The organism is Mycobacterium heidelbergense (genome assembly GCF_010730745.1).
GTDB classification, from domain to species: domain Bacteria; phylum Actinomycetota; class Actinomycetes; order Mycobacteriales; family Mycobacteriaceae; genus Mycobacterium; species Mycobacterium heidelbergense.
Map to the genome: position 1 here is coordinate 2,624,485 of NZ_AP022615.1, position 56,051 is coordinate 2,680,535.

The 56,051-nt window shown below is 67.6% G+C and carries 56 protein-coding genes and 2 pseudogenes (2 of these 58 only partly in view); 30 read left to right on the plus strand and 28 right to left on the minus strand.

The features are described 5' to 3' along the window. Positions 1 to 447: the 3' portion of an arylamine N-acetyltransferase family protein gene (locus G6N25_RS12305; RefSeq protein ID WP_083073789.1), read on the plus strand. It extends 396 nt beyond the left edge of the window; the window shows 447 of its 843 coding nt (coding positions 397–843); its start codon lies off the left edge, out of view; its stop codon occupies positions 445 to 447. Between the two features lie 17 nt (positions 448 to 464). On the opposite strand, the gene G6N25_RS12310 is transcribed toward G6N25_RS12305, so the two are convergent. Genes G6N25_RS12310 through fadD3 form a run of 5 tightly spaced genes read right to left on the minus strand, consistent with a single transcriptional unit; the run spans position 465 to position 6,191 of the window. Then, complete coding sequence (locus tag G6N25_RS12310; RefSeq protein ID WP_083073694.1) at positions 465 to 1,634, minus strand: pyridoxal phosphate-dependent aminotransferase; 1,170 nt, start codon at positions 1,632 to 1,634, stop codon at positions 465 to 467. Then, positions 1,631 to 2,587 (minus strand): acyl-CoA dehydrogenase IpdE2, encoded by a 957-nt coding sequence (ipdE2, locus tag G6N25_RS12315; RefSeq protein ID WP_142272594.1) that lies wholly within the window; start codon positions 2,585 to 2,587, stop codon positions 1,631 to 1,633. Before ipdE2 ends, G6N25_RS12310 begins: the two co-directional genes overlap by 4 nt. After that, positions 2,584 to 3,525 carry an acyl-CoA dehydrogenase family protein gene (locus G6N25_RS12320; protein WP_142272593.1) on the minus strand — a complete coding sequence of 314 codons (942 nt, stop codon included), beginning with the start codon at positions 3,523 to 3,525 and terminating at the stop codon, positions 2,584 to 2,586. Before G6N25_RS12320 ends, ipdE2 begins: the two co-directional genes overlap by 4 nt. Next, positions 3,522 to 4,655 (minus strand): acyl-CoA dehydrogenase family protein, encoded by a 1,134-nt coding sequence (locus G6N25_RS12325; RefSeq protein WP_083073692.1) that lies wholly within the window; start codon positions 4,653 to 4,655, stop codon positions 3,522 to 3,524. The genes G6N25_RS12320 and G6N25_RS12325 overlap by 4 nt, the downstream gene beginning before the upstream one ends. 12 nt (positions 4,656 to 4,667) lie before the next feature. Further along, entirely contained in the window at positions 4,668 to 6,191 is a 1,524-nt protein-coding gene (fadD3, locus tag G6N25_RS12330; protein WP_083073787.1) for a 3-((3aS,4S,7aS)-7a-methyl-1,5-dioxo-octahydro-1H-inden-4-yl)propanoate--CoA ligase FadD3, read from the minus strand. A gap of 169 nt (positions 6,192 to 6,360) precedes the next feature. Here fadD3 and ipdE1 point away from each other — a divergent pair, with 169 nt between their 5' ends. Genes ipdE1 through fadA6 form a run of 4 tightly spaced genes read left to right on the plus strand, consistent with a single transcriptional unit; the run spans position 6,361 to position 10,126 of the window. Beyond that, positions 6,361 to 7,515: an acyl-CoA dehydrogenase IpdE1 gene (gene ipdE1, locus G6N25_RS12335; RefSeq protein WP_083073691.1), complete on the plus strand. Its 1,155-nt coding sequence runs from the start codon at positions 6,361 to 6,363 to the stop codon at positions 7,513 to 7,515. Then, positions 7,512 to 8,300: a (5R,7aS)-5-hydroxy-7a-methyl-1-oxo-2,3,5,6,7,7a-hexahydro-1H-indene-carboxyl-CoA reductase gene (ipdF, locus tag G6N25_RS12340; protein ID WP_083073690.1), complete on the plus strand. Its 789-nt coding sequence runs from the start codon at positions 7,512 to 7,514 to the stop codon at positions 8,298 to 8,300. The genes ipdE1 and ipdF overlap by 4 nt, the downstream gene beginning before the upstream one ends. 42 nt (positions 8,301 to 8,342) lie before the next feature. Further along, positions 8,343 to 8,951 (plus strand): TetR family transcriptional regulator KstR2, encoded by a 609-nt coding sequence (gene kstR2, locus G6N25_RS12345; protein WP_142272592.1) that lies wholly within the window; start codon positions 8,343 to 8,345, stop codon positions 8,949 to 8,951. Positions 8,952 to 8,965: 14 nt separating this feature from the next. Beyond that, a complete protein-coding gene (fadA6, locus tag G6N25_RS12350) occupies positions 8,966 to 10,126 on the plus strand; it encodes a steroid 3-ketoacyl-CoA thiolase FadA6 (RefSeq protein ID WP_083073688.1) in 1,161 nt (386 codons plus the stop codon). A 44-nt stretch (positions 10,127 to 10,170) separates the two neighbouring features. Here the strand turns inward: fadA6 and G6N25_RS12355 are convergent, their stop codons facing one another. The 7 genes from G6N25_RS12355 to echA20 all read right to left on the minus strand — a co-directional run bounded on the left by G6N25_RS12355 (position 10,171) and on the right by echA20 (position 15,594). Continuing rightward, positions 10,171 to 10,911 carry a hypothetical protein gene (locus G6N25_RS12355; protein ID WP_083073687.1) on the minus strand — a complete coding sequence of 247 codons (741 nt, stop codon included), beginning with the start codon at positions 10,909 to 10,911 and terminating at the stop codon, positions 10,171 to 10,173. Next, a complete protein-coding gene (locus tag G6N25_RS12360) occupies positions 10,908 to 11,555 on the minus strand; it encodes a SatD family protein (protein WP_083073686.1) in 648 nt (215 codons plus the stop codon). The genes G6N25_RS12355 and G6N25_RS12360 overlap by 4 nt, the downstream gene beginning before the upstream one ends. 42 nt (positions 11,556 to 11,597) lie before the next feature. Next, positions 11,598 to 12,029: a nitroreductase family deazaflavin-dependent oxidoreductase gene (locus tag G6N25_RS12365; RefSeq protein WP_083073685.1), complete on the minus strand. Its 432-nt coding sequence runs from the start codon at positions 12,027 to 12,029 to the stop codon at positions 11,598 to 11,600. A 53-nt stretch (positions 12,030 to 12,082) separates the two neighbouring features. Further along, positions 12,083 to 13,156 carry a (3aS,4S,5R,7aS)-5-hydroxy-7a-methyl-1-oxo-octahydro-1H-indene-4-carboxyl-CoA dehydrogenase gene (gene ipdC, locus G6N25_RS12370; protein ID WP_083073684.1) on the minus strand — a complete coding sequence of 358 codons (1,074 nt, stop codon included), beginning with the start codon at positions 13,154 to 13,156 and terminating at the stop codon, positions 12,083 to 12,085. 61 nt (positions 13,157 to 13,217) lie between these two features. Next, positions 13,218 to 13,961 carry a cholesterol ring-cleaving hydrolase subunit IpdB gene (gene ipdB, locus G6N25_RS12375; RefSeq protein ID WP_083073683.1) on the minus strand — a complete coding sequence of 248 codons (744 nt, stop codon included), beginning with the start codon at positions 13,959 to 13,961 and terminating at the stop codon, positions 13,218 to 13,220. Beyond that, positions 13,958 to 14,839, minus strand: coding sequence for a cholesterol ring-cleaving hydrolase subunit IpdA (ipdA, locus tag G6N25_RS12380; RefSeq protein WP_083073682.1), 882 nt, complete (start codon positions 14,837 to 14,839; stop codon positions 13,958 to 13,960). The genes ipdB and ipdA overlap by 4 nt, the downstream gene beginning before the upstream one ends. After that, positions 14,836 to 15,594 carry a (7aS)-7a-methyl-1,5-dioxo-2,3,5,6,7,7a-hexahydro-1H-indene-carboxyl-CoA hydrolase gene (gene echA20, locus G6N25_RS12385; RefSeq protein WP_083073681.1) on the minus strand — a complete coding sequence of 253 codons (759 nt, stop codon included), beginning with the start codon at positions 15,592 to 15,594 and terminating at the stop codon, positions 14,836 to 14,838. The genes ipdA and echA20 overlap by 4 nt, the downstream gene beginning before the upstream one ends. Positions 15,595 to 15,662: 68 nt before the next feature. Between echA20 and G6N25_RS12390 the strand changes: the two genes are divergently transcribed. Further along, entirely contained in the window at positions 15,663 to 16,460 is a 798-nt protein-coding gene (locus G6N25_RS12390; protein ID WP_179961667.1) for an SDR family oxidoreductase, read from the plus strand. A gap of 15 nt (positions 16,461 to 16,475) precedes the next feature. Continuing rightward, complete coding sequence (locus G6N25_RS12395) at positions 16,476 to 17,390, plus strand: SDR family oxidoreductase (protein ID WP_083073680.1); 915 nt, start codon at positions 16,476 to 16,478, stop codon at positions 17,388 to 17,390. 84 nt (positions 17,391 to 17,474) lie between these two features. Here the strand turns inward: G6N25_RS12395 and G6N25_RS12400 are convergent, their stop codons facing one another. The 3 genes from G6N25_RS12400 to G6N25_RS12410 are packed head-to-tail and all read right to left on the minus strand — an operon-like array spanning position 17,475 to position 19,518. Continuing rightward, complete coding sequence (locus G6N25_RS12400; RefSeq protein ID WP_083073679.1) at positions 17,475 to 17,930, minus strand: nitroreductase family deazaflavin-dependent oxidoreductase; 456 nt, start codon at positions 17,928 to 17,930, stop codon at positions 17,475 to 17,477. Positions 17,931 to 17,951: 21 nt separating this feature from the next. Continuing rightward, a complete protein-coding gene (locus G6N25_RS12405) occupies positions 17,952 to 18,338 on the minus strand; it encodes a hypothetical protein (RefSeq protein ID WP_083073678.1) in 387 nt (128 codons plus the stop codon). A gap of 4 nt (positions 18,339 to 18,342) precedes the next feature. Then, on the minus strand, positions 18,343 to 19,518 hold the full coding sequence (locus G6N25_RS12410) for a steroid 3-ketoacyl-CoA thiolase (protein WP_083073677.1): 1,176 nt from the start codon (positions 19,516 to 19,518) through the stop codon (positions 18,343 to 18,345). 194 nt (positions 19,519 to 19,712) lie between these two features. On the opposite strand from G6N25_RS12410, the gene G6N25_RS12415 reads away from it, so the two are divergent. The 8 genes from G6N25_RS12415 (at position 19,713) to G6N25_RS12450 (ending at position 27,807) form a co-directional block, all read left to right on the plus strand. Beyond that, the gene (locus tag G6N25_RS12415) at positions 19,713 to 20,963 is read left to right on the plus strand and encodes a cytochrome P450 (RefSeq protein ID WP_083073676.1); all 1,251 of its coding nucleotides are present in this window, start codon (positions 19,713 to 19,715) and stop codon (positions 20,961 to 20,963) included. A gap of 17 nt (positions 20,964 to 20,980) precedes the next feature. Further along, a complete protein-coding gene (locus G6N25_RS12420) occupies positions 20,981 to 21,997 on the plus strand; it encodes an acyl-CoA dehydrogenase family protein (RefSeq protein ID WP_083073785.1) in 1,017 nt (338 codons plus the stop codon). Next, positions 21,982 to 23,145, plus strand: a complete 1,164-nt coding sequence (gene fadE29, locus G6N25_RS12425) for an acyl-CoA dehydrogenase FadE29 (protein ID WP_083073675.1) — start codon at positions 21,982 to 21,984, stop codon at positions 23,143 to 23,145. The genes G6N25_RS12420 and fadE29 overlap by 16 nt, the downstream gene beginning before the upstream one ends. Continuing rightward, entirely contained in the window at positions 23,142 to 24,098 is a 957-nt protein-coding gene (locus G6N25_RS12430) for a bifunctional MaoC family dehydratase N-terminal/OB-fold nucleic acid binding domain-containing protein (RefSeq protein ID WP_083073674.1), read from the plus strand. The genes fadE29 and G6N25_RS12430 overlap by 4 nt, the downstream gene beginning before the upstream one ends. Beyond that, entirely contained in the window at positions 24,095 to 24,496 is a 402-nt protein-coding gene (locus G6N25_RS12435) for a MaoC family dehydratase (protein ID WP_083073673.1), read from the plus strand. The genes G6N25_RS12430 and G6N25_RS12435 overlap by 4 nt, the downstream gene beginning before the upstream one ends. Next, positions 24,496 to 25,665, plus strand: coding sequence for a lipid-transfer protein (locus G6N25_RS12440; RefSeq protein ID WP_071513129.1), 1,170 nt, complete (start codon positions 24,496 to 24,498; stop codon positions 25,663 to 25,665). Before G6N25_RS12435 ends, G6N25_RS12440 begins: the two co-directional genes overlap by 1 nt. A 168-nt stretch (positions 25,666 to 25,833) precedes the next feature. Next, complete coding sequence (locus tag G6N25_RS12445; protein WP_083073672.1) at positions 25,834 to 26,679, plus strand: hypothetical protein; 846 nt, start codon at positions 25,834 to 25,836, stop codon at positions 26,677 to 26,679. Between the two features lie 42 nt (positions 26,680 to 26,721). Further along, positions 26,722 to 27,807 carry an IS630 family transposase gene (locus G6N25_RS12450; RefSeq protein WP_163672439.1) on the plus strand — a complete coding sequence of 362 codons (1,086 nt, stop codon included), beginning with the start codon at positions 26,722 to 26,724 and terminating at the stop codon, positions 27,805 to 27,807. Between the two features lie 100 nt (positions 27,808 to 27,907). On the opposite strand, the gene G6N25_RS12455 is transcribed toward G6N25_RS12450, so the two are convergent. Both G6N25_RS12455 and kstD read right to left on the minus strand, forming a co-directional pair. Then, positions 27,908 to 28,780: a MaoC/PaaZ C-terminal domain-containing protein gene (locus tag G6N25_RS12455; protein ID WP_163672441.1), complete on the minus strand. Its 873-nt coding sequence runs from the start codon at positions 28,778 to 28,780 to the stop codon at positions 27,908 to 27,910. Position 28,781: 1 nt separating this feature from the next. Beyond that, positions 28,782 to 30,464, minus strand: coding sequence for a 3-oxosteroid 1-dehydrogenase (kstD, locus tag G6N25_RS12460; RefSeq protein WP_083072367.1), 1,683 nt, complete (start codon positions 30,462 to 30,464; stop codon positions 28,782 to 28,784). An 84-nt stretch (positions 30,465 to 30,548) separates the two neighbouring features. On the opposite strand from kstD, the gene G6N25_RS12465 reads away from it, so the two are divergent. From G6N25_RS12465 to G6N25_RS12500, 8 genes and pseudogenes are all read left to right on the plus strand, one after another. Further along, positions 30,549 to 31,334 (plus strand): 2-keto-4-pentenoate hydratase, encoded by a 786-nt coding sequence (locus tag G6N25_RS12465; protein ID WP_083072366.1) that lies wholly within the window; start codon positions 30,549 to 30,551, stop codon positions 31,332 to 31,334. A 48-nt stretch (positions 31,335 to 31,382) separates the two neighbouring features. After that, entirely contained in the window at positions 31,383 to 32,297 is a 915-nt protein-coding gene (locus tag G6N25_RS12470) for an acetaldehyde dehydrogenase (acetylating) (RefSeq protein WP_083072365.1), read from the plus strand. Between the two features lie 49 nt (positions 32,298 to 32,346). Then, on the plus strand, positions 32,347 to 33,405 hold the full coding sequence (gene dmpG, locus G6N25_RS12475) for a 4-hydroxy-2-oxovalerate aldolase (RefSeq protein ID WP_083072390.1): 1,059 nt from the start codon (positions 32,347 to 32,349) through the stop codon (positions 33,403 to 33,405). Positions 33,406 to 33,544: 139 nt separating this feature from the next. Then, a pseudogene (locus tag G6N25_RS12480) lies at positions 33,545 to 34,339 on the plus strand (PPE family protein); the annotation flags it as partial. 449 nt (positions 34,340 to 34,788) lie between these two features. Next, complete coding sequence (locus tag G6N25_RS12485) at positions 34,789 to 35,103, plus strand: heme-binding protein (RefSeq protein ID WP_083072389.1); 315 nt, start codon at positions 34,789 to 34,791, stop codon at positions 35,101 to 35,103. A 116-nt stretch (positions 35,104 to 35,219) separates the two neighbouring features. After that, positions 35,220 to 36,359 (plus strand): hypothetical protein, encoded by a 1,140-nt coding sequence (locus tag G6N25_RS12490; protein WP_232065783.1) that lies wholly within the window; start codon positions 35,220 to 35,222, stop codon positions 36,357 to 36,359. A 2-nt stretch (positions 36,360 to 36,361) separates the two neighbouring features. After that, positions 36,362 to 37,144: an SDR family oxidoreductase gene (locus G6N25_RS12495; protein ID WP_083072362.1), complete on the plus strand. Its 783-nt coding sequence runs from the start codon at positions 36,362 to 36,364 to the stop codon at positions 37,142 to 37,144. Between the two features lie 48 nt (positions 37,145 to 37,192). Beyond that, positions 37,193 to 38,341 carry a sulfotransferase family protein gene (locus G6N25_RS12500; RefSeq protein ID WP_083072361.1) on the plus strand — a complete coding sequence of 383 codons (1,149 nt, stop codon included), beginning with the start codon at positions 37,193 to 37,195 and terminating at the stop codon, positions 38,339 to 38,341. Here the strand turns inward: G6N25_RS12500 and G6N25_RS12505 are convergent, their stop codons facing one another. Together G6N25_RS12505 and G6N25_RS12510 are read right to left on the minus strand one after the other, a co-directional pair. Further along, positions 38,342 to 38,794, minus strand: a complete 453-nt coding sequence (locus tag G6N25_RS12505; protein WP_083072360.1) for a hypothetical protein — start codon at positions 38,792 to 38,794, stop codon at positions 38,342 to 38,344. 4 nt (positions 38,795 to 38,798) lie between these two features. After that, entirely contained in the window at positions 38,799 to 39,974 is a 1,176-nt protein-coding gene (locus G6N25_RS12510) for a Rieske 2Fe-2S domain-containing protein (protein WP_083072359.1), read from the minus strand. Between the two features lie 120 nt (positions 39,975 to 40,094). Here G6N25_RS12510 and G6N25_RS12515 point away from each other — a divergent pair, with 120 nt between their 5' ends. After that, a complete protein-coding gene (locus G6N25_RS12515; protein ID WP_083072358.1) occupies positions 40,095 to 40,643 on the plus strand; it encodes a gamma carbonic anhydrase family protein in 549 nt (182 codons plus the stop codon). A gap of 16 nt (positions 40,644 to 40,659) precedes the next feature. Here G6N25_RS12515 and G6N25_RS12520 read toward each other — a convergent pair whose 3' ends face one another. The 4 genes from G6N25_RS12520 to G6N25_RS12535 are packed head-to-tail and all read right to left on the minus strand — an operon-like array spanning position 40,660 to position 44,353. Next, complete coding sequence (locus tag G6N25_RS12520) at positions 40,660 to 41,076, minus strand: nuclear transport factor 2 family protein (RefSeq protein WP_083072357.1); 417 nt, start codon at positions 41,074 to 41,076, stop codon at positions 40,660 to 40,662. Beyond that, positions 41,073 to 42,269 (minus strand): thiolase domain-containing protein, encoded by a 1,197-nt coding sequence (locus G6N25_RS12525; RefSeq protein WP_083072356.1) that lies wholly within the window; start codon positions 42,267 to 42,269, stop codon positions 41,073 to 41,075. Before G6N25_RS12525 ends, G6N25_RS12520 begins: the two co-directional genes overlap by 4 nt. Then, on the minus strand, positions 42,269 to 43,333 hold the full coding sequence (locus tag G6N25_RS12530) for a thiolase domain-containing protein (RefSeq protein ID WP_083072355.1): 1,065 nt from the start codon (positions 43,331 to 43,333) through the stop codon (positions 42,269 to 42,271). Before G6N25_RS12530 ends, G6N25_RS12525 begins: the two co-directional genes overlap by 1 nt. 15 nt (positions 43,334 to 43,348) lie before the next feature. Beyond that, on the minus strand, positions 43,349 to 44,353 hold the full coding sequence (locus G6N25_RS12535) for a Zn-ribbon domain-containing OB-fold protein (RefSeq protein WP_083072354.1): 1,005 nt from the start codon (positions 44,351 to 44,353) through the stop codon (positions 43,349 to 43,351). Between the two features lie 62 nt (positions 44,354 to 44,415). Between G6N25_RS12535 and G6N25_RS12540 the strand changes: the two genes are divergently transcribed. The 3 genes from G6N25_RS12540 to G6N25_RS12550 are packed head-to-tail and all read left to right on the plus strand — an operon-like array spanning position 44,416 to position 47,415. Further along, positions 44,416 to 45,456: an LLM class F420-dependent oxidoreductase gene (locus tag G6N25_RS12540; protein ID WP_083072353.1), complete on the plus strand. Its 1,041-nt coding sequence runs from the start codon at positions 44,416 to 44,418 to the stop codon at positions 45,454 to 45,456. Between the two features lie 43 nt (positions 45,457 to 45,499). Beyond that, positions 45,500 to 46,216 carry an acetoacetate decarboxylase family protein gene (locus tag G6N25_RS12545; RefSeq protein WP_083072352.1) on the plus strand — a complete coding sequence of 239 codons (717 nt, stop codon included), beginning with the start codon at positions 45,500 to 45,502 and terminating at the stop codon, positions 46,214 to 46,216. Then, a complete protein-coding gene (locus G6N25_RS12550; RefSeq protein WP_083072351.1) occupies positions 46,213 to 47,415 on the plus strand; it encodes a cytochrome P450 in 1,203 nt (400 codons plus the stop codon). Before G6N25_RS12545 ends, G6N25_RS12550 begins: the two co-directional genes overlap by 4 nt. Before the next feature lie 130 nt (positions 47,416 to 47,545). Here the strand turns inward: G6N25_RS12550 and G6N25_RS12555 are convergent, their stop codons facing one another. Together G6N25_RS12555 and G6N25_RS12560 are read right to left on the minus strand one after the other, a co-directional pair. Beyond that, complete coding sequence (locus G6N25_RS12555; RefSeq protein ID WP_083072350.1) at positions 47,546 to 48,385, minus strand: hypothetical protein; 840 nt, start codon at positions 48,383 to 48,385, stop codon at positions 47,546 to 47,548. A 102-nt stretch (positions 48,386 to 48,487) separates the two neighbouring features. Further along, positions 48,488 to 49,300: a crotonase/enoyl-CoA hydratase family protein gene (locus tag G6N25_RS12560; protein WP_083072349.1), complete on the minus strand. Its 813-nt coding sequence runs from the start codon at positions 49,298 to 49,300 to the stop codon at positions 48,488 to 48,490. Positions 49,301 to 49,364: 64 nt separating this feature from the next. On the opposite strand from G6N25_RS12560, the gene G6N25_RS12565 reads away from it, so the two are divergent. The 3 genes and pseudogenes from G6N25_RS12565 (at position 49,365) to G6N25_RS12575 (ending at position 52,749) form a co-directional block, all read left to right on the plus strand. Next, entirely contained in the window at positions 49,365 to 51,014 is a 1,650-nt protein-coding gene (locus tag G6N25_RS12565; RefSeq protein ID WP_083072348.1) for an acyl-CoA synthetase, read from the plus strand. Positions 51,015 to 51,097: 83 nt separating this feature from the next. Continuing rightward, a pseudogene (locus tag G6N25_RS12570) lies at positions 51,098 to 51,202 on the plus strand (amidohydrolase family protein); the annotation flags it as partial. Continuing rightward, a complete protein-coding gene (locus G6N25_RS12575; protein ID WP_083072347.1) occupies positions 51,199 to 52,749 on the plus strand; it encodes an acetolactate synthase large subunit in 1,551 nt (516 codons plus the stop codon). The pseudogene G6N25_RS12570 and the gene G6N25_RS12575, both read left to right, overlap by 4 nt. Here G6N25_RS12575 and G6N25_RS12580 read toward each other — a convergent pair. From G6N25_RS12580 to G6N25_RS12590, 3 genes are all read right to left on the minus strand, one after another. Then, complete coding sequence (locus G6N25_RS12580) at positions 52,735 to 53,448, minus strand: serine hydrolase (RefSeq protein ID WP_083072346.1); 714 nt, start codon at positions 53,446 to 53,448, stop codon at positions 52,735 to 52,737. The genes G6N25_RS12575 and G6N25_RS12580 overlap by 15 nt on opposite strands. Before the next feature lie 4 nt (positions 53,449 to 53,452). Then, positions 53,453 to 54,958 carry a long-chain-fatty-acid--CoA ligase FadD17 gene (fadD17, locus tag G6N25_RS12585; RefSeq protein WP_083072345.1) on the minus strand — a complete coding sequence of 502 codons (1,506 nt, stop codon included), beginning with the start codon at positions 54,956 to 54,958 and terminating at the stop codon, positions 53,453 to 53,455. A 145-nt stretch (positions 54,959 to 55,103) separates the two neighbouring features. Continuing rightward, positions 55,104 to 56,051: the 3' portion of an acyl-CoA dehydrogenase family protein gene (locus tag G6N25_RS12590; RefSeq protein WP_083072344.1), read on the minus strand. It continues 150 nt past the right edge of the window; 948 of the gene's 1,098 nt are visible here — the last part of the coding sequence; its start codon lies off the right edge, out of view; it ends in the stop codon at positions 55,104 to 55,106.

Genomic DNA, 56,051 nt, shown 5'->3' on the forward strand with positions numbered 1-56,051 from the left:
CAGACACCGACCTCGCCCCTCCGCATCGAAACCGGCAGCGTCCAACAGACAGCGCACGAGCCGTACCGGCTCGAGGACCGCCGCGACGGGCTGGTCCTGCAGGCCCTGATCCGGAACGAGTGGGTGCCTCTCTACGAGTTCACCATGCGGACCCCGCCGGAGATCGACCTGAAAGTGGGTAGCTGGTTCGTCTCGACCCATCCCTCGTCGCACTTCGTGACCGGCCTGATGGCCGCGCGGGTCACCGACGACGCCCGGGTGAACTTGGCCGGCCGCAAGCTGAGCATTCACCGCGCCGACGGCAGCGAGGTAGTCCACCTGCGCGATGCGGGCGCGGTCGTCGACGCCCTCGGTGACCGGTTCGGCATCAACGTGGCCGACACCGGCGAGCGGGGCGCGCTCGAAGCCCGCATCGACGCGATCCTCGCCGCCGAGGACGGCGGCTAGGTCCGCGTCGCCCGCTTCTATTCTCGGGCGGCAAGCCAGGGCCCCATTCGACGCAGGCCCTCCTCGATGTCGGTCGTGGGTCCGGCGAACGACAGCCGGACGAACGAATTGCCGCGCGTGGTGTCGAAGTCGATGCCCGGCGCGATCGCAACGCCGGTGTCGGCCAGTAACTTTGAGCAGAACGCCAGCGAGTCGTCGGTAAAGTCCGAGACGTCGGCGTAGACGTAGAACGCGCCGTCGGTGGGTGCCAGCCGCTCGATGCCGATCCGGCGCAGCCCGTCGAGCAGCAGCGAGCGATTGGTCGTGTAGTGCCGCAGGTTGCCGTCCGCTTCGGCGGTCGCCTCCGGGGTGAACGCCGCCACCGCGGCGAGCTGCGACAGCACCGGCGGGCAGATCGTGAAATTGCCGGTCAGGCAGTCGACCGCGCGGCGCAGCTCCGGGGGCACCAGCAGCCAGCCCAGTCGCCAGCCCGTCATCGCGTAGTACTTGGAAAAGCTGTTGACCACCACCGCGTTTCGTGACGTCTGCCAGGCGCAGCTGGTCGGCGGCGCCCCCTGATAGACCAGGCCGTGGTAGACCTCGTCGCTGATCAGCCGCGCCTCGGAGGCATCACACCAGGACGCGATCGCGGCCAGCTCGGCCGGTGGTATGACGGTCCCGGTGGGATTGGCCGGGCTGGCGACGATGACGCCTTGCACCGGAGGGTCGAGCTCGGCGAGCAGCTGCGCGGTGGGCTGGAAGCGGGTCTCCGGTCCGCATGCGATGTCCACCACCTCACATCCCAGCGCCGAGAGGATATTTCGGTAGCAGGGGTAGCCGGGGCTGGCCAGCGCCACCCGGTCACCCACGTCGAAGCACGCCAGGAAGGCGAGGAGGAACCCGCCCGAGGAGCCCGTGGTCACGACGACGGCGTCGGGCTCGACGTCGATTCCGTGTTGACGTTGGTAGTCGGCCGCGATGGCGGCGCGCAGCTCGGGGATGCCCAGCGCGACGGTGTAACCCAGCTGGTTGATGCGCAGCGCGGCGGCCGCCGCCGCGCGCACCGGCTCCGGCGCTCCCACGCTGGGCTGGCCCGCCGACAGGTTCACCAGGTCGCCATGGCTGCGCTGGCGCTCCGCGGCGGCCAGCCAGACATCCATCACATAGAAGGGTGGGATGCCGGCGCGCAGCGCGACGTGGTCGGTCACGGCGTTTCGAGCACCTCAGATTCCAGTTGGCGCAACAGTTCTCGCGATGATCTCAGCAGGTGTGCGCTGCCGTGCGCGCGTTTGAAGTACAGGTGCATGTCGTGTTCCCAGGTGATGGCGATGCCGCCGTGTAGCTGGATGCCTTCGGCGGCCACGGCGCACAGCGCCTCGCTGGCGGCCAGGCGCGCGGTGGCGGCGTTGGTGGGGCTGGGGTCGTCGCACGCGTCATTGACGACGGCCTTCGCAGCGGAGATCGCGACGTACAGGTCGGCCATCCGGTGCTTGAGTGCCTGGAAGCTGCCGATCGGACGGCCGAATTGCACTCGGCTCTTGGTGTATTCGACGGTCAGTTCCAGGCAGCGTTCGGCGGCGCCGATCTGCTCGGCCGCCAGCAGGATTGCCGCGAGGTCGGCCAGGCCCGGGTCGGGGCCGATCGGCTCGGTCTCCTCCGCCTTGACCCGCGCCAGGCGCCGGGTCGGATCCATGGTGGTGACGGGCTCCGCGGCGAATCGAGTCCACCGGATCAGCTGTCCGTCTTCGACCGCGACCACGACGTCGGCGATGTCGCCGTTGACCACATAATCGGCATCGAGCACCAGCGCGCCGATCGAGCTGCCCTCGGCAAGGCCGCCCAGGGTCTCGGCGTCCGGCTCCGGCGCGGCCAACAGCGCCAGCTCCGCCAGCGTGGTCCCCAGCAGCGGGGAGGGCACCAGGTTGCGGCCCAGTTCCCGCAAAACCGTTGCCGCGTCGGCCAATTCGCCGCCCGCGCCGCCGAGCTCCTCGGGTATCACCAGCGCGGCGGCACCGACCTGTTCACACAGCAGCCGCCACAGCGACTCGTCGTAGCCGCGGTCGGACTCCATCGCGGCACGCACCGCGGCCGGGTCCGCGTGCTTGGCCACCAAGGCGGCGACGGTTTCGCGCAGCAGCTCTCGCTCTTCGGTCATGCTCATAGCGCCTCCAGCACCCGCCGCCGATGTGCCTCGGGGGTACCCCAGGCCGAGCGTAATGCCTGCACGCGCAGCAGCCATAGGGACAGGTCGTGTTCCTGGGTGAACCCGATCGCGCCATGCGTTTGCAACGACGCGCGCGCCGCCAGCAGGGCCGCCTCGGACGCCGCGGCTTTGGCCGCGCTGACATCGCGGGACTCCAACGACAAGGCCGCGCCATACACCAGCGGGCGGGCCAGTTCGACGGCGATGTGCACGTCGGCCAGCTTGTGCTTGATCGCCTGATACGAGCCGATCACCCGGCCGAACTGGCTCCGCTGCTTGGCGTAGTCGACGGCGCCGTTCAGCAGCGCCTCCGTGGCCCCGACCAGCTGCGCCGCGGTGGCCAGCGCCCCGAACTCGAAGGCGCGCTTGACGTCCGCTTGCCAGGCGTTCCCCGTCGCGGTCAGGTCGTAGAGGCGGCGGCTGGGGTCGACGGACGCGTGCCTTTCGCCCACTTGGGCTTCGGTGACGTCTTTGTCGGTGGCCAGCAGCACCAGCCCCGCCGCATCGGCGTCGACGGCGCGCGGCATATGCGGCGGCAGCGCGACGGTGGCGATCAGCTCGCCCGAAGCCAGCCCGACGCTGCGCTCGTCGTCTACCAACAAGATCGGCGCGACGGCGATGGATTCGGCAACCGGGCCCGGAACGCACCAGCGGCCCAGCCGTTCGAGGGCGACCACCAGATCGACGGGATGGGCGTCGATGCCGTCGAATTTCTCCGGCACGGCCAGCGCGGTGACGCCCAGGTCGGCCAGCTGCTCCCATACCTTGCGGCCGGGCGCGAGGTCACCCGCCGACCAGGCGCGGACGGCGCCCGGCAGGTCCGCCGCGCCCAGCGCGGCGTCGATGCTGGCCGCGAAGTCGCGCTGCTGTTCGTCCAGTTCGAATTCCACGGTCACTTCTTCTCTCGCGGCAGGCCCAGCAGGCGTTCGGAGATGATGTTGCGCTGGATCTCGTTGGTACCGGCGTAGATCGGGCCGCCCAGCGCGAACAGCAGGCCCTCGGTCCACGGGCCGGCGAGCTCGCCGTCCGCGCCGAGAACGTCGAGCGCGGTCTGGTGTATCGCCACGTCAAGGTCGGACCAGAACACCTTGGTCACCGACGATTCGGCGCCGAGTTCGCCGCCGGCGGCCAGCCTGGTCACCGTGCCGAAGGTCTGCAGTCGGTAGGCCTGCGCCTTGATCCACGCGTCGGCGACCCGGTCGGCGAATGCCTCCGGCGAGCCGCCGTCCTTCCACAGCCGCACCAGTCGCTCGGCGGCCGCCAGGAAGCGGGCCGGGCTGCGCAGCGACATGCCGCGCTCGTTGCTCGACGTGCTCATGGCGGCCCGCCAGCCGTCGTTGGGTATGCCGATCACGTCCTCGTCGGGCACGAAGGCGTCGTCGAGGAAGATCTCGCCGAAGCCGGTGTCGCCGCCGAGCTGGACGATCGGTCGCACGGTGACGCCCTTGGCGTTCAGGTCGAACATGAGATAGGTCAGGCCGTTGTGCCGCTCGGCCGCGGGGTCGGACCGGAACAGCCCGAATCCCCTCTCGGCGAACGGCGCCCGCGAGCTCCAGATCTTCTGCCCGTTCAGCAGCCAGCCGCCGTCGGTCCTCGTCGCGGTGGACCGCAGCGACGCCAGGTCGCTGCCGGATTCGGGCTCCGACCACGCCTGCGCCCAGATCTGTTCGCCGCTGGCCATTTTGGGCAGTATCCGGTCCCGCTGCTCCTCGGTGCCGTGCGCGAACAGCGTCGGCGCCAGCATGGACGTGCCGTTGGCGCTGGCCCGCCCCGGCGCCCCGGCGCGGAAGTACTCCTCCTCGAACACCACCCAGTGCAGCAGCGGCGCGTCGCGGCCCCCGTACTTCTTCGGCCAGGTGATCACCGACAGTCCGGCGTCGAACAGCACGCGGTCCCAATGCCGGTGCTGGGCAAAGCCTTCCGCGTTGTCGTAGGACTTCGTCGGGATCGATTCGGCGTTGGCCGAGAGGAAGTCCCGCACCTCGGCCTGGAAGGCCAGCGTCTCTTCGTCTAGTGCTAGGTCCATGTGAAATCCAATTCAGGCCAACTCTCGCAGTTGTGGTTTGAGCACCTTGCCGCCGGGATTGCGCGGCAGCGCGTCGACGAACCGCACCGACCGCGGTGCCTTGAAGTTCGCCAAATGCTCACGGGTGTAAGCGATCACGGATTGCTCATCGAGATCGACGCCGGGCCGGGTGACCACGAACGCCCGGCCGACCTCGCCCAGCCGCTCGTCGGGCACCCCGATCACCGCGGCGTCGGCCACCCCCTCCATCCGGGCCAGCACCTGCTCGACCTCGGCGGGGTAGACGTTGAACCCGCCGCAGATGTACATGTCCTTGAGCCGGTCGGTGATGCGCAGGTTGCCGGCCTCGTCGACGGCGCCGATGTCTCCGGTGTGCAGCCAGCCGTCGGCGTCGATGGCCGCGGCGGTGGCCTCCGGGTCGTCGAGGTAGCCCAGCATCACGTTCGGCCCGCGCAGCAGGACTTCGCCGGATTCGCCGGGAGCCGCCCCGTCGATGCGCAACTCGAAGCCGGCGAACGGGCGCCCGCAGGTGGTGGCCACGGTCACCGCGTCGTCGTCGACGCGGCACATGGTGCCCATGCCGTTGGCCTCGGTCAGGCCGTAGGCGGTCAGCACGATGTCGATGTCGAGCTCGGACTGCATGCGTTCCACCAGCACGACCGGGACGGTGGCCGCACCGGTGACCGCGAACCGCAGCGAGCTCAGGTCGTAGTCGTGGCGCGCCGGATGGTCCAGCAGCATCTGGTAAATCGTTGGGGGCCCGGGCAATACGGTGATCCGGTGTTGTTCGATGGCCTGCAGTGCGCGCAGCGGGTCGAACGTCAGGTGCGGGATCAGCGTCGCGCCGGTCTGCAGGCAGGCCAGGATGCCGGCCTTGTAGCCGAAGTTGTGGAAGAACGGGTTGATGCACAGGTAGCGGTCGTCGCTGGTGATCTTGCCGTTGGCCGCCCACGACGCCGACGCCGACAGCGATTGCCGATGGGCACACAGCACGCCTTTGCTGCGGCCGGTGGTGCCGGAGGTGAACAGGATGTCGCTGATGTCGTCGGGTGTGACGGCGGCGGCGCGGGAGGCCGCCGCGTCGGCGGCCCCGGATTCTGAACCGCGCGCGATGAACTCGTCCCACGTCCCGTCGTGCGCCTCGATCGGTATCCGCACGATGTGCCGCAGCGCGGGCAGCGCGCCGCGATCCAGTTCGGCAACGCGATCGTGGCCGAGGAACTGGCCCATCGCGAACAACACCGGCGCACCGGTGCGGGCCAGGATGTCGCCGGCCTCCTCGGCGGTGTAGCGGGTGTTCAGCGGCACCATGGCCGCTCCGGCGTGGTGAATAGCCAGGCAGGCGACCACCCAATGCCAGGTGTTGGGCGACCAGATGGCCACCCGGTCTCCGGGCTGGACGCCGAGCGCGATCAGCGCGGCCGCGGCTCGGTGCACCTCGTCGCGCAGCGCCGCCGCGGTGAAGCTGCGGTCGTCGGTGATCAGCGCGTCGTGGTCGGGCAGCTGCCCCGCGAAACGATCCAGCGCCGCCGGCATCGTTCGCGAGCTGGGGGCACCGCCCGCTTGCGAGCGTGCGTGTTTGTACAGCGACACGCCGTGGTTGCTGGCATTCTGCGCACGCTCGTCGGTGATGGCCCGGCTCCTCCTCACGCGGCTTCGCCGCCAGGCTAACAAAGCAAGTGCTTGGTAGGTTAGCCTACAGGGCATGCAGGACGTCGAGGAGTTCCGGGCCGAGGTCCGCCAGTGGCTCGCCGACAATCTCGTCGGCGAATTCGCAGCGCTCAAGGGGCTCGGCGGACCAGGACGCGAGCACGAGGCCTTCGAAGAACGCCGGGCCTGGAACCAGCACCTCGCCGAGGCCGGGCTGACCTGCCTGGGGTGGCCGGTCGAGCACGGCGGCCGTGGGCTTTCCACCGCGCACCGGGTGGCGTTCTACGAGGAGTACGCCCGCGCCGACGCGCCGGACAAGGTCAACCACTTCGGCGAGGAACTGCTCGGGCCGACGCTGATCGCGTTCGGAACACCCGAGCAGCAGCAGCGCTTCCTGCCGCGCATCCTCGACGTCACCGAGCTGTGGTGCCAGGGATATTCGGAGCCCGGCGCCGGCAGCGACCTGGCCAACGTGTCCACTACCGCCGAGCTCGACGGCGAGGGTGAGCAGTGGCACATCAATGGCCAGAAGGTGTGGACGTCGCTCGCGCACCTGTCGCAGTGGTGCTTCGTGGTGGCCCGCACCGAGAAGGGCTCCAAGCGCCACGCCGGCCTGTCGTATCTGCTGGTGCCGCTGGACCAGCCGGGCGTGCAGATCCGGCCGATCGTCCAGATCACCGGCACCGCGGAGTTCAACGAGGTGTTCTTCGACGACGCCCGCACCGACGCCAACCTGGTGGTCGGCGAGCCGGGCGACGGCTGGCGCGTCGCGATGGGAACGCTGACCTTCGAGCGCGGCGTTTCGACGCTGGGGCAGCAAATCCGTTACGCGCGTGAGCTTTCCAACCTGGCCGAGCTCGCGCAACGCAACGGCGCCGCGGACGACCCGTTCATCCGGGAGCGGCTGACCCGGGCCTGGACCGGCCTGCGGGCCATGCGCAGTTATGCCCTGGCCACCATGGATGTCGAGCAGCCCGGCCAGGACAACGTGTCGAAGTTGTTGTGGGCCAACTGGCATCGCGATCTGGGCGAGTTGGCCATGGACGTGATCGGCAGGCCAGGGCTCGCACTGACCGACGGCGAATTCGACGAATGGCAGCGGCTGTTCCTCTTCACCCGCGCCGACACGATCTATGGCGGATCCAACGAGATCCAGCGCAACATCATCGCCGAGCGGGTGCTCGGCCTGCCCAGGGAGGTAAAAGGTTGACGCTTTCCGAAGCGCCGAAAGAGGTTGCCGGACACGGGCTTCTGGATGGCAAGGTGGTGATCGTCACCGCCGCCGCGGGCACCGGCATCGGCTCGGCGACCGCCCGGCGGGCGCTGGCCGAGGGCGCCGACGTGGTGGTGTCCGACCACCACGAACGACGACTGACCGAGACCGCCGACGAGCTGACGGCGCTGGGACTGGGCCGGGTCGAGAAGGTGGTGTGCGACGTGACGTCCACCGCCCAGGTCGACGCCCTGATCGACTCGACCACCGCGCGCCTGGGCCGTCTCGACGTCCTGGTCAACAACGCCGGGCTGGGCGGGCAGACGCCGGTGGTCGACATGACCGACGACGAGTGGGACCGCGTCCTGGACGTGACGCTCACGTCGGTGTTTCGGGCCACCCGCGCGGCGCTGCGGTATTTCCGCGAGGCCAAGCACGGCGGGGTGATCGTCAACAACGCCAGCGTCTTGGGCTGGCGGGCGCAGCACTCGCAGTCGCACTACGCGGCGGCCAAGGCCGGGGTGATGGCGTTAACCCGGTGCAGCGCAATAGAAGCCGTCGAGTACGGGGTCCGCATCAACGCGGTGTCCCCCAGCATCGCCCGGCATAAGTTTCTGGACAAGACGACCTCGGCCGAGCTGCTCGACCGGCTGTCCGCCGGCGAGGCGTTCGGCCGCGCCGCCGAGCCCTGGGAAATCGCGGCCACCATCGCCTTTCTGGCCAGCGATTACTCGAGCTACCTCACCGGCGAGGTCATCTCGGTTTCGAGCCAGCACCCGTGAGCGCGGCTCGCCAAGCAAGCGCTTGGTTGATATCCTGACCGGGTGGACCGAGTGACCGGTCAGGCCAATAGCCGGCGGAACGAGCTGCTAGGGCTCGCCGCGGCGATGTTCGCTGAGCGCGGATTGCGCGCGACCACCGTGCGCGACATCGCCGACGGTGCCGGCATCCTGTCCGGCAGCCTGTATCACCATTTCTCCTCCAAGGAGGAGATGGTCGACGAGCTGTTGCGCAGCTTCCTGGACTGGCTGTTCACCCGCTACCGCGAGATCATGGACACCGAGGCCAACCCGCTGGAGCGGCTCAAGGGGCTGTTCATGGCGTCGTTCGAGGCGATCGAGGATCGGCACGCCCAGGTCGTCATCTATCAGGACGAGGCTAAGCGGCTGTTGTCCCAGCCCCGGTTCTCCTATATCGAGGACATGAACCGGCAGCAACGCAAGATGTGGGTCGAGGTGCTCAACCAGGGCATCGACGGGGGGTACTTCCGGCCCGACCTCGACGTCGACCTCGTCTACCGTTTCATCCGCGACACCACCTGGGTGTCGGTGCGCTGGTACCAGCCGGGTGGACCACTCACCGCGGAGCAGGTGGGTCAGCAATATCTCGCCATCATGCTTGGCGGAATCACGGCGGAATTTTCAAAAGATTGAAGAAGGAGTCTGAAATGCCCGAGGCGTACGTCATCGACGCTGTACGTACCGCGGTCGGCAAGCGCAATGGCGCGCTGGCCGGGGTACATCCCGTCGATCTGGGGGCACTGGGGTGGCGCGGGCTGTTCGACCGGGTCGATGTCGACCCCGCCGCCGTCGACGACGTGATCGCCGGTTGTGTCGACGCCATCGGGGCGCAGGCGGGCAACATCGCCCGGCTCTCGTGGCTGGCCGCGGGCTATCCCGAAGAGGTTCCCGGCGTCACCGTGGATCGGCAATGCGGTTCCAGTCAGCAGGCGATTTCCTTTGGCGCACAGGCGATCCTGTCCGGAACGGCCGACCTCATCGTGGCCGGCGGCATGCAGAACATGAGCCAGATCCCGATCTCGTCGGCGATGACGGTCGGCGAGCAGTTCGGGTTCACCTCGCCGACCAACGAGTCCAAGCTGTGGCGGCACAGGTACGGCGACCAGGAGATTTCGCAGTTCCGCGGCTCGGAGCTGATCGCCGAGAAGTGGAACCTGTCGCGCGAAGAGATGGAGCAGTACGCGCTGACCAGCCACGAGCGCGCGTTCGCGGCCATACGCGGCGGCCACTTCGACAACGAAATCATCACCGTCGAAACCGAATCCGGGCCGTTCCGGGTCGACGAGGGCCCCCGCGAGTCGTCGCCGGAGAAGTTGGCCGGCTTGAAGACGCTGGTCGAGGGCGGCCGGCTGACGGCGGCGATGGCCAGTCAGATCTCCGACGGTGCCAGCGCGGTGCTGCTGGCTTCCGAGCGGGCCGTCAAGGACCATGGACTGACGCCGCGCGCCCGCATCCACCACATCAGCGCCCGCGCGGCCGACCCGGTGTTCATGCTGACCGGGCCCATCCCGGCCACCCGCTACGCGCTGGAAAAGACCGGGTTGTCCATCGACGACATCGCCACCGTCGAGATCAACGAGGCGTTCGCGCCGGTAGTTATGGCCTGGCTCAAGGAGATCAAGGCCGATCCGGAGAAGGTCAACCCCAATGGCGGCGCGATCGCCCTCGGTCATCCGCTGGGTGCCACCGGGGCCAAGTTGTTCACCACCATGCTCAACGAGCTCGAACGCGTCGGTGGCCGCTACGGGTTGCAGACGATGTGCGAGGGCGGCGGCACGGCCAACGTGACGATCATCGAGCGCCTCTAGCGCCGGGCTCGGCCGCGTCGCATATTCCGCACTCGGACAAAGCATTACCGGGCGGCCAGCACGAGCCCGATCCCACCGAGGGCCAGCAACCAGCTCGTGAAGCTACCGACCAGGAAGTATTCGGTCAGCTCGTCGATGCCGACGCCGCCGTTTTGGCCCTTCTGGGCGTTCAACTCCGGAAACCGGATGATGCCCTTGGCCGCGACGACGGCGCTGGCCGCGGCCACTTGCCCGTCCACGCCGAGGCTCAGGATCAGCAGGCGTTCCATCGGGCCGAGCAGTCGGCCGCCCTTCAGCCGGTCCGACGGCTGCGGCTCACCCGTCGGCCGTACCGCACCCACGGAGCCGAGCACCAAGCGCACCAACTGATTTGCGGTCGCGAACTGTGTGAGGACCACCCCGACAACCATCAGCAGCCGGGTGGGCGTGACATGACCGAGCGGCAGGTGCACCCAAGCCGACCACCGCGCGATGACGCCGTCGACCGCCGAGGACCATCCGGACAACACCGTCAACACCCCCAGCGCCGTGACGAACACCCCCAGCGCCGCGATTTGATGCCGGCCGCTGCGTTCGCTGCGCGCGCATAGCCACTCCCAGGCGACCACCGCGGCGGCCGCCACAACGAGCAACGCGACGTCGCCGGCGTGCCAGAGGGCTCCCAGCGCCAAGCACGCCACCACTACGATCGGGCCGACCGCCAGCGGCACCCATGCTGCACGAATCGATCGCCGGGACAGGTCAGCGATCCCAAATGCCAAGAGCAGTACGGCTACGGCGCTCACGACAGACTCCGAAGATATTGGCTGGCAAGGACAATCAGATCCAAGCCGTCGCGGCTCGCGCGCTGCGACACCGCCGACGGGCTGATGCCTTCGGCCGCGGCGAGGTCCCGTTTGGTCCGACCGGTCATCAAGCCCCTCGCAATCCGCAACGATCTTTCATCCAGCGATCCAAGCAGATGGTCCCGACAGATCAGGGCCGCGTTGACGGCGGCGACGTCGGTCCGCGCGTCGTCGCCTGACCGGAACGTTGTGCGCACCAGCGTGAAGCCGGGCTGGCGCTGAGCCTGCGCCGTCTGTTCGATGGCCTCTCGAGCGGTCCACCACCCCGGGCCATCCTGGATTCCCGCGTCGGCATCGAGGATGGTGACCGCGCCCCACCCGAGCCCGAAGCGGACGTCGACCTCGGGGACAAGCAGTAGGCGCACCGTCAAAGCGGCGTCGATGGCGGCCCCGAGAGTGGGATAGCTGCCCTGAAACTCGTCGCCCACGGTGAAGGCCGGCGGGTCGATCGCGCCGTCGGCGACCTGGCCCAGCGCGGTGGCGACGCGCCGATGCAGGGCGGGGCGGTCGCCGGCACGCCGGGACCCCACCACATCGCCGATCAGCGTGGCGCGCGGTGAAGGTTGGGCCTTCACCTTCGACATGTAAAGATTATAGCTTTATTCCTGTGATAGTTAGCAAGAAGCTTAATGCTGGCCCGTCGCCGGCCCGTCCTGCACCCTGAGGTACTGCTCTATGCCGACTCGCCGAAACATGCGCCGCCGCGCGGCCGATAGCAGCGGCAGGGCCGTCGCCGCGTCGATGACCTCGGGTTCGACCACGTCGTAGCTTTCGCCCTGCGACGAGATGGTCGCTCGCCCCGCGGCGAGGACATTCAGCAACCAGTCCACTTGCTTGCCATAGGGCAGGGGTATGACGAAGCCGTCCGCCACGCGTTCGGCCACCACGGGTGTGGTGTACTGCTTGCCCGACTTTCGCCCGGTGTGGTGGATGGCCGCTGCGTACCAGTGCTTGTGGCCGGCCAGCCGCAACATCAGCGGGTTGAGCAGGTGCCTATTGGAGGCGCGAACCGCATTCAGGAGAGGACCGGGCCACGATCCCGGTGTCAATACACTCATAAACCCAGGATGAACCCGGCTACGAGCCGTCGCGAGGGTCTTTGGTCGACGGCTTAGCGTTCCTCGACCAGCGCCGCCGCGGCCTTCAGGTGCTCGATCGCGTCGTGAACGATCGACTCGATCAGCTCCGCACACGAGGGCAGGTCGTCGAGGATGCCGGCCACCTGGCCGGAGGCCAGGACCCCGGCCTCGGTGTTGCCCTCTACCAGACCGGCTTTCAGCAGCATGGGGGTGTTGGCCGCCATCACCACCTGCGACCAGGTCAGCTCCTTGCCGTGGCGCATCGCCAGGCCGTCGGTGATCATCGACCGCCAGGTCATCTGCGACATCTTCTTGAACTTCGCAGCGTTGCGCACGGCGGCAGCGAAACCCCTTGCCGGCGAGCCGGTTTCCAGCTTCTCGACCAGGCCGGTGCGTAGCACCCGGTGCGGCATGCCGTCGACGCGCGTGGTGACCACAGTGCCGTCCAGCGCCGCCTCGAGGTAGCGCCGCTTGACCGCGTCGGGCACGGTGGAATCGGAGGTGAGCAAAAACCGCGTGCCCATCGCCACGCCGGCGGCGCCGTAGGACAGCGCCGCCGCGAGCCCGCGCCCGTCGAAGAATCCGCCCGCCGCGATCACCGGAATCCCGCTGCCTTGCACGGCGTCCAGCACCGACGGCAGCAGCAGCGTCGTCGCGACGGGCCCGGTGTGCCCGCCGCCCTCGCCGCCCTGCACGATCATCGCGTCGGCGCCCCAGGCCGCGACCTTGCGCGCGTGCTTGGCCGCCCCGATCGACGGGATGACCACCGCCCCGGCGTCTTTCAGCCGGGCGATCAGTTCCTGCTTGGGCGCCAGCGCGAACGACGCCACCTTCACGCCCTCGCGGATCATCAACTCGACGCGGTCGCCGGCGTCGGCGGCGTCGGCGCGGATGTTGACGCCGAACGGCTTGTCGGTCGCCGCCTTGACCTTGCCGATGGCCGTCGCCAGCTCGTCCAGCGTCATGGTCGCAGACGCCAGGATGCCGAGCCCGCCCGCGTTGGCCGTGGCCGACACCAGCCGGGCCCCGGCCACCCAGCCCATCCCGGTCTGCACCACCGGATGCTCGACGCCGACCAGCTCGGTCAGCGGCGTGCGCAGCTTCATAGCCACCGCCGACGATAAACGGAGCAGTGCGATCGAAAAGAGGCAGGAGGAGGCGGAATAATCACGAACGTATCTCTCTGTCGCGCAGCCCCTTCGGGTCGATGACCTCGCGGATCAGGCGCAGCTCGTCGTCGGTCGGCAGCCGCGTCTCCTCGGCCTCGTCGAGGCCGTGCACCTCGAAGGAGGTGTTTTCGCGGACGTCGTCGGGCGACACCCCGGGATGCAGGGACACCGCCCGCATGGTTCGATCGGGGCCGCCGAAGTCAAACACCCCGAGGTTGGATACGACGCGGTATGGGTTGGCGAACCGGAACGCTGGATTGTCCGGGTCGATCTTGTCCCAGCCGATGCCGCAGACCACGTCGACGGCTTCGGTGAACACCCGCTTCGAGTGGTTGCCGACCCAGTAGCTGGTGGCGTGGTTGACCGCGTTGCCCGGCGCACCCCGGAGGCCGAACATCTGCCGGGTCGGGCGCTGCAGCGGGCCGAACGCCGAGATGTTCTGATTGCCAAAGCGGTCAACCTGATTGGCGCCCATCACCACATGGCGGCGCCCCCAGGCCAGCGTCTCGAACACCCGGCCGAACGGCATCCATCCCTCGACGGCTCCGGGGGCGCCCAGCGCCGGGGTGTCGGCCAGCAGCTGGGCCTCGCCGTCGGTCAGCACGATGTCGGGGGAGAAGGTCAGCCGGGCCAGCCGTGCGCCGACCGACGCCATGTTCGCCATCGGGCTGATCATGATTTCGCCCGCGTCCCTGAACAACTCGGCGCAGGCGACCGCGCAGACTTCGGCCCGGGTGCTCATTTCGAGGCCTCCTCTCCGAACGCGCGCACGGCCGCCTGATAGTCGTCTTCGCCGCCCGACAGGTAAGTCTGGACGAACTGCTGCCAGCCCTCCTCCGTCGAGGCCGCCTCGGCGTAGTGCCGCTGGAACTTCTCGTCCCGGCCGTAATCGGGTGCGGCGGTGGTGAAGTGCGCGCCGCCGGGCGTCTCCACGACCGCGTCGACCATCATCCGGTTCACCAGCAGCGCCTGCGGCGGCACCGCCTTGACCAACTCCTCGGTCGACACGACGCGCTCCACCGACAGATAGCGCTTCTCGGCGGCCATCAGGAAGAGGTCGTCGAAGTAGGGGTCGATCCCGGTGTAGGCGGCATTGCCTTGGCTGTCACCGAGATTGAGGTGCACAAACGCCGCGTCGAGCCGCAGCGCGGGCATGGCGATCAGCGTCTCGCGCCCCCCCTCCGTTGGGTACGGCGAAGTGACGGTTTGCAATTCACCCTCCCAGAAGTCGGGGACCGAACTGCCCAGCCCGGCGCGGGTCGGCAGGAACGGCAGGCGTTGCGCCGCGGCTTGCAGGCCGCAGCGCAGCATGCCCTCGTCCATCTCGCGGGCTTCGATGGCCCCGCTGGTGCGGGCCTTGGCGAACCACGGGTCGTAGAAGGGTGGCGAATCCAGCGAGACGAATCCGTAGTAGACGCGCTTGACCTTGCCGGCCGAGCAGAGCAGCCCCAGGTCCGGTCCGCCGTAGGTCACCACGGTCAGGTCTGTGACGTCGGTGCGCAGCATGGCCCGCACGAACGCCATCGGTTTGCGCCGCGACCCCCAGCCGCCGATGCCGATCGTCATGCCGCTGCGCAGCCCGGCCACGGCGTCGTCGAGGGTGGTTCGCTTGTCGCTCACGATTTGTCGCCCTTCGTGGTGCCGGCGAACGCGTCGCGGTGCTCGTCGGACACGCCGGCGAGATTCAGCTCGAACGTAAAGCCTTGCTCCATGCGGTAACTGGAGTTGACCCGTTGCACGTCGATCAAGTTCAGCGCCTCCTTCGCGGCCCGGATGACGCGGGTGTCCTTGGCGGCGATGTCGCGGGCCACCTTCAAAGCGGCCTCATCGAGTTGGTCGCGGGGCACCACCTCGTGCACCGAGCCGAAGTGATGCAGGGTGGCGGCGTCCACGGTCGCCGCGGTGAAGAACAGCCGGCGCATCATGTGCTGCGGCACCAGCCGCGACAGGTGGGTGGCCGCGCCGAGCGCGCCGCGTTCCACCTCCGGCAGCCCGAAGGTGGCGTCGTCGGAGGCCACGATCACGTCGGAGTTGCCGACCAGTCCGATGCCGCCGCCGACGCAGAATCCGTTCACCGCCGCGATCACCGGCACCGCGCACTCGTAGACCGCGCGGAACGCGGCGAAGCAGCCGCGGTTGGCGTCGATCAGGGCGGTGAATCCCTCGGTGCGCTGCATCTCTTTGATGTCCACGCCGGCGTTGAAGCCGCGGCCCTCGGCCCGCAGGATCACCGCGTGGGTTTCGGGATTCTGGCCCGCGGCCGTAATCGCCTCGGCCAGTTCGAACCAGCCGCGCGACGGGATGGCGTTGACCGGCGGGTAGTCGACGGTGACCGAGACTATGCCGGGTTCGGTGGGGGTGGATGTGATGGGCAAATTGGCACTTCCTTTGGAAAAGGCGGGCGTGGCTACCTAAGCAAGCACTTGCTTGGTACGCTAGCACAGTGACCCGCGCCGAAGGAGGCCCCCTAACTAGAGAAGCCATCAACTTGGGACTGGCCGGGCGGGTGGTTCTGGTCACCGGCGGGGTTCGTGGGGTAGGTGCCGGTATCAGCTCGGTTTTTGCCGGGCAGGGCGCCACCGTCATCACCTGCGCGCGACGAGCCGTCGAGGGATCACCCTACGAGTTTCACCCCTGCGACGTCCGCGACGACGACGCCGTCAAGGCGTTGGTCGAGGCGATCGTCGACCGGCATGGCGGGCTCGATGTCGTCGTCAACAACGCCGGGGGTTCGCCGTATGTGCTGACCGCGGATTCCAGCGCGAAGTTCAACCGCAAGATCATCGAGCTCAACCTGATTGGGGCCCTGTCGGTTTCGCAGCACGCCAACGACAGGATGCAACACCAGGGGCGCGGCGGATCGATCGTCAACATCTGCAGTCTCAGCGGCCGGCGACCGTCCCCGGGCACCGGCGCCTACGGGGCGGCCAAGGCCGGCCTGGAGAGCCTCACGCAGACGCTGGCCGTGGAGTGGGGACCGAAGGTCCGGGTGAACGCGTGCGTGGTCGGCATGGTGGAGACCGAACAGTCGGAACTGTTCTACGGTGACGCCGAGTCGATCGCCGCGATTTCGAAGAACGTGCCTCTGGGCCGGCTGGCCAAGCCTGAGGATGTCGGTTGGGCCGCAGCGTTTTTGGCCTGCGACGCGGCGTCCTACATCAGCGGAGCCTCGTTGGAGGTGCACGGGGGCGGCGAGCCACCGCACTATCTGGCCACCACGAACGCCAGCGCGATCAAGTAGAGGAGACAAATAATCATGGGAGTGGTTGACGGCCGCGTCGTCATCGTCACCGGAGCGGGCGGCGGCATCGGTCGCGCGCACGCTTTGGCCTTCGCCGCCGAGGGCGCGCGCGTAGTGGTCAACGACATCGGCGTGGGCCTGGACGGGTCACCGGCCGGCGGCGGCAGCGCCGCGCAGGGCGTGGTGGACGAGATCATCGCCGCCGGTGGGGAAGCCGTCGCCAACGGATCCAACATCGCGGATTGGGACCAGGCGGCCAGTCTGATCCAGACCGCCGTCGAAACCTTCGGTGGCCTGGATGTTTTGGTGAACAACGCCGGCATCGTGCGCGACAGGATGTTGGCCAACACCAGCGAAGAGGAATTCGACGCCGTCATCGCGGTGCACCTCAAGGGCCACTTCGCCACGATGCGGCACGCCGGGTCGTATTGGCGCGGGCTGTCCAAAGGGGGAAAAGCCCCGAAAGACATTGACGCGCGGATCATCAACACCAGTTCCGGTGCGGGCCTGCAGGGCAGCGTCGGGCAGGCCAACTACAGCGCCGCGAAGGCGGGCATCGCGGCGCTGACGCTGGTCGGCGCCGCCGAAATGGGCCGCTACGGCGTGACCGTCAACGCGATCGCCCCGTCGGCCCGAACCCGCATGACCGAAACCGTCTTCGCCGAGATGATGGCCAAGCCCGACGAAGGCTTCGACGCGATGGCACCGGAGAACATCTCGCCGCTGGTGGTATGGCTGGGCAGCGCCGAATCTCGTGAGGTCACCGGCAAGGTGTTCGAGGTCGAGGGCGGCATCATCCGGGTCGCCGAGGGCTGGGCGCACGGCCCGCAGGTCGACAAGGGCGCGAGGTGGGATCCCGCCGAGCTGGGGCCCGTCGTGGCCGACCTGCTGGCCAAGGCGCGGCCGTCTGTCCCGGTCTACGGCGCTTAGCGAGCCGCCCGCGCCGAACGTGCACTCACGGCGATATTTTCGGCGTTTTTTCGCCGCCATTGCACGCTCGGCGAAGCGGTTCGGCTACGGGTCGCAGACGACGATCGGGATGGTCCGGTCGGTCCAGGACTGGTAGTCGTCGTAGGACGGGTACATGTCCACCAATTGCGGCCAGTACCGGGCGCGCTCCTCATCGGTCGCGTCCCGCGCGGTCAGATCGAGCACCTCTTTTTTGATCTGCACCTGCACCTTGGGATTGGCCTTGAGGTTGAGGTACCACTGCGGGTTCTTGGCGGCGCCTCCCTTGGAGGCCGCGACGATCACCCGGTCACCGTCGCGCAAGAAGTACAGCGGGCTGACGCGGGGCTCGCCGGTCTTGCGGCCGGTGGTGATCAGCAGGGCGACGGGAATCTTCTGGAATGTGCCGCCGAGGCCTTCGCCGCCGTTGCGGCGGTACATGAACGTGTTGAGGCGTGACATCCACTTGATCAGGAAGTCCGTGTACGGCGTGTTCAGAAACCGCGGGGGTGATTTCGGCATGTGACTGATCCTAGGGCCGCGCTACCGCCGAATGAAGGGGTGGAAGCGAACCGTGATGTGGTGGATTTCGGCCTTCCCGCTTGGGCTTTCACCCGGGATCAGAAAGGTCTCGCTCACCCGCGCGGCCAGCCGCCGGCCCCCGAACGCCGCCTTGGTCAGCACGTCGTACGCCGCGTGCACCTCGTCGCCGGCGATGCGGTAGTCCGGCGGCGTGGTGTCGGCGATGAGCCGGTACTGGGGACCGCGATTGAGGCTGCGCCGCAGGTGATTTCCGGAGAAGCCGGTTTTGATCCCCTGCTCGATGCGGATGCACCGGGCGGCGAAGGGAACGGCGTCGCCGTCATGGCTGACAAGCGCGTCGATATACGCTTGGGCCGCCGCGATGCGGCTGTCGTCGGAAACGAGCACTAGGTCAGATGCGCTCGATGATCGTGCCGGTGGACAGGGCGCCGCCGGCGCACATGGTGATCAGCGCGGTGCTCTGGTCGGTGCGCTCCAGCTCGTGCAGGGCGGTGGTGATCAGCCGGCTGCCGGTGGAGCCCACCGGGTGGCCCAGTGCGATCGCGCCGCCGTTGACGTTCACTTTGGCCATGTCGGGCTCGTGCACCCGCGCCCAGGACAGCACGACCGACGCGAAGGCCTCGTTGATCTCGGTGATGTCGATGTCGCCCATCTTCATGCCGGCCTTCTCCAGCACCTTCGCCGTCGACTGCACCGGGCCGTCCAGGTGGTAGTACGGCTCGGCGCCGACGAGCGCCTGGCTGACGATGCGCGCGCGTGGCTTGAGGCCCAGCGCCCTGGCCTTGTCCTCGTCCATCCACAGCACCGCGGCGGCACCGTCGGAGATCTGCGACGACGTACCCGCGGTGTGGATGCCACCCTCGATGACCGGCTTGAGCGACGCGAGGCCCTCCAGGGTGGTGTCGCGCAGGCCCTGGTCCTTGGTGACGACGTGGCGGTCGCTGGTCGGCTGCTTGTTCTCGTCGAGCACCGGCGCTTCGATGCCGCTGATCTCGCGGTCGAACCGGCCCTCGGCCCAGGCCTGCTTGGCCTTGCGTTGCGATTCGAGGCCGAAGGCGTCGATGTCCTCGCGGGTGATGCCGCGGCGCTTGGCGATGCGCTCGGCGGCGGTGAACTGGTCGGGCAGGTCGATGTCCCACGACGCGGGCCGCAGGATCCCGCGGTCCGGGCCGGCGTTGGCGCCCAGCCCGACGCGGCTCATGGCCTCGATGCCGCACGCGATGCCGACGTCGATGGCACCGGCGGCGATCAGGCCCGCGATCAGGCCATTGGCCTGCTGGCTGCTGCCGCACTGGCAGTCGACGGTCGCCGCGCCGACGTGCTCGGGCAACCCGGCGACGAGCCAGCTGACACGGGTGATGTTGTTGGATTGCTCGCCGAATTGCGTGACGCAACCGCCGATGACCTGTTCGACCATGCCGGCTTCAAAGCCGGAATTCCTGCCGGCCTTCTCTACGAGAGCCTTCTGCGTGGCCCCCAGCAACTCGGTGGCGTGGAGACCGGACAGCCAACCGTTCCGCTTACCGATGGGGCTACGAGTGGCTTCAACGATTACCGGGTTACCCATGGGGCCAGGCTAGAACACGTTTCATTACTATGACAAGCGAGGATGTGTCATCGCCTTTTTTCTACGGTGGAGGCATGTTTTACTGGCAGCAGAGCTCTACTAGGAGAGCTAGTGTCCTGGGATCACCAGTCACTGGGCCAGCCACCAAGCCAGTCGCAAGACCAGCATAGGGACGAGCAGTAAGGAGAAGTAGCGTGCCTAGCCCGAATCTTCCGTCCGGGTTCGATTTTCTCGACCCGGATGTATCAGTCAAAGGCCTGCCGGTTGCGGAACTGGCCGAAGTGCGTAAGTCCGAGCCGATCTTCTGGGTGGACGTCCCGGGCGGAACCGGTGGCTTCGGCGACAAGGGCTATTGGGCCATCACGAAGCACAAGGACGTCAAGGAGATCTCCGTCCGTAGCGACGTCTTCTCGTCTCAGCAGGACTGCGCGATCCCGGTCTGGCCGCAGGAGATGACGCGCGAACAGATCGACCTGCAGCGCAGTGTCATGCTCAACATGGACGCCCCGCACCACACCCGGCTGCGCAAGATCATCGCCCGTGGTTTCACCCCGCGCGCCATCGGACGGCTGCGCGAGGAACTGGCCGCCCGCGCGCAGAACATCGCCAAGACGGCCGCCGCGGCGGGCACCGGCGACTTCGTCGAGCAGGTCTCGTGCGAGCTGCCGCTGCAGGCCATCGCCGGTCTTCTGGGTGTTCCGCAGGACGACCGGGACAAGATCTTCCGCTGGTCCAACGAGATGACCGGCAACGAGGATCCCGAATACGCGCACATCGACCCGGCGGCGTCGTCGGTTGAGCTGATCATGTACGCGATGAAGATGGCCGAGGAGCGTGCCAAGAACCCCGGCGACGACATCGTCACGCAGCTGATCCAGGCCGACATCGAGGGCGAGAAGCTCTCCGACGACGAGTTCGGCTTCTTCGTGGTGATGCTCGCGGTTGCGGGCAACGAGACCACGCGTAACTCCATCACGCACGGCATGATCGCCTTCGCGGACAACCCGGACCAGTGGGAGCTGTTCAAGAGGGAACGCCCGGAGACCGCCCCCGACGAGATCGTCCGCTGGGCCACCCCGGTCACCGCGTTCCAGCGCACCGCGCTGGAGGACTACGAGCTGTCCGGCGTGCAGATCAAGAAGGGCCAGCGGGTGGTGATGTTCTACCGGTCGGCCAACTTCGACGAAGAGGTCTTCGACGACCCGTACGCGTTCAACATCTTGCGGAATCCCAACCCGCACGTCGGCTTTGGCGGCACGGGTGCCCACTACTGCATCGGCGCGAACCTGGCCCGGATGACGATCAGCCTGATCTTCAACGCGGTGGCCGACCACATGCCGGACCTCAAGCCGCTGTCGAAGCCGGAGCGGCTGCGGTCGGGCTGGCTCAACGGCATCAAGCATTGGCAGGTCGATTACACCGGCACGTGCCCGGTGGCGCGGTGACGGGTTTACACCCCAAGATGGATTTCACTCTCACCGCCACACAGCAGGCCGTCGCCGATGTGGTCACGTCGGTGCTGGACCGGGAGTTGAGCTGGGACGCGCTGGTCAGCGGTGGCGTGACGGCGCTGCCGGTGCCCGAACGCCTCGGCGGCGACGGCGTGGGCCTGCCCGAGGTCGCCACGGTGCTGACCGAGGTCGGTCGCCACGGTGCCATCACGCCGGCGCTGGCCACGCTGGGCCTGGGCGTGGTGACGTTGCTCGATCTGGCGTCCGAGGAGCAGCAGGACCGCTTCCTGGCCGGGGTCGCCAAGGGCGGGGTGTTGACCGCGGCGCTCAACGAGCCGGGCGCGGCGCTGCCCGACCGGCCCTCGACCACGCTGGCCAACGGGCGGTTGTCGGGCACCAAAATCGGTGTCGCCTATGCCGAACAAGCGGATTGGATGGTCGTGACCGCCGACGGCGCGGTCGTGGTGGTGTCACCCAAGGCGGACGGTGTGCGCCTGGTGCGCACGCCGACGTCGAACGGTTCCGACGAGTACACGGTCACGTTCAGTGGTGTGGCGGTTCCCGATTCCGACGTCTTGGCGGGCGCGGCGCACCGGGTCAACCAGCTCGCGCTGGCGGCGATCGGCGCTTATGCCGACGGGTTGGTGGCCGGCGCGCTGCGCCTCACCGCCGACTACGTGGCCAACCGCAAGCAGTTCGGCAAGCCGTTGTCGACGTTCCAGACCGTGGCCGCGCAGCTCTCCGAGGTCTACATCGCCTCGCGCACCATCGATTTGGCGGCGAAGTCGGTGGTATGGCGGCTGACCGAAGGACGGGACGCCGATGACGACCTGGATGTCCTCGGGTACTGGGTGGCGTCGCAGGCGCCGCCGGCGATGCAGACCTGCCATCATCTGCACGGCGGCATGGGCATGGACATCACGTATCCCATGCACCGGTACTACTCCACGATCAAGGACCTGACCCGGCTGCTGGGCGGCCCATCGCTGCGACTCGACCTGGTGGGAGCGCAATGTTCATCGACCTGACCCCGGAGCAGCGCCAGCTGCAAGCCGAGCTACGGCAATACTTTTCGAATCTGATCTCCTCCGACGAGATGAAGGCGATGGAGGAAGACCGCCACAACGCCGCCTACCGCGCCGTGATCCGGCGGATGGGCCGGGACGGCAAGCTCGGCGTCGGGTGGCCAAAGGAGTTCGGCGGCCTCGGTTTCGGCCCGATCGAGCAACAGATCTTCGTCAACGAGGCCCACCGGGCCGACGTGCCGTTGCCGGCCGTGACCCTGCAGACGGTGGGGCCCACGCTGCAGGTCTACGGCAGCGAGCTGCAGAAGAAGAAGTTCCTGCCGGCGATCCTGGCCGGCGAGTTGCACTTCGCGATCGGCTACACCGAGCCGGAGGCGGGGACCGACCTGGCGTCGTTGCGCACCACCGCCGTGCGTCAGGGCGACGAGTACATCGTCAACGGGCAGAAGATCTTCACCACCGGCGCACACGACGCCGACTACATCTGGCTGGCCTGCCGCACTGACCCGGAAGCCGTGAAGCACAAGGGGATTTCGATCCTGATCGTCGACACGAAGGACCCCGGTTATTCCTGGACGCCGATCATCCTGTCCGACGGCGCCCACCACACCAACGCCACCTACTACAACGACGTGCGGGTGCCCGCCGACATGCTGGTCGGCGAGGAGAACGGCGGATGGCGGCTGATCACCACCCAGCTCAACAACGAGCGGGTGATGCTCGGTCCGGCGGGTCGGTTCGCCGCCATCTACGACCGGGTGCACGCCTGGGCGTCCAAGCCGGGCGGCGATGGGGTCACCCCGATCGACCACGACGACGTCAAGCGCGCGCTCGGCGAGATCCATGCGATGTGGCGGATCAACGAGTTGCTCAACTGGCAGGTGGCCGCGGCGGGTGAGGACATCAACGTGGCCGACGCCGCGTCGACGAAAGTCTTTGGCACCGAGCGTGTGCAGTACGTCGGCCGGCTCGCCGAGGAAGTCGTCGGCAGGTACGGTAACCCCGCCGAGCCGGACACCGCCGAGCTGCTCAACTGGCTGGACTCCCAGACCAAGCGCAACCTGGTGATCACCTTCGGTGGGGGCGTGAACGAAGTCATGCGCGAAATGATCGCGGCCTCAGGCCTCAAGGTGCCGCGGGTGCCTCGATGACCGACATCCAGGAAGCCCTCGCCGAGATCAAGGCGGCCGGTGGACCCAAGCCGCGCGCCGGCCGTGACCCGGTGAACCGGCCGACGATCAACAACTGGGTGGAGGCGATCGGCGATCGCAATCCCATCTACGTGGACGAGGCCGCGGCCCGCGCCGCCGGACATCCGGGAATTGTCGCCCCGCCGGCGATGATTCAGGTGTGGACAATGTTCGGCCTGGGCGGGGAGCGCCCCAAGGACGATCCGATGGGGCCCATCATGCAGCTGTTCGACGACGCCGGCTATGTCGGCGTCGTCGCCACCAACTGCGAGCAGACGTACCACCGTTACCTGCGGCCCGGCGAGCAGGTCAGCATCACCTCCGAGATGGGCGACATCGTCGGGCCCAAGCAGACCGCGCTCGGGGAAGGCTTCTTCGTCAACCAGCACATCGTCTGGCGGGTCGGTGACGAGGATGTCGCCGAGATGAACTGGCGCATCCTCAAATTCAAGCCGCGCGAGTCTTCTGGCCCGGCCGTGCCCGCCGACCTGGACCCCGACGCCATGATGCGCCCGTCGTCGTCGCGGGACACCGCGTTCTTCTGGGAGGGCGTCAAGGCGCACGAATTGCGGATTCAGCGCCGTCCCGACGGCGGCCTGCAGCACCCGCCGGTGCCGGCGGTGTGGCAGGACAAAACCGAGCCGATCGACTACGTGGTGGCCGCAGGCAGGGGCACGGTGTTCAGCTTCGTGGTGCACCATGCGCCGAAGGTGCCCGGCCGCACGCTGCCCTTCGTCATCGCTTTGGTCGAGCTGGAGGAGGGTGTGCGCATGCTGGGCGAGCTGCGCGGGGCGGACCCGGCCGAGGTGAAGATCGGAATGCGCGTGCGCGCAACCTATATCGACTTCCCGGCCGGCGATAGCGGCCCCGAGTGGACCCTCTACGCGTGGGAGCCCTTGGAGGGTCGAGCATGAGCGCGCCCGTCGTTGACGTGGGCACGGTGCTGCCCGAGCTGAAGCTGTATGGAGATCCCACGTTCATCATCTCGACGGCCCTGGCCACCAGGGACTTTCAGGACGTGCACCATGACCGCGATTTGGCGCAGGCCAAGGGGTCGAACGACATCTTCGTCAACATCCTCACCGACACCGGTCTGGTGCAGCGCTACGTCACCGACTGGGCCGGCCCGTCGGCGCTGATCAAATCCATCGGCCTTCGGCTCGGGGTGCCGTGGTACGCCTACGACACGGTGACATTCTCCGGCGAGGTGACCGCCGTGGACGACGGACTGATCACCGTAAAGGTGGTGGGCCGCAACAGCCTTGGCGATCACGTCATCGCCACCGTGACGCTGACGATGGGGGATGCCTGATGTTGTCGGGTAAGGCTGCGATCGTCGGCATCGGTGCCACCGACTTCTCAAAGGACTCCGGCCGCAGCGAACTCCGGCTGGCGGCCGAGGCGGTGCTTGACGCCCTGGACGACGCCGGCCTGAGTCCGGCCGACGTCGACGGGCTGACGACGTTCACGATGGACACCAACACCGAGATCGCGGTCGCGCGTGCGGCCGGCATCGGCGAGCTGAAGTTCTTCTCCAAGATCCACTACGGCGGAGGCGCCGCGTGCGCGACCGTCCAGCAGGCGGCGATGGCCGTCGCGACGGGAGTCGCCGACGTCGTGGTCGCATACCGGGCATTCAACGAACGCTCCGGGATGCGGTTCGGCCAGGTGCAGACCCGGCTGGTGGGAGACGCTGGCGCACAGGCCGATTCGACGGCCGCCGACAACTCCTTCTCGTATCCGCACGGGCTTTCCACGCCGGCCGCGCAGGTCGCCATGATCGCCCAGCGCTACATGCACCTGTCGGGCGCGACCAGCCGGGACTTCGGTGCGATCTCGGTGGCCGACCGCAAGCACGCCGCCAAGAACCCGAAGGCGTACTTCTACGAAAAGCCGATAACCATTGAGGACCACCAGAATTCGCGGTGGATCGCCGAGCCGTTACGGCTGCTGGACTGCTGCCAGGAGACCGACGGCGCGGTCGCGATCGTGGTGACGTCCGCGGAGCGCGCGCGGGACCTCAAGCAGCGGCCGGCGATCATCGAGGCGGCGTCGCAGGGCTCCAGCCCCGACCAGTACACGATGGTCAGCTACTACCGGCCCGAGCTCGGCCTGCCCGAGATGGGTCTGGTGGGTCGGCAGCTCTGGGCGCAGTCCGGGCTGTCGCCGGCCGACATCCAGACCGCGGTCTTGTACGACCACTTCACGCCGTTCACCCTGATTCAGTTGGAGGAGTTGGGCTTCTGCGGCAAGGGCGAGGCCAAGGACTTCATCGCCGACGGCGCCATCGAGGTGGGCGGGCGGCTTCCCATCAACACGCACGGGGGTCAACTCGGCGAGGCCTACATCCACGGCATGAACGGCATCGCGGAGGGGGTTCGGCAACTGCGTGGCACCTCGGTGAACCCGGTGCCCAACGTGGAGCATGTGCTCGTCACCGCGGGTACCGGCGTGCCGACCTCCGGCCTGATCCTCGGCTGACCCGCGCCGGCCCGCGCCGGCCCGCGCCGAGCGGCGCTACCCGCGCCGGCCCGCGCCGAGCGTCACGCCAGCGTGGCCGTCAGCGTCGAACGTCACGCTAGCGTGACGCTGTGGATAGATGCCGCACGCTGACGTGACGCTTGGCGCGACTCGTGGAACGCTGCCGTCATGGCGGAGCCATTCATCGGTAGCGAGGCCGTCGCGAACGGAAACGTCGTCAAGAGCGCGCTGCGGACGCGCTATACCAAGTTGTTCCGGGACGTGTACGTCATCCTCGGACTCGAGAGAAGTCCGCTCGTGCGGGCGAGGGCGGGATGGCTCTGGTCGCGACGGCGAGGCATTGTCGCGGGACTCTCGGCCTCAGCGTTATATGGCTCCAAGTGGATCGACCCTTCCGCTCCGCTCGAGATCCTGCACACAAATCGAAATCCGCTGCCGGGCATACGAGTTCGCGGGAACAGCATTGACGATGATGAGGTCGTGTTGATTGAAGGTATACCGGTGACCACCCCGGCCCGGACGGCGCTCGATTTGGCGTGCTGGTACCCCAGGGACGAAGCGGTGGCGGCTATCGATGCTCTACTGGCGGCCGCGGACGTGAAGATAGCGGAGGTCGAGCTCCTCTTTGAGCGGTATCCCGGGCGGCGTGGAATCCGTGGCGCGCGCAAGGCGGTCGTGTTGGCGGACGGCGGATCGCAGTCGCCAAAGGAGACGTGGCTTCGATTGTTGCTGATTGACGCGGGCTTTCCGCGGCCGCAGACACAGATTCACGTCTATGACGAGTTTGGCGAGGTCTTCGCGTATCTCGACATGGGTTGGGAAGAGCTGAAAGTGGCCGCCGAATACGACGGCGAGCAGCATCGAACCGATGGGTGGCGATACAGGTGGGATATTCGGCGACGGGAAAAGCTCGACCGGCTCGGCTGGATCGTGATCCGGGTGGTCGCGGGGGATCGGCCCGCCGAGATCGTTAGCCGCGTTCGCGCCGCATGGGCTGGCCGAGCGTCACGCTAGTGTTGTGAGTCATTAATTATGATCTAGCTGTTAGACTGGGTTGTGCCTGCTCCCCGTGCTGCCGAGATCGTGTTGACCGCCGACGAGCGGACCGAGTTGGAGGGGTGGGCACGACGGCGCAGCAGTGCGGCGGGGTTGGCGATGCGGTCGCGAATTGTGTTGGCGGCCGCCGAGGGCGGGACGAATACCGAACTGGCCCAACGGTTGGGATTGTCGATCACGACGGTGCGCCGGTGGCGCAATCGGTTCGTCGTTGACCGTTGTGACGGCTTGCTCGACGAGCCGCGTCCTGGCCGGCCCCGGGTCATCGGCGACGAGCGGATCAAAGACTTGATCACCGCGACGTTGGAGACCACTCCACCTGATGCCACGCACTGGTCGACCCGGTCGATGGCCGAGCATCTGGGCTTGAGCCAGTCGATGGTCTCGCGGGTCTGGCGGGCATTCGGATTGGCTCCGCACAGACAAGATTCGTGGAAATTGTCCAAGGATCCACTGTTCGTCGAGAAGGTCCGCGACGTGGTCGGGCTCTACCTGGACCCACCCGAACGCGCGGTCGTGCTCTGCGTCGACGAGAAGACCCAGATCCAGGCCCTCAACCGCACCCAACCGGTGTTTCCGATGCTGCCTGGCACTCCGGCGCGGGCCAGCCACGACTACATCCGACATGGCACCTCAAGTCTGTACGCCGCCCTGGACCTGGCCACAGGCAAAGTCATCGGATCCCTGCACGCTCGCCACCGCAGCCGGGAGTTCCTGGCGTTCCTCAAAAAGATCGACGCCGAAGTCCCCGCTGACCTGGACTGCCACGTCGTGCTCGACAACGCCTCCACACACAAGACACCGGCGGTGAAGCGGTGGCTGACCAACCATCCCCGGTTCGTGCTGCACTTCACCCCGACCAGCTCGTCATGGCTCAACCTTGTCGAACGCTGGTTTTCCGAGCTGACCACCAAAAAGCTGCGTCGCGCCACCCACACCTCGGTAAGACAACTCAACACCGACATCCGCGCCTGGATCCAAACCTGGAACGACAACCCCCGCCCCTACGTCTGGACCAAGACCGCCGACCAAATCCTGACCAGCATCGGCAACTACTGCACCAGAATTAATGACTCAGGACACTAGCGTGACGCTCGCAGGCCGGCGCCACGCTAGCGTGACGCTCGGCGCAAAGGAGGCGGGCGAGGCGCAAAGAGGCCGGCGCAAAAGAGGCCGGCGATGCCCTCTAGACCGGGACGAGCTCGACGCCGCTGAGCACCACGGCGTTGTCGCGCGAAGGCGCGACAACGCTGGCCAAGAACCGGCCTTGGGAAGACGTCGAGTCCTTCCAGATGCCGACCTTGAGCGTCTCGCCGGGAAAGGCCACACCGGCGAAGCGTGCGCCATACGCGGCTACCGCACCGGCATCGCCATCCAGCAGCGCGTCGGTGATCGCCTTGCAGGTCATGCCGTAGGTGCACAGCCCGTGCAGAATGGGCATGGGAAAGCCTGCCGCGGCGGCAAAGTCGGGATCGGAGTGCAGCGGGTTGCGGTCACCGCAGAGCCGGTACAGCAGCGCCTGCTGCGGCAGAATCGGGACCTCGACCTCCAGATCGGGCGCGCGGTCCGGCGCCGTGTCCGACGTGGACGGCCCGCGGGACCCGCCGAAGCCGCCTTCGCCGCGGGCGAAGATCGACCGCTTCTGCGTCCACAGCAGGGTGCCGTCCGGGGCGCTGACCGTCGTCTCGCTCCAGATCACCGCGGCCTTGCCCTTGTCCCAGATGTCGGTGAACCGGGTGACGGCCTTGGCGGAGCCCGAAGGCGGCAGCGGCGCCGGCACTTCCACGCGCTCAGACGCGTGCAACACCTTAGCCAGCTCGATGTCGATCCCGGGAAACTGCACCGTCGGCGGTGTGGTCATGTGGAAGCTGGCGGCGACATTGCCGAACGTCGGCAGCACCTGCGGGGTGTCGTCGGCCAGGTAGCGCAGCTCGCGCGGATCCATCGGATCCGCGCCGGCGCCCAGCCCAAGGTGGTAGAGCTGGATATCGCTGCTCTCCCAAGAGAATTCGATCGGATCCAGCTCGGCGCCCAGCGCGACTTCCACATCGATCGGCATGTCAGCGTTCTCCCGCGATGTGCAGGGCGGCGAGGTAGCCGAATGTCATCGCCGGCCCGATCGTGCCGCCCGGACCCGGGTAGGTGTGCCCCATCACCGGTGCGCTGACATTGCCTGCGGCGTAAAGCCCTTCGATGATGCTGCCGTCGTCGCGTAGCGCGCGGCCGTGCACATCGGTGCGGATGCCACCCTTGGTCCCGAGGTCGCCGGGCACCATCCTGGCGGCGTAGTAGGGCGCGTGGCTGACCTCGCCAAGGTTGGGATTGGGCTTGTTGGTGGGGTCGCCGTAGTAGCGGTCATAGGCGCTTTCCCCGCGGTGGTAGTCCTCGTCGACGCCCGATCGCGCGAAGCCGTTGAATCGCCGCACGGTGGCCACGAATTCGCCGACCGGAAGCCCGGCCTTCTCGGCCAGTTGATCCAGGGTGTCCGCCCGGATGATCACGCCGGAATCCAGCCACTTGCTCGGAATGCGTTGTCCGGGATTCAATCCCGCGAAGATGTAGCGGTCCCGGTACCGCTGGTCGAACACCAGCCACGCGGGAATGTTCTCGCCCGGACCGGGCCCCTGGCCGTATTCCCCGCCGTACATGTGGTGGCAGGCTTCGACGTAGGGCATCGACTCGTTCATGAACCGCTTGCCGGACATGTTCACGATGATCGACCCCGGCGAGTTGCGCTCCGACAGCGCGAACCAGGGCGCGCCCACCAGCGGCACCGTCGGCCCCCACCAGGCGTCCTCCATCAGATCCAATGCGGCGCCGAGCTTTTCGCCAGCGACGATGCCGTCGCCGGTGTTGGCCTTGGCGCCGACGGTCCACTCGGTGGTGATGGGCGCACGCTGGTACTTCACCCGCATCTGTTCGTTGTGCTCGAACCCGCCGCAGGCCAGGATCACACCGCGCCGGGCCCGGATCAACCGCGGCTCAGCCGATTCCGACTCAGTGGCGTCGCGGACGTAGACTCCGCGCACCGCGCCGTCCTCGACGTAGAGGTCGGTGAGCGCGGTGTTGAGCACGACCGGCACGCCGGCCCGCTGCAACCCGATCCGCAACGGCCCGATCAGCGCCCGCCCCATGCCCACCAGGTTCTTGCCGCTCGCCTTGGCCCACATCGTGCGCGCGCCCACCCTCAGGCTGCGCAGCACGCCCCGCGGATGCCTCTTCAGTTGGTTAAGGCGCACGTAATCCTGTTGCATGACAACCACGTTGAGCGGCACCTTGCCGTAAGCCGGCTCCAGCCCGGCCTCGTCGGCACCGAGCTTGCGCGCGTTGAACGGCTTGGGCTCGATCGACCGGCCGCCGGCGCGGCCGCCCGGCGCCTCGGGGTAGTAGTCGGCGTAGCGCGGCACCCAGCACATCTTCAACGGCGTGTGCTTGAGCACGAACGACAGCATCTCGGGCCCGCGGCCGAGGTAGACGTCGATGCGCTCCGGCTCGACGACGTCGCCGATGATGCCGTGCAGGTAGGTGCGGGCCGCCTCCGGGGTGTCGCGCACGCCGTCGCGCTCGAGCACCTCGTTGTTCGGAATCCAGACGCCGCCGCCCGACCGCGCGGTGGAGCCGCCGAAATGCGGGGCCTTCTCGATGACTACTGTCGATAGACCCCGGTGCCCGGCGGTTAAGGCAGCCACCATGCCGGCTCCGCCGCTCCCGACCACGACGACGTCGTACTCCTGCGCTGTCATATAGAACACGTTATAGAATTGCCAGGGCTGGGCGCTACCGGCCCGGTCACACCGATAACTTCACGACAAGGGGACTTCCGGGAAATGCTCAGTGTTGCGATCCGCGACGAGCTGGCCGCCGACCTGGCGCAGGCGGAGCGGAGCCGGGAGCCGATCGCCCCGCTGACGTCCGCCTACCCCGATATTGACGTCGTCGACGCCTACGAGATCCAGCTGATCAACATCCGTCAGCGGGTGGCCGAAGGGGCCAGGGTGCTGGGGCACAAAGTGGGCCTGTCGTCGCTGGCGATGCAGCAGATGATGGGGGTCGACGAACCGGACTACGGGCATCTGCTCGACGAGATGCAGGTGTTCGAAGACACCCCGGTCAAGGCGGGCCGCTATCTGTATCCGCGGGTCGAGGTCGAAGTCGGTTTCATCCTGGCCGCGGACCTGCCGGGAGCCGACTGCACCGAGGACGATGTGCTGGCGGCCACCGCGGCCCTGGCCCCGTCCATCGAGCTGATCGACACCCGGATCACCGACTGGAAGATCCAGTTGTGCGACACCATCGCCGACAACGCCTCGTCGGCGGGCTTCGTCCTCGGTGACGCCCGGGTGTCGCCGGCGGACCTCGACGTCAAGGCGATCGACGCGGTGCTGACCCGCAACGGTGAGGTGGTCGCCGAGGGCCGCAGCGATGCGGTGCTGGGTAATCCGGTGACCGCGGTGGCGTGGTTGGCTCGCAAGGTGGAAAGCTTCGGGGTGCGGCTCCGCAAGGGTGACGTCGTGCTTCCCGGATCGTGCACGCGGGCGATCGATGCCCGCGCCGGTGACCAGTTCGTCGCCGACTTCACGGGGCTGGGTTCCGTCCGGTTGTCGTTCGAATAGGTGTCGGATTAGTTTTGAATTGATCCAAATATCCGAATAGGGAGCATCATGCCGTCCAAGGCGAGTGTGGCCATTGTCGGGTCGGGAAACATCAGCACCGACCTGCTGTACAAACTTCTGCGATCGGACTGGCTGGAGCCTCGCTGGATGGTGGGGATCGACCCGCAAAGCGAGGGCCTGGCGCGGGCCCGCAAGCTCGGTCTGGAGACCACCCACGAAGGGGTCGACTGGCTGCTGGCGCAGCCCGAGAAGCCCGACCTGGTGTTCGAGGCGACCAGCGCCTACGTGCACAGGGACGCGGCGCCCAAGTACGCGGCCGCGGGGATCCGGGCCATCGACCTGACGCCGGCCGCGGTAGGCCCGGCGGTCATTCCGCCGGCGAACCTGCGCGAGCACCTGGATGCGCCGAACGTCAACATGATCACCTGCGGGGGACAGGCGACCATCCCGATCGTGTATGCGGTCTCGCGGGTGGTGGAAGTGCCCTACGCCGAGATCGTGGCGTCGGTGGCGTCGGTGTCCGCCGGCCCGGGCACCAGGGCCAACATCGACGAGTTCACCAAGACCACCAGCAACGGCGTCGCGACCATCGGCGGGGCCGCGCGTGGCAAGGCGATCATCATCCTGAACCCGGCCGACCCGCCGATGATCATGCGCGACACCATCTTCTGCGCCATCCCCGAGGACGCCGACCGCGAGGCGATCGCCAAATCCATCCACGACGTGGTGGCCGAGGTGCAGACCTATGTGCCCGGATACCGGCTGCTCAACGAGCCGCAGTTCGACGAGCCGTCGATCAACTCCGGCGGCCAGGCCCTGGTCACCACGTTCATCGAGGTCGAGGGGGCCGGCGATTACCTGCCCCCGTATGCGGGAAACCTCGACATCATGACCGCGGCGGCCACCAAGGTCGGCGAGGAGATCGCCAAGGAAACACTGTCGGTCGCAGGAGGTACGCGATGAGCCGCGCCATCGACGATGCAGAGCGAAGCGATGAGGAGGAGTGGCGCCGATGAGTACCGACGTCTTCTTCAACCCGATCTGGGACGTCCGGATGACCGACACGTCCCTGCGCGACGGGTCCCACCACAAGCGTCACCAGTTCACCAACGACGAGGTCGGCGCCATCGTGGCGGCGTTGGACGCCGCGGGCGTCCCTGTGATCGAGGTGACGCACGGCGACGGGCTGGGCGGCTCGAGCTTCAACTACGGGTTCTCCAAGACCCCCGAGCAGGAGCTGATCAAGCTCGCGGCGGAGACCGCCAAGGAGGCCAAGATCGCCTTCCTGATGCTGCCCGGGGTGGGCACCAAGGAGGACATCAAGGAGGCCCAGAACAACGGCGGCTCGATCTGCCGGATTGCCACCCACTGCACCGAGGCCGACGTGTCCATCCAGCACTTCGGGCTGGCCCGCGAGCTCGGCCTGGAGACGGTCGGGTTTTTGATGATGGCCCACACCATCCCGCCGGAGAAGCTCGCGGCCCAGGCCCGCATCATGGCCGACGCCGGCTGCCAGTGCGTCTACGTGGTCGACTCCGCCGGGGCGCTGGTCCTCGAAGGGGTGCGCGACCGGGTGGCGGCGCTGGTCGCCGAACTCGGTGACGACGCTCAGGTTGGTTTTCACGGGCACGAAAACCTCGGCCTCGGGGTGGCCAACTCGGTGGAGGCCGTCCGCGCCGGCGCCAAGCAGATCGACGGCTCCTGCCGCCGCTTCGGGGCCGGTGCGGGTAACGCGCCCGTCGAGGCCCTGATCGGTGTGTTCGACAAGATCGGCGTGAAGACCGGGATCGATTTCTTCGACATCGCCGACGCCGCCGAGGACGTGGTGCGCCCGGCCATGCCGGCCGAATGCGTGCTCGACCGCAACGCCCTGATCATGGGCTACTCCGGGGTTTACTCCAGCTTCCTCAAGCACGCGGTGCGCCAGGGCGAGCGCTACGGCGTGCCGGCCCACGAGCTGCTGCACCGGGCCGGCCAGCGCAAGCTCATCGGTGGTCAGGAAGACCAGCTCATCGACATCGCCCTGGAAATCAAGCGCGAGCAAGCCAGCGGCGCCGCGGTAACGCACTAACGACGCCGGCGCTGCGCGGCCGGCCCCTCGCCCGGCTGCGTGGTCGATCCGAGCGCCGCTGCATTATTCTTAAAAGCGTTATGAATCCGGCGGAGGGCGGTGACCCTCCGTCGGGCTTAGCTCGGCCGCGAGGGGACCGATGAGCTTTTTGACGTTGCCGCCGGAGATCAATTCGCTGCTGATGTACGCGGGTGCCGGTTCGGCTCCGATGATCGAGGCCGCGACGGCGTGGAATGGGCTGGCCGCAGAGTTGGCGTCCGCGGCCGAGTCGTTTGCGTCGGTGACGTCGACCTTGGCGGGGCAGGCATGGCAGGGTGCGGCGGCGACGGCGATGGCCGCCGCGGCCGCCCCGTACGCCGGGTGGTTGAGCGCGGCGGCGTCTCAGGCGTCCGGGGCGGCGGCTCAAGCCGAGGCGGTCGTCAGTGCCTTCGAATCCGCGCTGGCGGCGACGGTGCACCCGCTGCAGGTAGAGGCCAATCGCAACGACCTGGTGCAGCTGGTGATGTCCAACCTGTTCGGGCAGAACTGGCCGGCGATCGCGGCGACCGAGTCCTACTACGAGCAGATGTGGGCCCAGGACGTGTCGGCGATGGTGGGTTATCACGGTGGGGCCTCGGCGGCCGCCGCGCAATTGACGGCGGGGCAGGCCAGCTTGCCGATCGTGCCCAGCCTGCCGGGCGTGGGCAATATCTCCGGTATCTCCGGCAACTCGAACGCGGCGGGCGGAAGCACCGGCGGCGTCGGTGCCGGCAGCGGCGGCGCCACCCCTCAGGGCAGCGCAAACCCGGGTGGCGTCAACGTGAGCGGCGGAAGCGCTAACGTCGCTTCTCCGGCGGGCGTGGGCGACGATTACGTCGGCGGCGCCAACGTCGGCGATTCCCACGCCGATTTCGGAACCACCGCTGGCGGCAGCCTTGGCGGCGCGACCCCGGGCCTCGCGGGAGCCGGCGGCATGGCCGCGGTGCCCATGGCCGCGGCGACAATGGGATCGTTGGGATCCTCCGGATCCTCACCGGCGGCGTCACCCACCGCGGCTTCACCAGCGAAAACCCCGGCCACTGCCACGCCGGCGGCGGAAACAACGGGAGCACAGGCCGAGGAAACGCAGGAGACGCCAACCCCAACGGCGGCCACACCGCTGTCCACGACACCGGCTTCGGCAGGACCGGCGGCGACAACGTCGCCAGCCGAACGCGCACCGGCGAGAACCCGGGGTTCGGGCGAGAGGCTGGCCCTGCCCACACCGCCGACGGGCCCCGCGGTTTCGGAAACCTCACCGGCGGATGCGTCGGAGTCCGAAGCGCAGATCAAGCAAATTTCGTAAGGGCGGACCGCCCCGGCCAGCGCGTGTTGGTTCGGGCCAACGCGGGTAACCTCGGCCCCATGACCGTGATTTCCAGCCCGCTGCGGCGTGGAGCGTACGGCCTGGTCACCGGCGGCCTGCTGGGCGTGACCGCCGCCGTGATGCTCGCGCTGCCGGCGGCCAACGCCGATCCCCCGCAACAGTGCAACACGACCGTCGGCCAAACGACGTCCCAAACCCTGCAGTCGTACCTGGACAAGCATCCCGACGTTAAGCAGGAGCTGACCGCCAAATCTCAGGCGGAAGGGGGCTCCAACAACGTGCTGGACTACCTCAACAGGCATCCCGACGTGCGGCAGCACCTGATCGACTTGGCCAACAAGTGCACGTCGTAGGCATCCACGCCTGACGCCGCCCGCCGGTGAGCGGGCGTCGTGTGCCAACGTCGCGAACGACGCGCGCGAATGTTCGCCATTGACTCAAAATGAGAACACGTTCTAGCGTCGAGTGCGTGCCCTCTCATCCCGTTTCTGACCCCCTTACCGACGCGATCGCCGAGGCCGAGAAGCTGGTGGCCGCCGCTCCACACATAGCGACCGAGGCCGACCTGCTCGAAGGACTGCAGTACCTCGCCGGTTGCATCTCGGGCTGCATCCATCTGGCCTTCGACCACGAGCGTGACCACCCGTTCCTGCAGTCGGGCACGGGGCCATTCACCAAGATGGGCCTGGACAACCCCGACACCCTCTACTTCGGCGCCCGCGTGCAGGCCGACCGCGATTACGTCGTCACCGGCAGGCGCGGCACCACCACGGACCTGAGCTTCCAGCTGCTCGGCGGTGAGTACACCGACGACAACGTGCCCGCCAGCCAGGCCGCCTTCGACGATCGCGAGCTCGAGATCGCCGCCGACGGCACCTTCGAGTGGCGGGTGCGACCGACCAGCCCCGGGCAATTGGTGATTCGCGAGGTATACGCCGACTGGGCGGCGCGGCGCGGCACGGTGACCATCTCCAGGCTGGACACCGCGGGCACCGCACCGCCGCCGCTGAGCCGCCAGACGATCGAAAAGCGTTACGCCACAGCCGGTAAGCAACTGGTGAACCGGGTAAGGACGTGGCTGCGGTTCCCCCAGTGGTTCTACCTCAACATCCCGGTCAACACCATGGTTGCGCCCAGACTGACCCCCGGCGGCCTGGCGACCCAGTACTCTTCGGTCGGGCATTTCGATCTGGGTGCCGACCAGGCCCTGGTGATTACGATCCCGGTCTCCGATGCCCCCTATCTCGGTTTTCAATTGGGCAGCATGTGGTATATCTCGCTGGACTACATCAATCACCAGACCTCGCTGAACAACACCCAGGCTCAAGCGGATCCGGACGGCAAGGTGCGCATCGTGGTGGCCGACCAGAATCCCGGAGTCACCAATTGGGTTGAAACGCTCGGCCATCGGCGTGGCTATTTGCAGTTTCGCTGGCAGCGGGTGTCTCGTGAGCTGACCGACGCCGACGGCCCCACCGTCGAGCTCGTCGACTTCGACGCGGTACCGGGCGCGCTGCCGTATTTCGAGCATAATAAGATCTCCGAGGACCAGTGGCGGGCGCGAATCGCGTTGCGCCAACAACAAATTGCGGCCAGGATGCTGGGGTGACGATGTCAGGGATGCTCAACCGAAAGGTAGTCGTCATCAGTGGCGTCGGGCCGGGGCTCGGCACCACGTTGGCGCACCGATGCGCGCGTGACGGCGCCGACCTGGTGCTGGCGGCACGCACGGTCGAACGGCTGGAGGCCGTCGCCAAGCAGATCAACGACACCGGCCATAAGGCCCTGGCGGTTCGCGCCGACATCACCGACGACGAGGAGGTGGGCTACCTCGTCGAAACCACCATGGCGGCCTACGGCAAGGTCGACGTGCTGATCAACAACGCGTTCCGGGTGCCGTCGATGAAGCCGTTGGCCGGCACGAGCTTTCAGCACATCCGCGACGCCATCGAGCTCAGCGCGCTGGGGGCGTTGCGCCTCATCCAGGCTTTCACGCCCGCGCTGGAGGAGTCGTCGGGGTCCATCGTCAACGTCAACTCCATGGTGCTGCGGCACTCGCAGGCCAAGTACGGCGCGTACAAGATGGCCAAGTCGGCCCTGCTCGCCATGTCACAGTCGCTGGCCACCGAACTCGGCGAGAAGGGGATCCGCGTCAACTCCGTTGCGCCCGGATACATCTGGGGCGATACGCTGCAGTCCTACTTCGAACACCAGGCCGGCAAGTACGGCACCACGGTGGACCAGATCTATGCGGCCACCGCGGCGAACTCCGACCTCAAGCGGCTGCCCACCGAGGACGAGGTGGCCTCGGCGATCCTCTTCCTGGCCGGCGACTTGTCCAGTGGCATCACCGGGCAGACCCTGGACGTCAACTGCGGGGAGTACCACACCTGATGCCGTCGTCGACGATGCAGAGCGAAGCGATGAGGAGGAGATGGCGAGATGGGAGGTGACCGCACCGACGTCGGCACCGTCGAAGAACTGCACGCCGCGGCGACCAAGCTGGTCGGGCTCGACGACTTCGGCGGTAACGACGACAACTACCTCGAGGCGCTGGAGACGCTGCTGAGCTCATACCGCCGGGAGGCGGGCCTCACGGTGTTGGGCAGCAAGATGAATCGGTTCTTCCTGCGCGGCGCGCTGGTGGCCCGGCTGCTGTCCGAATCCGCATGGAAGCAATACCCGCAGCACGCCGACGTCGCCATCGAACGCCCGATCTTCGTCACCGGGCTGGTGCGCACCGGCACGACGGCGCTGCACCGGCTGCTCGGCGCCGACCCCGCACACCAGGGTCTGCACATGTGGCTGGCCGAGTTCCCGCAGCCACGCCCGCCCCGCGAGACCTGGGAATCCAACCCGCTGTATCGCCAGCTCGACGCGCAATTCACCCAGCACCACCAGGAAAATCCCGGCTATACCGGCCTGCACTTCATGGCGGCATACGAGCTGGAGGAATGCTGGCAGCTGTTGCGGCAGTCGCTGCATTCGGTCTCCTACGAAACCCTGGCGCACCTACCCGGCTACTCGAAGTGGTTGTCGCAGCAGGACTGGACGCCGTCGTATCGGCGGCACCGCAGAAACCTTCAGCTGATCGGGCTCAACGACGCCGACAAGCGGTGGGTGTTGAAGAATCCCAGCCACCTCTTCGCGCTGGACGCCTTGATGGCGACCTATCCCGACGCGCTGGTGATCCAGACCCACCGTCCGGTCGAGACGATCATGGCGTCGATGTGCTCGCTGGCGCAGCACACCGCCGACGGTTGGTCGACGACGTTCGTCGGCGCCCAAATCGGCGCCGACGCAATGGAAACCTGGTCGCGCGGCTTGGAGCGGTTCAACGCCGCACGCGCCAAATACGATTCCGCTCAGTTCTACGACGTCGACTACCGCGACCTGATCGCCGACCCGATGGGCACGGTGGCCGACATCTACCGGCACTTCGGCCTGACGCTGACCGACGAGGCGCGGGTTGCCATGGAAAAGAGCCACGCCGAAAGCCAATCCGGTGAGCGCGCGCCCAAGCATACGTACTCGCTGGCCGACTACGGGCTCACCGTCGAAGCTGTCAAGGAGCGGTTCGCCGGGCTGTGATCAGTCGTCGCCCGGCATCGAATCCAGGTAGCCCTCCGCGGCCGCGTGTTCGATGCTGTCGCCCAGTTTCGGGCAGGCGCGCGCGCGTGCGGTATCCCCGCCCGACTCACGGACTTCGGTGAAGTACGCGCAACGCTGGGCCGCTTCGGTATTCCATTGCACCGCGGTGTAACCCGGTCCCAGCCTCTTGACCGCAACCGTGACGTGGCAAAACCGGCAATCCACCGGACGCAGCCCGGACGTGAGGTAGCGCTCACGATCGGCGCGCGAGGCCTCGGCGACCGCGGCGGCGCGTAGCGGGTCGTTGGCGAAATCCCTTGACTTCGACCAGGAGTCACCGCCGCCGTCGGTCCCGGTGGGTCGCTCGTCGTGATCGTGATAATCACCGTGCAGCAACAGCATCGAGCGGACCAGGCGATCGACGTCGGGCACCGCTGGTTGATCGTCGGTCATGGTCCTAGTGTTGTTCGGCGGGTACCTCGCCGCGTTCGAGATCGGATTCGAGTTCCCTTGCCTTCAGGTTCTCTTGGACCTGGGCATTCCAATACTCGTTGGCGCGCGTGGTGTCCACCTCGACCTCGAAGCGCTCCACCATTTCCGGCTTGACGTCGGCTACGTCGACATAGAACTGCTCGTACCAGCGACGCAGCTGGTAGACGGCGCCGTCCTCCTCGACCAGCAGTGGATTGTCGATTCGGGTCTTGTGGTTCCAGATCTCGACGTCCTGCAGGAAGCCCTTGCTGACGCCCTCGGTGAACACCCGCGACAGCTTGTCGGTCATCTCTTCGTCCATGCCCTTGGGCTTTTCGACGACGACACCCCACTGCAACACGAACGAGTTCTGCGTCACCGGGTAATGGCAGTTGATCAGGATCGACTCGGCCTTGTAGTCGCCGTAGCTGTTGTGCAGCCAGTTGATCATGAACGACGGCCCGAAATAGGACGCCTCCGAATCGAGGTGCGCTTCGCCGTACGAGGTCCCCAGATCGTCCACGTCGGGCCGCCCCACGTTGTGCAGGTACTGCGAGGCGATGTGGCCCTCGAAGACGTTCTTGAAGTACGTCGGCAACCCGAAGTGGATGTAGAAGAAGTGCGCCATATCGGTGACGTTGTCGATGATGTCGCGGCAGTTGGACCCTTCGATGAGGATGCGGTTCCACCGCCACTCGGTCCATTCGTCACTGTGGGCTTCGGGAATCTCGGGAATCCTGACCGCGGGATCCGGCGGATTGCCTTCGTGGTCGTGCCAGACGAACAGCAGGCCGCCGCGCACGTCGGTGGTCCACGACCGGGTGCGCGCCGTCTTGGGGGTGCGCTTGGCATACGGCACCAGCTTGCAGCGTCCGTCGCCGCCCCAGCGCCAGTCGTGGAACGGGCAGGCGACCTCGTCGCCCTTGATGGTGCCCTCCGACAGGTCGCCGCCCATGTGCCGGCAGTAGCCGTCGAGCACCTTCAGGTCCCCGCGCGAGTCGGCGAAGACGACCAGCTTGGTGCCGAACGCCTGCACCGCGTGCGGCTTTCCGTCCTGGAAGTCCTTTGCGACGCCTAGGCAGTGCCAGCCGCGGGCGTACCTGGTCGGCAAGGTGCCGGAATCGATTTCCCGGATCCCGACCGTGCTGGTGTCGGTACTCACCTGTCACCTCCAACTCGTCTCTAACTAGAACACGTTACAGTTTTCCGACTGGCTGGCGCAATGACGCTGGGTATGGCTGCGTTATCCGTGGCGATATTCACACTGGGGTATATCTAGACGATGCCGCTGTTTGCTTTCGAGGGCCGGTCGCCACGGATCGATCCCACCGCGTTTGTGGCCCCGACGGCGACCCTGATCGGCGACGTCACCGTGGAGGCGGGGGCGTCAGTCTGGTTCAACGCCGTGCTGCGCGGCGACTACGGGCCGATCGTGGTGCGGGAAGGCGCCAATGTCCAGGACGGGTCGGTGCTGCACGCGCCGCCGGGAATCCCCGTCGACATCGGCCCGGGCGCGACGGTGGCGCACGTGTGCGTCATCCACGGTGCTCACGTCGGACCCGAGGCGCTGATCGCCAACCACGCCACCGTGCTCGATGGCGCGGTGATCGGCGCGCGCAGCCTGGTTGCCGCCCATTCGCTGGTGGTGGCCGGCACCCAGATTCCGGCGGGGGTGCTGGCGCTCGGGGCGCCGGCGCAGGTGAAGGGCCCGATCGCCGGAACGGGTGCGGAAATGTGGGTCAACCTCAATCCGCAGGCCTACCGCGACCTGGCGCAGCGGCATGTGGCCGGGCTAGAGCCGATTGAGGATTCGTGGGAGCCGCGACGGTGATCGGCGATCGGCTCGGCTAGACCTTTCGGACGGTCGCGGCCGCGCGGTCCATCTCCCAGTACGCGCGTAGCGCCACCATCTGGCCTTCGTCGTTGGCCTTGTAGGTGAACACGCCTTCCGCCGTGATCTGATGATCGCCCGTCGTGATGAGGATGTGCCCGACGTTGGCTTCCTCGTTGCCGCACTGGTAGGTGTCGCGGAAGAAGAACTCGATCCTGGTGGTGTTGGCGATGGCCTTGTCCCAGAAGGCCGAGATCGCGGCGCGCCCCCGGTGCCCCTTGCCCTCGGGGTCGAAAACCGATGGGCCGATGGGGTCTTCGACGACGGCGTCGTCGGCGAACACCGCCAGCCACGCCTCCTTGTCCCGGGCCATGACCGCCTCGCGGGATCGGCGGCCCGCCTCGTGGGCGGGATGCTTGAGGTTCTCAGTCATGCGTTGGCCTTCGCGTCGGGCTTGTCGGCCCCGACCACCCACATCGAGTAGTACTGCGAGCCGCCGCCGTAGGCGTGCCCCAAGGCCTTTCGCGCCCCGGGCACCTGGTGGTCGCCGCCCTTGCCCATCACCTGGATCGCGGCCTCGGCGAAGCGAATCAGGCCCGAGGCGCCGATCGGGTTCGACGACAGCACCCCGCCCGACGCGTTTACCGGGAGCCGCCCGCCGATCTTGGTCTCGCCGGCCTCGGTGAGTTTCCAGCCCTCGCCCTCGGGGGCAAACCCGAGGTTTTCCAACCACATTGGCTCGAACCAGGAGAACGGCACGTAGATTTCGGCCGCGTCGATCTCGTCGATCGGGCTGGTGATGCCGGCCGCCTTCCACAGCGCGGCGGCCGCGTCGCGACCGGCCTGCGGGCTGACCTGGTCGCGTCCGGCGAACGCCAGCGGCTCGGTGCGCAACGCGGTGGCATGGATCCACGCCACCGGATGCCCGTCGGCCAGCCGGGCGTCGGCGATCTCCTCGTTGCCGATCACGACGGCGCAGGCGCCATCGGAGGACGGGCACGTCTCGTCGTAGCGGATCGGGTCCCACAGCATGGGCGAGGACATCACCTTCTCCAGCGTGATGTCGGGCTGGTGCAGGTGCGCCAGCGGGTTGCGGCTGCCGTTGAGCCGATCCTTGACGGCGACCATGGCGCCGATGTTCATCGGCGCGCCCGAGCGGCGGATGTAGGCCCGCACGTGCGGGGCGAAATAGCCGCCGGCGCCGGCGCCCACGGGCTTGATGAACGGGATCGGAATCGACAACGCCCACATGGCATTCGATTCCGACTGCTTCTCCCACGCCATCGCCAGCACGCGCCGATATTTTCCGGACTGCACCAGGCTGGCGGCCACCACCCCGGTGGACCCACCGACCGAACCCGCGGTGTGCACCCGGATCAGCGGCTTGCCGGTGGCTCCCATGGCATCGGCCATGAACAGCTCCGGCATCATGACGCCCTCGAAGAAGTCGGGCGCCTTGCCGACCACGATGGCGTCGATGTCGTCGAAGGTGGAACCGGAGTCGGCCAGCGCCCGGTCGATGGCCTCGCGCACCAGGCCGTTCATCGAAACGTCTTGGCGCTTGGCGACATACTTGGTCTGCCCGGTACCGAGCACCGCGGCGAGGTGTGCCCCTGCACCGGCCATCAGTTCTTCCCTTCCATGACCGCGACCAGGTTCTGTTGCAGGGCAGGCCCGCTGGTGGCATGCGCCAGCACCCGGCCGGCCGAACCGTTCCAGATGTGTTGCGCGGCAAAGCCGATGCGCTCGAGGCCGGCGACGAACATGGGGTTGGCCGCCAGCGCGCCGCCGGAGGGATTGACTTTTGTCTTCCCCGGGATGTTTATCGCTTCCGCGAGGATCAGGTGCTGGTGAGTGAAGGGCGCATGAATCTCGGCCACATCCAGGTTGCGGGTGTTTCCGCCGGTGGCCGCCCGGGCCGCCGCCTTGGTCGACGGCGATTCGATGAGGTTGCGCAGGCCCAGGGCCGGAGACTCGATGCGGTGCTCGATTCCGGTGATCCAGGCCGGGTTTTCCCGCAACTCGCGGGCGCGGTCACCGGCCGCGAGCACGACCGCGGCGGCGCCATCGGTGATCGGCGCGATGTCGTGGCGGCGCAGCGGGTCGGCGAAGAACGGCCGCTCGAGCAGTTCATCGATGCTGATCGCGGGCTGTTCGGAGTCCACCCGCTTGGCGTGCGAGAAGGAGTCGAGCGCCACACGCGCCATTTGCGCTTCGTTCCACTTGCCGTTGTCGAGCCCGATGCGGGCCTGCAGTCCGGCCATCGACACCGAGTCCGGCCACAGCGGCGCGACCGTGTAGGGATCGGTCTGGCGCGACAGGATGCGACGCAGGTTGCCCGCCGAGGACTTGCCGAAGCCGTAGACCAGCGCGGTGTCGACCTCGCCGGCCAGGATTTTGATGTAGGCCTCGTAGAGTGCCCAGGCCCCGTCCATCTCGACGTGCGATTCGTTGATCGGCGGAACGGCACCGATGGAGTCGATCGCCGAGATGAACGAAAACGCCCGTCCGGCAAGGTAATCCGACGAACCCGAACACCAGAAGCCGATGTCGGTCTGGGTGATGCCCAGCTCGCCGTAGAGCTGGGCGAAGCACGGCATCAACATTTCGACGCCGTTGGTGGTGCCGTCGGTGCGGCGGACATGCGGTGCGTGGGCAAAGCCGACAACCGCGACGCTGCGTTCGCTCATTGATAGATAAGCCCTTTACAGGTGGTGCTTGTAGGTGTCGTAGTCGGCGTCGGGTTCCCCGGTGGGCCGGAAGTACTCGATGTTGTCGATGCCAAATCCCCACTCCTCGCGGGGCTTCCACACCGCCTCGACGCGCATGCCCATCCGCACGTCGTGCGCGTCGATGTCGGCGACCAGGTGCAGGAACGGAATGTCGGCGCCGTCGAGCAGCACATAGGCCGCCACGTAGGGCGGTTTGATGCGCTGGCCCTGGAACGGGATGTTGATGATCGCGAACGTCGTCACCGTGCCCTTGTCGGGCAGTTCGACGAACTCGGTGGTCGGCTGGCCGGTGGCGGGATCGGCCCCGTGCGGCGGGAAGTAGACCTTTCCTGTTTTCCCGGTTCGCGCGCCCAACAGCTTCCCCTCGGCGATGGCGCGCAGGTAGGCGCTTTCCTCGTGCGAGGCGGTGTGCTGGATCGTCAGCTCGATCGGCGTGACGATCATTTTGACCGGTTCCCGGTCGCCCTCGGGCTGCTCCGGGACCGGTTCGGCTCGATCTTCCAGGTCACCCAGCTTGAAGTAGGCGATGTCGGTGATCGCGCCCACGGTCTCGTCGGCCCAGTGTGCGTGCACCCGCGCCCCGGTCCGGATGGCCGCGGGTTCGCCCACGTCCACGGCGTGCATCAGGGCGGTGTCGGCGCCGTCGAGCTTGATCAGCGCCCAGGCGAACGGCCGGTCCAGCGGCTGGCCTTCCAGCGGCTCGGCCTGCCATGTCCAGGACGCGACGGTGCCGACACTGGATACCGGTACCATCTCGCCCAGCGGCTCATAGGTAACCGGGTCATATTCCGCCGGCGGCACGTGCACCCGGCCATCCGATCCGCGCACCCCCAGGATGCGGCGGTCACACAGCGCGGTGAAGAACTCGCTCAGCGTGGGGCCCACCGAACGGGTGTAGTCGAAGGACAACGTCAGCGGCGCGGAAAGCGGTGGCTCAGGGTGATCGATCAGGGTCGGGCTGCTCGAACTGGCTGTCACGCCTTCGAGTAGAACAGGTTCTAAGAACGGATTCAACATCGGGTGGGCGAAAGGCGGACACTATGAAGCTGGGGCTGCAACTGGGCTATTGGGGCGCACAGCCGCCGGAGAACGCCGGGGAGCTCGTGGCCGCGGCCGAGGACGCCGGATTCGATGCCGTCTTCACCGCCGAGGCGTGGGGGTCCGACGCCTACACACCGCTCGCCTGGTGGGGATCGTCGACGCACCGGGTGCGGCTGGGCACCTCGGTGGTCCAGCTGTCCGCGCGCACCCCGACGGCGTGCGCGATGGCCGCGCTGACGCTCGACCACCTGTCCGGCGGGCGGCACATCCTCGGGCTGGGCGTGTCCGGCCCGCAGGTGGTCGAGGGCTGGTACGGGCAGCCGTTCCCCAAGCCGCTGGCCCGCACCCGCGAGTACATCGACATCCTCCGGCAGGTGTGGGCCCGGGAAAAGCCGGTGACCAGCGACGGCCCCCACTACCCGCTGCCGCTGAGGGAGGGGGGCGGGCGACCGGTGACCGGCCTGGGCAAGGCGCTCAAGCCCATCACCCATCCGCTGCGCGCCGACATCCCGGTCATGCTGGGCGCCGAGGGGCCGAAGAACGTCGCGCTGGCCGCCGAGATCTGTGACGGCTGGCTGCCGATTTTCTACACCCCGCGGCTGGCCGACATGTACAACGAATGGCTCGACGAGGGGTTCGCCCGCCCCGGCGCGCGCCGCGGCCGCGAGGACTTCGAGATCTGCGCGACGGCCACCATCGTCATCACCGCCGACCGCGCCGCCGCCTTCGCGGCCATGAAGCCCTATCTCTCGCTGTACATGGGCGGCATGGGCGCCGAGGACACCAACTTCCACGCCGACGTCTACCGCCGGATGGGGTACTCAGAGGTCGTCGACGACGTGACCAAGCTGTTCCGCAGCAACCAAAAAGACAAGGCCGCCGAGATCATCCCCGATGAGCTCGTCGACGACGCCGCCATTGTCGGCGACGCGGACTACGTGCGTAAGCAAGTCAAGGTCTGGGAGGCCGCGGGCGTCACGATGATGGTCGTGAACGGCCGCAATGCCGAGCAGATCCGCGAGCTCGCGACACTGGTTTAGCCGGATATTGCCGAACGAATAGAACGCGTCCTAGATTGGCCCGATGACAGCATCGCAGCACACCATCGCCGGCACGGTAATCACGATGCCGGTCCAGATCCGCAAGGCAAATCAGCACATGGCGATGTTCTCGGTCGACGCCGACGCCGCGCAGCGGCTGATCGACTACAGCGGCCTGCGGGTCTGCCGTTATTTGCCCGGGCGCGCGATCGTGGTCCTGATGTTGATGCACTACATCGACGGCGACCTGGGCCAGTACTACGAATTCGGCACCAGCGTGATGGTCAACCCACCCGGCTCGACGGCAAACGGACCGCGTGCCCTGCAGTCGGCCGGCGCCTTCATTCACCACCTTCCCGTCGATCAGCCGTTCACGCTGGAGGCGGGAACCAAGATCTGGGGCTACCCGAAAGTGATGGCGGACTTCATCATTCGAGAGGGTCGTCAGTTCGGTTTTGACGTCAGCGTCGACGGGCAACTGGTGGTGGGCATGGAATTCCGCCGTGGTCTGCCGATTCGGCTAACCCCGCGCCGCCAAGCGCAGCGCACCTACTCGCACCGCGACGGCGTCACGCGCGAGACCTCCTTCGAACACACGCTCAGCGGTGTGCGCACCCGATTCGGCGGGGTGCGCGTCCGGCTCGGCGATCACCCCTACGCGAAAGAGTTGGCGGCGCTGGGCCTTCCGAAGCGCGCGATGCTGTCCAGCTCTGTCGACAACGTACACATGTCATTCGGCGACGCCCAGGAGATCCCATGACCTCGATCACCACACCAGATGTCGACCTGACCGACGGCACGTTCTACGGCAGCCGCGAGGCGCGTGAGGCGTATCGGTGGATGCGGGCCAATCAGCCGGTCTTTCGGGACCGCAACGGGTTGGCGGCGGCGTCGACGTACCAGGCCGTCATCGACGCCGAACGGCAGCCCGAGCTGTTCTCCAACGCCGGCGGCATCAGGCCCGACCAGCCCGCCATGCCGATGATGATCGATATGGACGACCCGGCACATCTGTTGCGGCGCAAGCTGGTCAACGCCGGCTTCACCCGCAAGCGAGTCAAGGACAAAGAGGCCTCGATCGAGGCCTTGTGCGACGCGCTGATCGACGCCGTATGTGAGCGCGGCGAATGCGACTTCGTCCGTGACCTGGCCGCGCCGCTGCCGATGGCCGTCATCGGCGACATGCTCGGGGTGCGTCCGGAGCAGCGCGGCATGTTCCTCAAGTGGTCAGACGACCTGGTGACGTTCTTGAGTTCGCATGTGTCCGAAGACGATTTCCAGGTCACCATGGATGCGTTCGCGGCCTACAACGAATTCACCCGGGCCACCATCGCCGCACGCCGCGAAGAGCCCACCGACGACTTGGTCAGCGTGCTGGTGAGCTCCGAAGTCGACGGGGAACGGCTCACCGACGACGAACTCGTCATGGAAACGCTGCTCATCCTCATCGGCGGCGACGAGACCACTCGGCACACGCTGAGCGGCGGCACCGAACAGCTGTTGCGCAACCGCGACCAGTGGGAGCTGCTGCAGCGCGACCCTTCGTTGCTGCCGGGCGCCATCGAGGAGATGCTGCGGTGGACAGCGCCGGTGAAGAACATGTGCCGGATCTTGACCGCCGACACCGAGTTTCACGGCACCGCGCTGCACAAGGACGAGAAGATCATGCTGCTCTTCGAGTCCGCGAACTTCGATGAAGCGGTATTCGACCAGCCGGACAAGTTTGATATCCGGCGAAATCCCAACAGTCACTTGGCATTCGGGTTCGGCACCCATTTCTGCCTGGGCAATCAGCTGGCGCGCTTGGAGCTGTCGCTGATGACGGGTCGGGTGCTGAAACGGCTGCCCGACCTGCGGTTGGCCTCTGACGACGCGGCGCTGCCGCTGCGGCCGGCGAACTTCGTCAGCGGCCTGGAATCGATGCCGGTGGTGTTCACGCCGACCGCGCCGCTCTCGTAGCTTCCGCGCCGAGCCCCGCCGCTTCGTCGCTTCCACCCCGACCCCGCCGCCTCGCCGCTTGCACCCCGACCCCGCCGCCTCGCCGAGCGTGTTCTCAGGGCGAGAAATCGCCGAAAATCTCACCGTGACTTCACGTTCGGCGGGCCCACGCCGCCGCCAGCCTTCCCAGGATACCGCCCCGCGTGTTTCCGGCCGTGACCCGGATGGTGATCCAACCAAGTTCGGATAGCGCTTCGAAACGCGCGACATCCTTGCGAAATTGCTCGGGATTGGTCCAGTGATGGACACCCTCGTACTCGAGCGCGATTTTCTTTTCCTCCCAACCCATGTCGACCACGGCGACGAGCTCTCCGTATTCGCCGTAGACCGGTATCTGGGTCTGCGGCGGCGGGTAACCGGCCTCGATGACCAGCAGACGCAGCCAGGTCTCGCGGGGAGACTCCGCGCCGGCATCAACGAGCGCCAACGCGCGTCTCGCCCGCCTGATGTTTCGGTGGCCTTTGTAGCGGTCGGCGATCAGTTCGGCGTCGGCGACCTTCAGTCTGGTTGCTCGAGCCAGGGCATCGATAGCGGCGACGGTTTTGCCCACGGGATTGCGACAGGCGAGGTCGAACGCGGTACGGGCCGGGGTCGTCGCGGGCACCTCGCCGATCAGCTGGATCTCGTCGTCCGCGATGGTGTCCGACCAGGTGTGGATGCCGGTCGGGGGACGACGGTGTTCGTACAGCAACTGCGCCGGCGCCCGATCGTCGACCCACTTGGCGCCGTGCAGCGCCGACGCGGAGTGCCCCGCAACGACCCCGCGCCGCCGCGACCACAGCCAGGCGGCGCGGGCGCGCATCGCCGCAGTGAGGTTTGTCTCGGGAGGGACGTACACGTCGGGATGGAGCGCGACATACCGGCTGCGCAGCTGGTGTCGCGTCAGGGTGCCCGATTTGATGGCTTCGCTTCCGATGAACGCCTCTCCCACGCGGGCAGTGTGCCTCGGGCCACCGACAGCCGCGCCGAGCGTGAAGTCAGGGCGCAAATTTGGCGAAAAACCCGCCCTCAGAGCACGTTCGGCGAAGCGGCGTTAGCGGTTCTGGAAGTTGGGCTTGCGTTTCTCGGCGAACGCGCGCGGGCCTTCCTTGGCGTCATCGGACAGGAACACCTTGATGCCGATCTGGGTGTCGATCTTGAAGGCCTCGTTCTCGTGCAGGCCCTCGGTCTCGCGGATCGCCCGCAGGATGGCCTGCACGGCCAAAGGCCCGTTGTTCTCGATGATCTCCGCGATCTCCAGCGCCTTGGTCAGCGCCTGGCCGTCGGGCACCAGATAGCCGATCAGGCCGATCTCCTTGGCCTCGGCGGCGGTGATGTGCCGGCCGGTCAGCAGCAGGTCGCACGCCACCGTGTAGGGGATCTGCCGCACCAGCCGCACGGCCGAACCGCCCATCGGGTACAGGCTCCACTTGGCCTCCGAGATGCCGAATTTGGCGCTCTCGCCGGCGACCCGGATGTCGGTGCCCTGCAGGATCTCGGTGCCGCCGGCGATTGCGGGTCCCTCGACGGCCGCGATCAGCGGTTTGGTCAGCCGGCGACCCTTCAGCAAAGCGTCGATCCGTGACGGGTCGTAGCTGCCGTCCTTGAACGACTCGCCCGGTGGCTTCTTGGTCGCCGCTTTGAGGTCCATACCGGCGCAGAAGTAGCCACCGGCCCCGGTGAGGATGCAGCACCGGATGTCGTCGTCGTTGTCGACGCGGTCCCACGCCTGCACCATGATTTCCATCATTTCGGTGCTCAGAGCGTTGCGGGCGTGCGGCCGGTTCAAGGTGACGATCAGGGTGTGACCCCGCTGCTCCACCAGGGCGTCGGGTCCCGTTTGTTCGTTTGCTGCAGCCTCGGTCACGGCTACCGCCTTTCGGTCGACGTTGGGGGCGAGCTTGTCAAGAAATGTAACACGTTCTAATTTGGTGGCCGTGGCCCTGAATATCGCCGACCTCGCCGAGCACGCCATCGACGCTGTGCCTGACCGTGTTGCCCTGATCTGCGGCGACGACAAGCTGACTTACGCCGAACTGGAGGAGAAGGCCAACCGCCTCGCCCACTACCTGATCGATCAGGGCGTCAAGAAGGACGACAAGGTCGGACTGTACTGCCGCAACCGCATCGAGATCGTCATCGCGATGCTGGGCATCGTCAAGGCGGGCGCCATCCTGGTGAACGTCAACTATCGCTACGTCGAGGGCGAGCTGCGCTACCTGTTCGACAACTCCGACATGGTCGCGCTGGTGCACGAGCGCCAGTACTCGGATCGGGTCGCCAACGTCCTGCCGGACACCCCCAACGTCAAGACGATTCTCGTCGTCGACGACGGCTCGGATCTTCCGGACAACGCTTTTCAGCGCTACGGCGGCGTCGAGTTCTACTCGGCGATCGCCGACAGCTCACCCGAGCGTGACTTCGGTGAACGCAGCGGCGACGACATCTACCTGCTCTACACCGGTGGCACCACCGGTTTCCCGAAGGGCGTGATGTGGCGCCACGAGGACATCTACCGGGTGCTCTTCGGCGGAACCGACTTCGCCACAGGCGAATTCGTCAAGGACGAGTACGACTTGGCCAAGGCCGCCGCCGCCAACCCGCCGATGATCCACTACCCGATCCCGCCGATGATCCACGGCGCCACCCAGTCGGCCACCTGGATGTCGATCTTCTCGGGCCAAACCACCGTTCTCGCACCGGAATTCAATGCGGACGAGGTCTGGCGCGCCATCCATGACCACAAGGTGAACCTGCTGTTCTTCACCGGCGACGCCATGGCCCGACCGTTGCTCGACGCGCTGAACAAGAACAACGATTACGACCTGTCGTCGCTGTTCCTGCTCGCCAGCACCGCGGCGCTGTTCTCGCCGAGCATCAAGGAGAAGCTACTGGAGCTGCTGCCCAACCGCGTCATCACCGACTCGATCGGCTCCTCGGAGACCGGGTTCGGCGGCACCAGCATCGTCGCCGCGGGTGCGCCACACAGCGGCGGCCCACGCGTGACCATCGACCACCGCACCGTCGTGCTCGACGAGGACGGCAACGAGGTGAAGCCCGGTTCCGGCGTACGCGGCTTCATCGCCAAGAAGGGCAACATCCCGGTCGGTTACTACAAGGACGAGAAGAAGACGGCCGAAACGTTTAGGACCATCAACGGTGTGCGCTACGCCATACCGGGTGACTGGGCCCTGGTCGAGGAGGACGGCTCGGTCACCATGCTGGGCCGCGGCTCGGTGTCGATCAACAGCGGCGGCGAGAAGATCTACCCCGAGGAGGTCGAGGCCGCGCTGAAGGGCCATCCCGACGTCTTCGACGCTCTGGTGGTCGGTGTGCCCGATCCGCGGTACGGCCAGCACGTGGCCGCCGTCGTGCAGGCCCGGCCGGGCTGCCGCCCGTCGCTGGCGGAGCTGGACAGCTTCGTGCGTACCGAGATCGCGGGATACAAAGTGCCACGCAGCCTTTGGCTGGTCGACGAGGTAAAGCGTTCGCCTGCGGGCAAGCCCGACTACCGCTGGGCCAAGGAACAAACCGAGGCGCGCCCGGCCGACGACGTGCATGCGAGCCACGTGACGACCTGACCCGCACCCGGCGGCATGCTGGTCGCCTGATTTCAGGCGAGGTCTAAAGTCGAATCGCGATGACGATCGACGTGCGGATGATCCACGCCCCGGCGGGGTTGGGCGAACTCGGGCTCAGCGACGGGGGCCGCCGAGACTTTTTGCGCGGCAACGCCGAGCGCGTCTTCGGACTGGAGGGGATCACGTGAACGGCGCTCAGGCCCTGATCAACACCCTGGTCGACGGCGGCGTCGACGTGTGCTTCGCCAACCCCGGCACCTCGGAGATGCACTTCGTGTCCGCGCTGGACACCGTCCCGCAAATGCGCGGCGTGCTAGCCCTTTTCGAGGGCGTGGCCACCGGCGCGGCCGACGGCTACGCCCGCATCGCCGGCCGGCCGGCCGCGGTGCTGCTGCACCTGGGCCCGGGATTGGGGAACGGCCTGGCCAACCTGCACAACGCGCGGCGCGCCCGGGTGCCGATGGTCGTCATCGTCGGCGACCACGCCACCTATCACAAAAAGTACGACGCCCCACTGGAATCCGACATCGACGCGCTGGCCGGAACCGTCTCGGGATGGCTGCGCCGCAGCCAACACAGCGCCGACGTCGCCTCCGACGCCGCCGAGGCGATCGCCGCCAGCCGGACCGGCTCGCAGATCGCGACCCTGATCCTGCCCGCCGACGTGTCCTGGTCCGGCGGGGCGCAACCCGCCGCCACGCCGCCCGCGCATCCGGCGGGCGCCGACCCGCTGCTGGCGCCGGAGGTGCTCGAGGTGCTGCGCTCGGGGGAACCCACGGTGATCCTGGTGGGCGGGGACGCCACCCGCGCGCCGGGCCTGGCCGCGGCCGCGCGGATCGCCCAGGCGACGGGGGCCCGGTTGCTGTGCGAGACGTTCCCGACCCGGCTGGAGCGCGGCGCGGGCGTCCCCGCCGTCGAGCGGCTCGCCTACTTCGCCGAGGGCGCCGCGGCCCAGCTCAACGGCGCCAAGCACCTGGTGCTGGCCGGCGCCAAGTCGCCGGTGTCGTTCTTCGCCTACCCGGGCATGCCCAGCGACCTGGTGCCGGCCGGCTGCGAGGTGCACCCGCTCGCCGAGCACGGCGGCGCGGCGGCGGCGCTCGCCGCGCTGGCCGACGAGGTGGCGCCCGGGACGGTCGCACCGGTGGTGTCCGCGTCGCGCCCGCGGCTGCCGACGGGCGCCCTGACGTCCGCGTCGGCGGCCGACGTGATCGGGGCGCTGATGCCCGAACGGGCGATCGTCGTCGACGAGTCGAACACGTCCGGCCTGTTGCTCGCGCAGGCCACCGCCGGCGCGCCCGCCCACGATTGGCTGACGCTGACCGGCGGCGCGATCGGCTACGGCATTCCGGCCGCGGTGGGCGCCGCGCTCGCCGCCCCCGACCGTCCGGTGCTGTGCCTGGAATCCGACGGGTCGGCGATGTACACGATTTCGGGATTGTGGACCCAGGCGCGCGAGAACCTCAACGTGACCACCGTGCTCTACGACAACGGCGCCTACGACATCTTGCGGGTCGAGCTGGCCCGCGTCGGCGCCGGGTCCACGCCCGGGCCCAAGGCGCTCGGCCTACTCGATTTATCGCGTCCCACAATGGATTTCGTCAAGATCGCCGAGGGCATGGGGGTTTCGGCCCGCCGCGCCACCACCGTCGAGGAGCTCGCCGACGCGTTGCGCGCGGCGTTCGCCGAACCCGGACCGCACCTGATCGACGCCGTCGTGCCGTCAATAACGGGCTAACCCGGGAAGCCGGCTGACGAGCCAGTCCGTCAGCGTGTTGACGGCCGCGGTTCCCGTTTCGAACACTCCATCGTGGGCTTCGGCCGCCAGTGCCACGCCCCACTGCCCCGACGGTGTGGGCAGGATCCCGAATTGCCGGACCAGGTACTCACCATCTTCCCCCGGTCCCCAACCGCCCTTTGCGGCAAAACCATTGGCGGCCAGTCCCCATCGCTGGCCGGGCGTGAGGCGGCGCATCAGGTCGATGACGTCCGCCGCGTCATCGACGTACGGTAGCCGCGCTGCAAATTCCGCCTGCCGTCGCAAGGCCCACCGCGTTTGGCCAAAGGCGGTGAAGCCACGCCGAAGTCGACGCGATTCGACCACCGTTGCGCTGTCTCCGCCTTCGGAGATGATGCCCTGTACCTGCCGGGCCGCGTCCGCCGGCTCGCCCAGTAGCGACCACAACCGCTCGGACGCGCCGTTGTCGGATTCGGTGATGGCCTTGACGATCAAATCCTGAGCGCGTCGCCGATCGTGACGCAAGGCCGCTATCGCCAGGGGCACCTTGATCGTCGACCAGGCGACACCGGACGACCACCCGCCCAGCGAAAACGTCCGGTCCGGACGGGCGATCGAGAGACCGATGTTGGCCGGCACCGCAGCGGAAAGCCGTTCGAAGCTCGCCTCAAGCGCAAGCTCAAGAGGTCGCGAAGTCATGCGGCTATCGGCGAATCGGCCACACCGGATCATCGCACTCGACACCCTGGGCCGACAACTGCCGCTTGACCACCTTGAACGTCGCCGTCCGCGGCAGCTCGGCGCAGACCCGCACGTACGACGGCCACTGCTTGGGCCCCAGGTCGGGCTGATCGGCCAGGAAGGCCCGGAACCTTTCGGGATCGAACTCGACCCCAGGCGCCAGCACCAACGCGGCCATCACCCGGTCGCCGACGATGGGATCGGGCACCGCGTACACCGCCACCTCGGTCGCGTCAGGGTAGCGCAGCAGCACCCGCTCGATCGGGGCCGCGCCGAGGTTTTCGCCGTCGACCCGCATCCAATCGCCAAGCCGCCCGGCGAAATACGCATAGCCGTCCGCATCGCGATAGGCCAGATCGCCGCTGTGGTAGACGCCGCCGGCCATCCGCTCGGCCTCGGCCGCCGCGTCGTTGTAGTAGCCCTCGAAACGGCCCGGCCCGGCGGTGTTCACGAGCTCGCCGACCACTCCGACCGGGCAGGGCTCGCCGGTGTCGGGGTCGACGATCTCGACCCCCGCGAGCAGCGGCCCCAACGAACCCGGCGGGGTGTCCGGCGTGCGGGCGATCGCCACGCCGCCTTCGGTCGAACCGAACCCGTCCTGCACGACACACCCGAACCTGCGGCCGAAGCGCTCGATGTCGGCGGGCACGCCCTCGTTGCCGTACACGGCGCGCAGCGGGTTGTCCGCATCGTCGGGCCGCTCGGGCGTGGCAAGCACATACGACAACGGCTTTCCCACGTAGTTGGCGTAGGTGGCGCCGTAGCGGCGCACGTCCGGCAGAAACCCGGACGCAGAGAACTTGCGCCGCAAGGCCATTGACCCCCGGCATGCCACGGCCACCGACCACCCGACCAGCACCGCGTTGGAATGAAACAGCGGCATCGACACATAGCAGACGTCGTCGGGCCCGAGGTCGAACCGCTGCGTCATCGTCACGCCGGCGATCGCCACCTTGCCGTGGCTGCACTTGACCGCCTTCGGATCGCCACTGGTGCCCGACGTGAAGATCAGCATGAACAGATCCTCGGGTGAGGCGCGCCGAAAACGCGGCTCGGCGTCCCCATGTGCGGCCACCTCGTCGGCCCACTCGGGGGAATCGACGTTCACGTGACCGATATCGCCCAGCGACACGGCCGAATTCGAGTCGGCCAGCACCAACTGGCAGTCGGCGTGGGCGATGTCGCGGGCCAGCGCTTCGCCGCGGCGCACCGGGTTGAGCCCCACCGGCACGATCCCCGACATCCCCGCCGCCACCAGCATCGCCGAGAAGAACGGGGTGTTCTCCAGCAGCACGCCGACGTGCGGCGGCCGCGTCGGGTCGAGGCGCTCGCGCAGCGCCGCGGCGATCGCGGCACCGTGCCGGACGTGGTCGCGCCAGCCGGTGAACGAGTCTTCGAAGTAGACGCCCCGGTCGTCGATCTCGGCCAGCGGCACCAGAAGTTCGGTGACGGTGGGGTTGCTCGTCAAAGTTTGGTCCCCTTTACCCTGCGCCGAGCGTCACGCCAGCGTGGCTCGCGGGTGCGAGCGCCACGCTGGCGTGACGCTCGCAAGCGGGTGGGGGCACCTCCCGCTCGCGGGGGAGTACCCCCAGCTCCGCCGGCGGGCAGCAACCTCAAGCAGGGGTTTCCGCAAGTTCACGGCCGATCCGGCGCAGCTGTCCCGTCGCACCGCCCAACACGAACTCGGTTTCCTTGGCGGACAGGAAATAACGGTGCGCCGGGTGGTCGGTGTCGACGCCGACGCCGCCGTGCACGTGCACGATGGTGTGCGCCACCCGGTGCCCGGCGTCGGCGGCCCAGAACGCCGCGCTGGCCACGTCGATTTCGGCGGCGATGTCCTCGGACACCTTCCAGGCCGCCTGGATGAGGGTGAGCCGCAGCCCCTTGACGTCGATGTAGCCGTCGGCCAACCGCTGCGAAACGGCCTGGAAGCTCCCGATCGGGCGATCGAATTGCTCGCGTTCGCGGGCGTATTCGGCGGTCATCTGCAGCCCCCGCTCCAACACCCCGAGCTGAAACGCGCTGCGGCCCAGGGTGGAAAGCGTGCCGAGCCACGCGGCCACTTCACCCCCGCCGACCCGCCGCGAGCCGTCCACCGCGACACCATCCAGCGCCAGGTGTCCGACGCTGCCCAGTCCGGTGGTGTCCAAAGCCGTCACCGTCACCCCGGGGTCGTCGGCCGCGACCAGGAAAACGGCGGTGCCCGAATCGGTTTCGGCGGGGACCAAAAAGCCGTCGGCCACCGGGGCATAGCCGACCAGCGTGCGGGTGCCGGTCAGTCGATAGCCGTCGTCACCGCCGACCGCCTGAACCGGACCCTCACCCATCTCGCCGTCCAAAGCGACGGTGAGGATCTTCTCGCCCTTGACCGCCGGCACGCCCCAGTCCTGCTGCAGTTGCTCGGAGCCGAACCGGGCCAGTGCGCCAGAGCCCAGCATCACCGATTCCAGGTAGGGCACGGCGGCCATCTGATGACCGAGCGCGACCAGAATCGCCACCTGCTCGAGCACGCCGAAACCGTCGCCGCCCACCGCCGACGCCGCCGCGCTGGACAGGATGTC

Bases quoted from the DNA above. Each gene is read 5' to 3' on its own strand.
- ipdE2 (WP_142272594.1), bottom strand. From the start codon at position 2,587: ATGAGCATGACCGAAGAGCGAGAGCTGCTGCGCGAAACCGTCGCCGCC.
- G6N25_RS12325 (WP_083073692.1), bottom strand. From the start codon at position 4,655: ATGGACCTAGCACTAGACGAAGAGACGCTGGCCTTCCAGGCCGAGGTG.
- fadD3 (WP_083073787.1), bottom strand. From the start codon at position 6,191: ATGCCGGCGGCGCTGGATCGTTTCGCGGGGCAGCTGCCCGACCACGAC.
- ipdE1 (WP_083073691.1), top strand. From the start codon at position 6,361: ATGCAGGACGTCGAGGAGTTCCGGGCCGAGGTCCGCCAGTGGCTCGCC.
- fadA6 (WP_083073688.1), top strand. From the start codon at position 8,966: ATGCCCGAGGCGTACGTCATCGACGCTGTACGTACCGCGGTCGGCAAG.
- G6N25_RS12360 (WP_083073686.1), bottom strand. From the start codon at position 11,555: ATGTCGAAGGTGAAGGCCCAACCTTCACCGCGCGCCACGCTGATCGGC.
- G6N25_RS12365 (WP_083073685.1), bottom strand. From the start codon at position 12,029: ATGAGTGTATTGACACCGGGATCGTGGCCCGGTCCTCTCCTGAATGCG.
- ipdC (WP_083073684.1), bottom strand. From the start codon at position 13,156: ATGAAGCTGCGCACGCCGCTGACCGAGCTGGTCGGCGTCGAGCATCCG.
- ipdB (WP_083073683.1), bottom strand. From the start codon at position 13,961: ATGAGCACCCGGGCCGAAGTCTGCGCGGTCGCCTGCGCCGAGTTGTTC.
- G6N25_RS12395 (WP_083073680.1), top strand. From the start codon at position 16,476: ATGGGAGTGGTTGACGGCCGCGTCGTCATCGTCACCGGAGCGGGCGGC.
- G6N25_RS12400 (WP_083073679.1), bottom strand. From the start codon at position 17,930: ATGCCGAAATCACCCCCGCGGTTTCTGAACACGCCGTACACGGACTTC.
- G6N25_RS12410 (WP_083073677.1), bottom strand. From the start codon at position 19,518: ATGGGTAACCCGGTAATCGTTGAAGCCACTCGTAGCCCCATCGGTAAG.
- G6N25_RS12420 (WP_083073785.1), top strand. From the start codon at position 20,981: ATGGATTTCACTCTCACCGCCACACAGCAGGCCGTCGCCGATGTGGTC.
- fadE29 (WP_083073675.1), top strand. From the start codon at position 21,982: ATGTTCATCGACCTGACCCCGGAGCAGCGCCAGCTGCAAGCCGAGCTA.
- G6N25_RS12430 (WP_083073674.1), top strand. From the start codon at position 23,142: ATGACCGACATCCAGGAAGCCCTCGCCGAGATCAAGGCGGCCGGTGGA.
- G6N25_RS12435 (WP_083073673.1), top strand. From the start codon at position 24,095: ATGAGCGCGCCCGTCGTTGACGTGGGCACGGTGCTGCCCGAGCTGAAG.
- G6N25_RS12440 (WP_071513129.1), top strand. From the start codon at position 24,496: ATGTTGTCGGGTAAGGCTGCGATCGTCGGCATCGGTGCCACCGACTTC.
- G6N25_RS12445 (WP_083073672.1), top strand. From the start codon at position 25,834: ATGGCGGAGCCATTCATCGGTAGCGAGGCCGTCGCGAACGGAAACGTC.
- G6N25_RS12455 (WP_163672441.1), bottom strand. From the start codon at position 28,780: ATGCCGATCGATGTGGAAGTCGCGCTGGGCGCCGAGCTGGATCCGATC.
- kstD (WP_083072367.1), bottom strand. From the start codon at position 30,464: ATGACAGCGCAGGAGTACGACGTCGTCGTGGTCGGGAGCGGCGGAGCC.
- G6N25_RS12465 (WP_083072366.1), top strand. From the start codon at position 30,549: ATGCTCAGTGTTGCGATCCGCGACGAGCTGGCCGCCGACCTGGCGCAG.
- G6N25_RS12470 (WP_083072365.1), top strand. From the start codon at position 31,383: ATGCCGTCCAAGGCGAGTGTGGCCATTGTCGGGTCGGGAAACATCAGC.
- dmpG (WP_083072390.1), top strand. From the start codon at position 32,347: ATGAGTACCGACGTCTTCTTCAACCCGATCTGGGACGTCCGGATGACC.
- G6N25_RS12485 (WP_083072389.1), top strand. From the start codon at position 34,789: ATGACCGTGATTTCCAGCCCGCTGCGGCGTGGAGCGTACGGCCTGGTC.
- G6N25_RS12495 (WP_083072362.1), top strand. From the start codon at position 36,362: ATGTCAGGGATGCTCAACCGAAAGGTAGTCGTCATCAGTGGCGTCGGG.
- G6N25_RS12500 (WP_083072361.1), top strand. From the start codon at position 37,193: ATGGGAGGTGACCGCACCGACGTCGGCACCGTCGAAGAACTGCACGCC.
- G6N25_RS12505 (WP_083072360.1), bottom strand. From the start codon at position 38,794: ATGACCGACGATCAACCAGCGGTGCCCGACGTCGATCGCCTGGTCCGC.
- G6N25_RS12515 (WP_083072358.1), top strand. From the start codon at position 40,095: ATGCCGCTGTTTGCTTTCGAGGGCCGGTCGCCACGGATCGATCCCACC.
- G6N25_RS12520 (WP_083072357.1), bottom strand. From the start codon at position 41,076: ATGACTGAGAACCTCAAGCATCCCGCCCACGAGGCGGGCCGCCGATCC.
- G6N25_RS12525 (WP_083072356.1), bottom strand. From the start codon at position 42,269: ATGGCCGGTGCAGGGGCACACCTCGCCGCGGTGCTCGGTACCGGGCAG.
- G6N25_RS12530 (WP_083072355.1), bottom strand. From the start codon at position 43,333: ATGAGCGAACGCAGCGTCGCGGTTGTCGGCTTTGCCCACGCACCGCAT.
- G6N25_RS12540 (WP_083072353.1), top strand. From the start codon at position 44,416: ATGAAGCTGGGGCTGCAACTGGGCTATTGGGGCGCACAGCCGCCGGAG.
- G6N25_RS12545 (WP_083072352.1), top strand. From the start codon at position 45,500: ATGACAGCATCGCAGCACACCATCGCCGGCACGGTAATCACGATGCCG.
- G6N25_RS12550 (WP_083072351.1), top strand. From the start codon at position 46,213: ATGACCTCGATCACCACACCAGATGTCGACCTGACCGACGGCACGTTC.
- G6N25_RS12580 (WP_083072346.1), bottom strand. From the start codon at position 53,448: ATGACTTCGCGACCTCTTGAGCTTGCGCTTGAGGCGAGCTTCGAACGG.